This window comes from Companilactobacillus crustorum JCM 15951, assembly GCF_001434585.1.
Taxonomy (GTDB): Bacteria; Bacillota; Bacilli; order Lactobacillales; family Lactobacillaceae; genus Companilactobacillus; species Companilactobacillus crustorum.
Window position 1 is genome coordinate 57,672 of sequence record NZ_AZDB01000003.1, and the last position, 53,301, is coordinate 110,972.

Annotated in this window: 52 protein-coding genes and 2 pseudogenes (1 of these 54 cut by a window edge); 36 read left to right on the forward strand and 18 right to left on the reverse strand. The window is 35.6% G+C overall.

Translation table 11 applies throughout. The annotated features are described in order from the left end of the window. The 8 genes from FD26_RS01565 to FD26_RS01600 form a co-directional block, all read left to right on the forward strand. Positions 1 to 607: the 3' portion of an energy-coupling factor transporter ATPase gene (locus tag FD26_RS01565; RefSeq protein WP_057866683.1), read on the forward strand. 227 nt of this gene lie to the left of the window's left edge; the window shows 607 of its 834 coding nt (coding positions 228-834); its start codon lies off the left edge, out of view; the stop codon is at positions 605 to 607. After that, positions 583 to 1,446 (forward strand): energy-coupling factor ABC transporter ATP-binding protein, encoded by an 864-nt coding sequence (locus tag FD26_RS01570; RefSeq protein ID WP_057866684.1) that lies wholly within the window; start codon positions 583 to 585, stop codon positions 1,444 to 1,446. Before FD26_RS01565 ends, FD26_RS01570 begins: the two co-directional genes overlap by 25 nt. Continuing rightward, positions 1,439 to 2,236, forward strand: a complete 798-nt coding sequence (locus tag FD26_RS01575) for an energy-coupling factor transporter transmembrane component T family protein (RefSeq protein ID WP_057866685.1) — start codon at positions 1,439 to 1,441, stop codon at positions 2,234 to 2,236. The genes FD26_RS01570 and FD26_RS01575 overlap by 8 nt, the downstream gene beginning before the upstream one ends. A gap of 3 nt (positions 2,237 to 2,239) precedes the next feature. Beyond that, positions 2,240 to 2,983 carry a tRNA pseudouridine(38-40) synthase TruA gene (gene truA, locus FD26_RS01580; RefSeq protein ID WP_057866686.1) on the forward strand — a complete coding sequence of 248 codons (744 nt, stop codon included), beginning with the start codon at positions 2,240 to 2,242 and terminating at the stop codon, positions 2,981 to 2,983. Positions 2,984 to 3,112: 129 nt separating this feature from the next. After that, positions 3,113 to 3,556: a 50S ribosomal protein L13 gene (gene rplM, locus FD26_RS01585; RefSeq protein WP_057866687.1), complete on the forward strand. Its 444-nt coding sequence runs from the start codon at positions 3,113 to 3,115 to the stop codon at positions 3,554 to 3,556. A 13-nt stretch (positions 3,557 to 3,569) separates the two neighbouring features. Then, positions 3,570 to 3,962, forward strand: coding sequence for a 30S ribosomal protein S9 (gene rpsI / locus FD26_RS01590; protein ID WP_010018559.1), 393 nt, complete (start codon positions 3,570 to 3,572; stop codon positions 3,960 to 3,962). Between the two features lie 89 nt (positions 3,963 to 4,051). Then, positions 4,052 to 4,567, forward strand: coding sequence for a GNAT family N-acetyltransferase (locus FD26_RS01595; RefSeq protein ID WP_198033234.1), 516 nt, complete (start codon positions 4,052 to 4,054; stop codon positions 4,565 to 4,567). A gap of 57 nt (positions 4,568 to 4,624) precedes the next feature. Further along, positions 4,625 to 5,248: an SdpI family protein gene (locus FD26_RS01600; RefSeq protein WP_057866688.1), complete on the forward strand. Its 624-nt coding sequence runs from the start codon at positions 4,625 to 4,627 to the stop codon at positions 5,246 to 5,248. A gap of 42 nt (positions 5,249 to 5,290) precedes the next feature. On the opposite strand, the gene FD26_RS01605 is transcribed toward FD26_RS01600, so the two are convergent. Beyond that, a complete protein-coding gene (locus FD26_RS01605; RefSeq protein ID WP_057866689.1) occupies positions 5,291 to 7,573 on the reverse strand; it encodes an L-type lectin family protein in 2,283 nt (760 codons plus the stop codon). 262 nt (positions 7,574 to 7,835) lie between these two features. Beyond that, positions 7,836 to 8,939, reverse strand: a complete 1,104-nt coding sequence (locus FD26_RS01610; protein WP_057866690.1) for a YdcF family protein — start codon at positions 8,937 to 8,939, stop codon at positions 7,836 to 7,838. Between the two features lie 115 nt (positions 8,940 to 9,054). Here FD26_RS01610 and FD26_RS01615 point away from each other — a divergent pair, with 115 nt between their 5' ends. The 3 genes from FD26_RS01615 to FD26_RS01625 all read left to right on the forward strand — a co-directional run bounded on the left by FD26_RS01615 (position 9,055) and on the right by FD26_RS01625 (position 11,305). Further along, positions 9,055 to 9,873, forward strand: a complete 819-nt coding sequence (locus FD26_RS01615) for a Cof-type HAD-IIB family hydrolase (RefSeq protein WP_057866691.1) — start codon at positions 9,055 to 9,057, stop codon at positions 9,871 to 9,873. A gap of 17 nt (positions 9,874 to 9,890) precedes the next feature. Beyond that, positions 9,891 to 10,397 (forward strand): macro domain-containing protein, encoded by a 507-nt coding sequence (locus FD26_RS01620; RefSeq protein WP_057866692.1) that lies wholly within the window; start codon positions 9,891 to 9,893, stop codon positions 10,395 to 10,397. Between the two features lie 113 nt (positions 10,398 to 10,510). After that, positions 10,511 to 11,305, forward strand: a complete 795-nt coding sequence (locus FD26_RS01625) for an SDR family NAD(P)-dependent oxidoreductase (protein ID WP_057866693.1) — start codon at positions 10,511 to 10,513, stop codon at positions 11,303 to 11,305. Positions 11,306 to 11,534: 229 nt separating this feature from the next. Here the strand turns inward: FD26_RS01625 and FD26_RS01630 are convergent, their stop codons facing one another. Together FD26_RS01630 and FD26_RS01635 are read right to left on the reverse strand one after the other, a co-directional pair. Then, a complete protein-coding gene (locus FD26_RS01630; protein ID WP_057866694.1) occupies positions 11,535 to 13,301 on the reverse strand; it encodes an ABC transporter ATP-binding protein in 1,767 nt (588 codons plus the stop codon). Positions 13,302 to 13,326: 25 nt separating this feature from the next. Next, on the reverse strand, positions 13,327 to 14,022 hold the full coding sequence (locus FD26_RS01635; RefSeq protein WP_057866695.1) for a MarR family winged helix-turn-helix transcriptional regulator: 696 nt from the start codon (positions 14,020 to 14,022) through the stop codon (positions 13,327 to 13,329). Positions 14,023 to 14,293: 271 nt separating this feature from the next. On the opposite strand from FD26_RS01635, the gene rpsN reads away from it, so the two are divergent. From rpsN to FD26_RS01655, 5 genes are all read left to right on the forward strand, one after another. Then, positions 14,294 to 14,563 (forward strand): 30S ribosomal protein S14, encoded by a 270-nt coding sequence (rpsN, locus tag FD26_RS01640; protein ID WP_057866696.1) that lies wholly within the window; start codon positions 14,294 to 14,296, stop codon positions 14,561 to 14,563. Positions 14,564 to 14,572: 9 nt separating this feature from the next. Further along, positions 14,573 to 14,677: a putative metal homeostasis protein gene (locus FD26_RS11130; RefSeq protein WP_160318159.1), complete on the forward strand. Its 105-nt coding sequence runs from the start codon at positions 14,573 to 14,575 to the stop codon at positions 14,675 to 14,677. Between the two features lie 85 nt (positions 14,678 to 14,762). Further along, positions 14,763 to 16,295 (forward strand): YfcC family protein, encoded by a 1,533-nt coding sequence (locus FD26_RS01645; RefSeq protein ID WP_057866697.1) that lies wholly within the window; start codon positions 14,763 to 14,765, stop codon positions 16,293 to 16,295. Between the two features lie 119 nt (positions 16,296 to 16,414). After that, complete coding sequence (locus FD26_RS01650) at positions 16,415 to 17,800, forward strand: class II fumarate hydratase (RefSeq protein WP_057866698.1); 1,386 nt, start codon at positions 16,415 to 16,417, stop codon at positions 17,798 to 17,800. Between the two features lies 1 nt (position 17,801). After that, positions 17,802 to 19,190, forward strand: a complete 1,389-nt coding sequence (locus tag FD26_RS01655; protein WP_057866699.1) for a flavocytochrome c — start codon at positions 17,802 to 17,804, stop codon at positions 19,188 to 19,190. Positions 19,191 to 19,255: 65 nt separating this feature from the next. On the opposite strand, the gene FD26_RS01660 is transcribed toward FD26_RS01655, so the two are convergent. The 4 genes from FD26_RS01660 to FD26_RS01675 form a co-directional block, all read right to left on the reverse strand. Continuing rightward, entirely contained in the window at positions 19,256 to 19,882 is a 627-nt protein-coding gene (locus tag FD26_RS01660) for an HAD family hydrolase (RefSeq protein WP_057866700.1), read from the reverse strand. A gap of 10 nt (positions 19,883 to 19,892) precedes the next feature. Continuing rightward, on the reverse strand, positions 19,893 to 20,645 hold the full coding sequence (locus FD26_RS01665; protein ID WP_057866701.1) for a DeoR/GlpR family DNA-binding transcription regulator: 753 nt from the start codon (positions 20,643 to 20,645) through the stop codon (positions 19,893 to 19,895). Between the two features lie 190 nt (positions 20,646 to 20,835). Then, the gene (locus FD26_RS01670) at positions 20,836 to 22,260 is read right to left on the reverse strand and encodes a PTS transporter subunit EIIC (RefSeq protein WP_057866702.1); all 1,425 of its coding nucleotides are present in this window, start codon (positions 22,258 to 22,260) and stop codon (positions 20,836 to 20,838) included. 11 nt (positions 22,261 to 22,271) lie between these two features. Then, positions 22,272 to 23,075: an alpha/beta hydrolase gene (locus tag FD26_RS01675; protein WP_057866735.1), complete on the reverse strand. Its 804-nt coding sequence runs from the start codon at positions 23,073 to 23,075 to the stop codon at positions 22,272 to 22,274. A 141-nt stretch (positions 23,076 to 23,216) separates the two neighbouring features. Between FD26_RS01675 and FD26_RS01680 the strand changes: the two genes are divergently transcribed. After that, positions 23,217 to 24,068, forward strand: coding sequence for an AraC family transcriptional regulator (locus FD26_RS01680; protein WP_057866703.1), 852 nt, complete (start codon positions 23,217 to 23,219; stop codon positions 24,066 to 24,068). A 122-nt stretch (positions 24,069 to 24,190) separates the two neighbouring features. Here the strand turns inward: FD26_RS01680 and FD26_RS01685 are convergent, their stop codons facing one another. After that, positions 24,191 to 25,066, reverse strand: coding sequence for an aldo/keto reductase (locus tag FD26_RS01685; protein WP_057866704.1), 876 nt, complete (start codon positions 25,064 to 25,066; stop codon positions 24,191 to 24,193). Between the two features lie 173 nt (positions 25,067 to 25,239). Between FD26_RS01685 and FD26_RS01690 the strand changes: the two genes are divergently transcribed. Genes FD26_RS01690 through phnW form a run of 6 tightly spaced genes read left to right on the forward strand, consistent with a single transcriptional unit; the run spans position 25,240 to position 30,584 of the window. Continuing rightward, complete coding sequence (locus tag FD26_RS01690) at positions 25,240 to 26,283, forward strand: phosphate/phosphite/phosphonate ABC transporter substrate-binding protein (RefSeq protein WP_057866705.1); 1,044 nt, start codon at positions 25,240 to 25,242, stop codon at positions 26,281 to 26,283. A gap of 12 nt (positions 26,284 to 26,295) precedes the next feature. Beyond that, a complete protein-coding gene (phnC, locus tag FD26_RS01695) occupies positions 26,296 to 27,009 on the forward strand; it encodes a phosphonate ABC transporter ATP-binding protein (RefSeq protein ID WP_057866706.1) in 714 nt (237 codons plus the stop codon). Between the two features lie 40 nt (positions 27,010 to 27,049). After that, positions 27,050 to 27,841, forward strand: a complete 792-nt coding sequence (locus tag FD26_RS01700) for an ABC transporter permease subunit (protein ID WP_057866707.1) — start codon at positions 27,050 to 27,052, stop codon at positions 27,839 to 27,841. Beyond that, entirely contained in the window at positions 27,838 to 28,689 is an 852-nt protein-coding gene (locus FD26_RS01705) for a PhnE/PtxC family ABC transporter permease (protein WP_057866708.1), read from the forward strand. Before FD26_RS01700 ends, FD26_RS01705 begins: the two co-directional genes overlap by 4 nt. An 18-nt stretch (positions 28,690 to 28,707) precedes the next feature. Next, on the forward strand, positions 28,708 to 29,502 hold the full coding sequence (gene phnX, locus FD26_RS01710) for a phosphonoacetaldehyde hydrolase (protein ID WP_057866709.1): 795 nt from the start codon (positions 28,708 to 28,710) through the stop codon (positions 29,500 to 29,502). Next, positions 29,496 to 30,584 carry a 2-aminoethylphosphonate--pyruvate transaminase gene (phnW, locus tag FD26_RS01715; RefSeq protein ID WP_057866710.1) on the forward strand — a complete coding sequence of 363 codons (1,089 nt, stop codon included), beginning with the start codon at positions 29,496 to 29,498 and terminating at the stop codon, positions 30,582 to 30,584. The genes phnX and phnW overlap by 7 nt, the downstream gene beginning before the upstream one ends. A 60-nt stretch (positions 30,585 to 30,644) precedes the next feature. Here the strand turns inward: phnW and FD26_RS01720 are convergent, their stop codons facing one another. Further along, entirely contained in the window at positions 30,645 to 31,103 is a 459-nt protein-coding gene (locus tag FD26_RS01720) for a phosphatase PAP2 family protein (protein WP_057866711.1), read from the reverse strand. A 385-nt stretch (positions 31,104 to 31,488) separates the two neighbouring features. Here FD26_RS01720 and FD26_RS01725 point away from each other — a divergent pair, with 385 nt between their 5' ends. From FD26_RS01725 to FD26_RS01740, 4 genes and pseudogenes are all read left to right on the forward strand, one after another. Further along, a complete protein-coding gene (locus FD26_RS01725) occupies positions 31,489 to 31,734 on the forward strand; it encodes a hypothetical protein (protein ID WP_010018619.1) in 246 nt (81 codons plus the stop codon). Positions 31,735 to 31,881: 147 nt separating this feature from the next. Then, positions 31,882 to 33,642 (forward strand): annotated as a pseudogene (locus FD26_RS01730) (thiamine pyrophosphate-binding protein). Continuing rightward, positions 33,642 to 33,845 (forward strand): hypothetical protein, encoded by a 204-nt coding sequence (locus tag FD26_RS01735; RefSeq protein ID WP_057866712.1) that lies wholly within the window; start codon positions 33,642 to 33,644, stop codon positions 33,843 to 33,845. The pseudogene FD26_RS01730 and the gene FD26_RS01735 overlap by 1 nt, the downstream one beginning before the upstream one ends. Before the next feature lie 59 nt (positions 33,846 to 33,904). Next, entirely contained in the window at positions 33,905 to 34,216 is a 312-nt protein-coding gene (locus FD26_RS01740; RefSeq protein WP_057866713.1) for a hypothetical protein, read from the forward strand. A gap of 41 nt (positions 34,217 to 34,257) precedes the next feature. Here FD26_RS01740 and pstB read toward each other — a convergent pair whose 3' ends face one another. The 4 genes and pseudogenes from pstB to FD26_RS01760 form a co-directional block, all read right to left on the reverse strand. Then, a complete protein-coding gene (gene pstB, locus FD26_RS01745) occupies positions 34,258 to 35,052 on the reverse strand; it encodes a phosphate ABC transporter ATP-binding protein PstB (RefSeq protein WP_057866714.1) in 795 nt (264 codons plus the stop codon). A gap of 10 nt (positions 35,053 to 35,062) precedes the next feature. After that, entirely contained in the window at positions 35,063 to 35,950 is an 888-nt protein-coding gene (pstA, locus tag FD26_RS01750) for a phosphate ABC transporter permease PstA (RefSeq protein ID WP_057866715.1), read from the reverse strand. Further along, positions 35,951 to 36,868 (reverse strand): annotated as a pseudogene (gene pstC / locus FD26_RS01755) (phosphate ABC transporter permease subunit PstC). A gap of 72 nt (positions 36,869 to 36,940) precedes the next feature. Beyond that, complete coding sequence (locus FD26_RS01760) at positions 36,941 to 37,840, reverse strand: phosphate ABC transporter substrate-binding protein PstS family protein (RefSeq protein ID WP_057866716.1); 900 nt, start codon at positions 37,838 to 37,840, stop codon at positions 36,941 to 36,943. Between the two features lie 364 nt (positions 37,841 to 38,204). Here FD26_RS01760 and FD26_RS01765 point away from each other — a divergent pair, with 364 nt between their 5' ends. Further along, positions 38,205 to 38,945, forward strand: a complete 741-nt coding sequence (locus tag FD26_RS01765) for a winged helix-turn-helix transcriptional regulator (RefSeq protein ID WP_057866717.1) — start codon at positions 38,205 to 38,207, stop codon at positions 38,943 to 38,945. Positions 38,946 to 39,107: 162 nt separating this feature from the next. On the opposite strand, the gene FD26_RS01770 is transcribed toward FD26_RS01765, so the two are convergent. Beyond that, on the reverse strand, positions 39,108 to 41,756 hold the full coding sequence (locus FD26_RS01770; RefSeq protein WP_057866718.1) for an HAD-IC family P-type ATPase: 2,649 nt from the start codon (positions 41,754 to 41,756) through the stop codon (positions 39,108 to 39,110). A gap of 377 nt (positions 41,757 to 42,133) precedes the next feature. Between FD26_RS01770 and nagE the strand changes: the two genes are divergently transcribed. After that, the gene (gene nagE / locus FD26_RS01775; RefSeq protein WP_057866719.1) at positions 42,134 to 44,119 is read left to right on the forward strand and encodes an N-acetylglucosamine-specific PTS transporter subunit IIBC; all 1,986 of its coding nucleotides are present in this window, start codon (positions 42,134 to 42,136) and stop codon (positions 44,117 to 44,119) included. 102 nt (positions 44,120 to 44,221) lie between these two features. Here the strand turns inward: nagE and FD26_RS01780 are convergent, their stop codons facing one another. Further along, positions 44,222 to 45,259 (reverse strand): PTS sugar transporter subunit IIC, encoded by a 1,038-nt coding sequence (locus FD26_RS01780; protein WP_057866720.1) that lies wholly within the window; start codon positions 45,257 to 45,259, stop codon positions 44,222 to 44,224. Between the two features lie 21 nt (positions 45,260 to 45,280). Further along, positions 45,281 to 46,219 carry a 2-dehydropantoate 2-reductase gene (locus tag FD26_RS01785; RefSeq protein ID WP_057866721.1) on the reverse strand — a complete coding sequence of 313 codons (939 nt, stop codon included), beginning with the start codon at positions 46,217 to 46,219 and terminating at the stop codon, positions 45,281 to 45,283. A gap of 145 nt (positions 46,220 to 46,364) precedes the next feature. On the opposite strand from FD26_RS01785, the gene FD26_RS01790 reads away from it, so the two are divergent. Continuing rightward, entirely contained in the window at positions 46,365 to 47,045 is a 681-nt protein-coding gene (locus FD26_RS01790) for a DUF4867 family protein (protein WP_057866722.1), read from the forward strand. A 147-nt stretch (positions 47,046 to 47,192) separates the two neighbouring features. Here the strand turns inward: FD26_RS01790 and FD26_RS01795 are convergent, their stop codons facing one another. Continuing rightward, positions 47,193 to 48,209 (reverse strand): zinc-binding alcohol dehydrogenase family protein, encoded by a 1,017-nt coding sequence (locus FD26_RS01795; RefSeq protein WP_057866723.1) that lies wholly within the window; start codon positions 48,207 to 48,209, stop codon positions 47,193 to 47,195. 87 nt (positions 48,210 to 48,296) lie between these two features. On the opposite strand from FD26_RS01795, the gene FD26_RS01800 reads away from it, so the two are divergent. The 6 genes from FD26_RS01800 to FD26_RS01825 all read left to right on the forward strand — a co-directional run bounded on the left by FD26_RS01800 (position 48,297) and on the right by FD26_RS01825 (position 53,253). Beyond that, entirely contained in the window at positions 48,297 to 48,635 is a 339-nt protein-coding gene (locus tag FD26_RS01800; RefSeq protein ID WP_057866724.1) for a winged helix-turn-helix transcriptional regulator, read from the forward strand. Between the two features lie 644 nt (positions 48,636 to 49,279). Beyond that, entirely contained in the window at positions 49,280 to 50,251 is a 972-nt protein-coding gene (locus FD26_RS01805) for a PTS sugar transporter subunit IIB (RefSeq protein ID WP_057866725.1), read from the forward strand. 43 nt (positions 50,252 to 50,294) lie between these two features. Then, complete coding sequence (locus tag FD26_RS01810) at positions 50,295 to 51,110, forward strand: PTS mannose/fructose/sorbose transporter subunit IIC (RefSeq protein ID WP_057866726.1); 816 nt, start codon at positions 50,295 to 50,297, stop codon at positions 51,108 to 51,110. Positions 51,111 to 51,129: 19 nt separating this feature from the next. Next, positions 51,130 to 52,041: a PTS system mannose/fructose/sorbose family transporter subunit IID gene (locus FD26_RS01815; RefSeq protein WP_057866727.1), complete on the forward strand. Its 912-nt coding sequence runs from the start codon at positions 51,130 to 51,132 to the stop codon at positions 52,039 to 52,041. A 115-nt stretch (positions 52,042 to 52,156) separates the two neighbouring features. Further along, a complete protein-coding gene (locus FD26_RS01820) occupies positions 52,157 to 52,540 on the forward strand; it encodes a DUF956 family protein (RefSeq protein ID WP_057866728.1) in 384 nt (127 codons plus the stop codon). 89 nt (positions 52,541 to 52,629) lie between these two features. Continuing rightward, positions 52,630 to 53,253, forward strand: coding sequence for a hypothetical protein (locus tag FD26_RS01825; protein WP_057866729.1), 624 nt, complete (start codon positions 52,630 to 52,632; stop codon positions 53,251 to 53,253). The last annotated feature ends 48 nt before the right edge of the window (positions 53,254 to 53,301 follow it).

Sequence of the window (53,301 nt, forward strand, 5' to 3'; positions counted from 1 at the left end):
GAATGCTCGTACCAAAATTGGAATAATTTTTCAAAATCCCGATCATCAATTCGTTGGAGCAACAGTAGAAGACGATGTGGCTTTTGGATTAGAAAATCAAGGAATGCCACGAGAACAAATGCTTAAAGAAGTGGATCATGCTTTAAAGTTAGTTAAAATGGCTGATTTTAAAAAACGAGATCCCCAATCATTGTCTGGTGGACAAAAACAACGTGTTGCGATTGCAGGTGTTTTGGCAACAAGACCACAAATCGTTATTATGGATGAGTCTACGAGTATGTTAGATCCTGACGGCCGTAAGACAGTTTTGGATTTGATTCAACAATTACGTAAAGAGCAAGATCTGACAATTATATCGATTACCCACGATATTGAAGAAACTGAATTGTCACAGCGAATTGTGGTTTTAAATTCTGGTAAGATTGTAAAAGACGGCAAACCAGATGTGATCTACAATTTAGGGGCAGATTTGCAAGAATATGGCCTTGACGAGCCTTTTACTAGCAAACTAATGTCAGTATTAGGGAAGCAGTTAAAATTGCCTGACGGTTATCTGAGTGAAGGAGAGCTGAAGAATCAATTATGGAAATTACATTCGAACATGTAACACATTCTTATGACGTAAATAGCCCTACAGCTAATTTGGGTTTGGATGATGTTTCATTCACAATTAAAGATAAATTATTTACAGCTATCGTTGGTCAGACTGGTAGTGGTAAGTCTACTCTGGTAAGACACATCAATGCTCTTCTCAAACCAACTTCTGGCAGTATTAAAGTCGGTGATCGTTTACTTACTCCTGAGACTAATAACAAAAATCTCAAGCCGCTGCGTAAAAAGATTGGTATGGTTTTCCAGTTTCCAGAAAGTCAGTTGTTTGAAGAAACTGTGGAAAAAGATATTATGTTTGGACCGATGAATTTTGGAGCTACTGAAGAGGAAGCTCGAACTTCGGCACATAAAATGATTCAACTGGTTGGTTTGGATGAATCTTACTTAAAGAAATCGCCTTTTGATCTCTCCGGTGGTCAGATGCGACGGGTAGCGATAGCTGGCGTTTTAGCTAGTGATCCGGAGACGATTATTTTAGATGAGCCTACTGCAGGATTGGACCCAGTTGGTCGTAAGGAAATTATGGATCTATTTAAGCAGTTGCAAGCTGAGGGTAAAACGATAATTTTGATTACGCATAATATGGACGATGTGGCTAATTATGCTGATGAAATGGCAGTTATCCACCGTGGAAAACTCGTGGCGCACGGACTTCCTCAAGAAGTTTTCAACAATCAAGAGTTGCTTAAAGATAATCTTTTGACATTGCCTCAGAGTGCTGAGTTTGCTCAAGATTTAGCCCAAAAGGACTTCAAATTTGATCAGTTGCCAATTACGATTGCTGAATTAGGAGCTAAAATTAAACAACAGCTAAGTGGTGAAACCAATGGATAAGATAATTTTAGGAAGATATTTACCGGGTGACTCGTTGATTTATCGTTTAGATCCACGAGGAAAATTTTTATTAACATTTTACTTTGTAGGAATTGTTTTCTTGGCTAATAATATAGCTTCTTACGCATTTTTATTGGCCTTCGTATTATTTGCTGTTTATCTGTCTAAAATTAATCTTGGCTTCTTTATTAAGGGATTAAAGCCAGTCTTTTGGTTAATTCTCTTCACGGTCGCGTTGCAGCTTTTATTTACGCCTAGCAATCATCCTATTTGGCATTGGGGTATTTTTACTTTATCCAATGAGGGGCTAGTAATTGCTGGCTATATTTTTATGCGATTTATTTTGATTATTTTTATTTCTACCTTGTTGACATTAACTACGACGCCAATTGAGATCTCCGATTCGATCGAGAGCATTTTGAAGCCATTGAAGAAAGTTAAATTTCCAGTGACTCAGGTTGCTTTGATGCTGTCGATTGCTTTAAGATTTGTGCCGTTGCTTGTTGATGAGACAACCAAAATTATGGACGCTCAACGTGCACGAGGAGTTGATTTTGGAGAAGGCGGATTGATTAAAAGAATTAAGTCATTCGTGCCAATTTTGATTCCGCTATTTGTCAGCAGTTTTTCAATTGCCTATGATTTAGCAATTGCTATGGAATCACGTGGCTACAAGGATGGAGAAGGACGTAGCAAATATCGGGTCCTTAACTGGAGCAAGCGTGATAATTTGACTATATTGTTTATGGCTATTGTGACAGTGATTTTATTATTTTTACGGAGTTATTAATTTATGACAAGATATAAGTTAACCATCGCTTATGATGGCACTAAGTTTCATGGATTTCAGCGTCAAAATGAATTACGAACGGTTCAAGGAGTAGTTGAAAAAGCTTTAACTAAGATGACTAAGGGGCAACATATCGATGTAGTTGGATCAGGACGAACTGATGCAGGAGTACATGCCTTAGGTCAAGTGATTCATTTTGATTATCCTGGACAAATACCAGCTGATAATATGCAGAGAGCGGTCAATTCTTTGATGCCACTAGATATTTTGGTAAAAGATGCAACTATTGTAGATGAGAATTTTCATGCGCGCTTTGGAGTAAAGAAAAAAACTTACCAATATCGAGTTGCTTGTGGACATTATACAGATCCTTTTAAAAGGTTTTACACAGGCCACTATCCCTATGCGCTATCTGTGGATAAAATTCAAATAGCCTTGAAGGATTTAGTTGGGGAACATGATTTTTCTAGTTTTGCAGCTTCTGGTGGCGTGATTGAAAATAAAGTTAGGACTATCTATTCTGCGACAGCCGTGTATAATAAGAACAACGACGAAATAGTTTTCGAATTTACAGGCAATGGCTTCCTATATAATATGGTCAGAATTTTAGTTGCTACTCTATTAGAGATCGGTAATGGACGCAGAGATGTACATGATTTCTTGAGATTGTTTGAAGTAAAGGATCGCCAAGAAGCTCGTGGTACGGCTCCTGCAAGCGGGTTATATTTAAAAGAAGTTTTTTATTAATAATCTGTGGATAAATATTGACTTAATGGTCGAATCACAGTATTATTGTAACTGGTATTGTTTGCCCCACGATAAGCCCCGGAAACTTATTAGGTTGTCAAACAGACGTAGAAACTGGAGGAAATTAAAGTGCGTACAACACCATTAGCAAAAGCAAGTGAAGTTGAACGTAAATGGTATGTAATCGATGGTGAAGATGTTGTCTTAGGTAGACTTTCATCTGTTGTTGCTTCTATTCTTAGAGGTAAAAACAAACCAACTTACACACCTAACGTTGATACAGGTGACAATGTTATTGTCATCAATGCAGATAAAGTTAGATTAACAGGTAAAAAAGCAAAGAATAAGATTTACTATTCTCATTCAGATCACCCAGGTGGGTTGAAGAGTATTAGTGCCGGCGAAAAACAAGCTACAAAGCCTGAAAGATTCGTTGAAGATTCTATTCGCGGTATGTTACCTAAGAACACTCTTGGTCGTCAAGAAATCAAGAAGTTGCATGTTTATGCAGGTTCTGATCATCAACACCAAGCACAAAATCCAGAAATGTTGGATATCAACAAACTAATTTAAGGAGGAAAAGAATTTGGCACAAGTATCATATGCCGGAACGGGTCGTCGCAAGGATTCAGTTGCTCGTGTACGCTTGGTTCCCGGAAACGGAAAAATTACTATCAACAAACGTGATGTCAAAGATTACATTCCTTTTGACAATTTGATTGCTGATATGAAACAACCTCTAGATGTTACTGAAACAGCAGACAGTTATGACGTTATTGCTAACGTTAACGGTGGTGGCTTCTCAGGACAAGCTGGAGCAATTAGACATGGTATCGCTAGAGCCCTACTTGATGTAGATCCTGATTTCAGACCTTCACTCAAGTCAGCTGGCTTTTTAACACGTGACCCTCGTATGAAGGAACGTAAGAAACCAGGTCTTAAGAAAGCCCGTAAGGCTTCACAATTCTCAAAACGTTAATATTTATATTTTCAGTTTTGGATCAAAAAAACATCTCTCAGTGTGAGGGATGTTTTTTTGTTATGATTATCTAAAAGAAGGTTGAAAAAATGATAAATATTAAAAAGTTATCCACAAGTTATCAAACAAGAAGATTAACTTCAAAAGATGTTGATAAGGCTTTTGCATTAGTTCAGAGTAATCCAACTTATTTTGCCTATTGTCCTCCACAACCCACACGTCACAGCATGTTAGAGGATATGCAAGTTGTTCCTGCCAATAAAACGAATGAAGATAAATTTTATCTAGGCTTCTTTGAAGGTACGCAATTAATTGCCATTCTAGATTTAATTAATCAGTATCCTGATGCGGAAACTGGTTGGATCGGCTTCTTTATGGTCGATGCTAAGTATCAGAAAAAGGGGATTGGCAGTGCAATTATAAAGGAAGTATTTTTAGAACTAAAGGCAGCGGGATTAAAAGTGATTGAGCTAGCTTATCCGAAAGGTGATGCCCAAAGTGAGCATTTTTTACTGAAGAATAATTTTCAAAAAACAGGACGAGAAATTTCTGTTCCAGGATATACTGTCGTTATAATGAATTATAAGTTAGAGACGTTGTCGTAGCTGTTAGTTTGCAGAATGGTTATAATGTGGTTACTAAAGTTTTAGGGGATGAGAATATTGAAGAATAAAAAATTAGTCATTATTCTCTCACTGTTTATAATTTGGTTGCCGACAATTATAATTTTCTTTTTTTGGAAAAAGTTACCTGATAATATTGCAACTCATTATAATGCTCAAATGGTAGCTGATGGATGGAGTTCCAAAATAGTAGCGGTATTATTAATACCGTTGATTATCACGGTAATTCAACTTTTGCTTGTATATGCTATTTTACGTAATCCTAAAGCAGTAAAAACAGAGGAAATAATTTTCTTCTTTTTACCAATAATCTCAATTTTTGGTAATGGAACAATATTTTTGTCGGCTTTGGGAATGAATTTACAGAATTATCGGGAATTGATTTTGAACATTTTGTTTGGAATTCTTTTTATAATGCTCGGATTGCTTATGAGAGACGTTAAACCTAATCGAATCATTGGGGTTAGATTGCCTTGGACTTTCCAGAGCAAAAAAAATTGGAAACTGACTAATCGTTTAGCTGCTAGATTATTCTTAGTAGGGGGTATCTTGTTAATACTCTGTGGATTACTGCCAGCTTCCGGATTGACTTGGTTTATCATAGCTCTCGTAATAGTTGTACCAATTATTTACTCATATGTATTGCATCGTCAAGGTGTTTAAAAAAACTCTGATAACCGTTTAAATAGGCTATTAGAGTTTTTTTTAGTTGGAGCTGTCAACAGCTGTCCAAGTTATCGTAGTGGAGTAGGTCCCTTTAGGTTCAAAACTAGTCTGTTTTAAAAGAATACCATTGTTTTGAGACCAACTAGAGGCAATATTGAAATCTTGTTTGCCATTGCTAGTTTTAGTTCCTTGGGCAATATTAACGACTTGATTGACCAAAGAATTAGAGTTGCCCTTGGAATCAATGAAGACTAGTCCACCATTATCCCAAGTGGAGTCTCCTTTAGTTAAAGGAGTTGCCGTTGCATTTAATTTCCAAGTAGAATTTATTGCTCGCTGGTCACTGACGCTTATTGCCGAATCATCAGCTCGATGAATAGTTCTAGTAATTGGGAAGGATTGAACAGTTTCAAAGTGACTAGTAGGTGCTGCAGTGATTGTTAAATCACCAATCACGTTGATATTGTAAGTAATTGTATTTGATTTATTGTAATCTTGATCTTCAGCATAGAAGGAAACAGTATTGGCGCCTTCTTTGAGATCATCAGCTGAAACAAGGTAGTTAAAAATATCAGCAGAACTACCAGTATCTAGAGTTGCTAAGGTTGCTGCTTTATCACTTTCAGGAGTTTCTTTGCCATTAATCAATCTGTGGATAACAATTTTACTTGTATCAATTGTATCAGTTGGAGAGTAAGCAACTTGTCCACTTAAAGTAGTCTGACCCGTTGTTTTAACAGTTTGATTGTCGGAACTCTGAGCAGTTAAAGTCAGTTTTTTAGGTTGAATAATCTTAAAGGCAGGGGAGTTAACATCCTTTTGCAAATTAGAACCCTTGAAACTAGCATGTTCAGCAGCCACCTCAGTAGTTACTGAATTATCAGCTGTAGCTGTACCATTGATAGTGATTGTAGCAGATTTGTTAGTGCTGCTTAGATCTTTTTCTAGAGTTTGAGTGACATCAGTAGCAGAGCCATCAACACTAAAGGCTTGACTGCTACCGTCAATGTATTTAATTGTTCCATTTGTATAAGTGATATGAGATGGCAAATTGATATCGGCTATAATATTTTTCCAATCTTGTGAGCCATTATCGTAAGATAAGTTATATTTGAGGGATAGATCATCGCCATTGTTAACAGATTCGTTTTCATTCACTTTACGAGGTGTACCATCTGAGGAAGTTTGAGTATTGTCCTCTAATTCACTGTCTACAGATGCTTCGACAATAGCTGGAACTGAATCGAAGATAACTAGGTTGGTTTCAGTATTCTCACCAGTAGATCCAGTAAACCCCCAATACAATTTGTTATTTCCATTTAGATTAAATTTGGTAATATCCACTGGAAAAGATTTTGTTACACCAGGAGTTACAGGTTTTCCGTTTAAATCTTCATCGTCAAACTTATATGTAAGAGTTGGATCAGATGATTTGGTATCGGCAGGTTTCCATTCAATGGTCATATGATGCCATGCTTTATCAGTTAGAAAATTAGTGTTGTTATTGACTTGATAGACCGGATCTTTATGAACCATCTCAACGTAGTTTTTTGAGCCAAAAAGGGCATAGGTATTTGGATCACCTGGGTAGTTCCAAGCAATATGACTACCTGAGGTTTGGGAAACTAGTTGATGATCATATGAACTATCTGAAGCGTTCTCATCTTCAATACTATCCCCATTAAAGTAAGTATCGAATTCAATAGCTAGACTATTTTGAATTGCGGTCTTTGCTATGAGTTCTTTAGAAGTATCAGTCATTGGAACACCCCAAACCCCCATAGTTTGTCCCCCCTCTCCTTTTTCAAGTAAATCTTTATTGAAGGCATTAGGACCAGCATTCTGCAAAACGAAAGCCATTCCATCTCCATAATTGACATTTCCTCTGCCACCGCCGAACATCAGCCACATGGAGACAGTTTGATTCTTATTAATATCAATATAATTATTTTTACTATTGCCTGAGGATGATTGATTAGACCAGACTGCACCATAGGAACTTCCATACCCACTATCTGTTAAGCCAATAACATCTTTTGTGGTTTTGTTCATTGCTGCCGGGGAAGAAGTTGATGTATAAGCAGGATAGATTTTAGTTGTATTATTTCTACTGGGAATAGAGGCGATGTGGAACCAATCGGTTATATTAGCGATACCATCAGGAACGTAGTCATCACTTTGCAATAAAGCACTTGTTTGTGGATTATTTTTGACACTTGATGGATATGGAATTACTGTTGAAGCACTTGTATTTGTTTTAAAAAATATCAACAAAACAAATACTATAAAAATAGCATTTGTTAAAAACAATATTTTTTTCATGAAAATTTCCCCCTAGAAATTCAGTTAACGGTCAATAAATTAATTTTAGTACATTATATAAATGATTTGATTTTCTATTACATAAATTGTTTTTATCCAATTTGAATAATATAATTTTTGCTGAAAAAAACAGAAAATAATCTTTGAAAATATGATTTTAACCATTTTTAGAAGGGAGATGCCATGTCTAATAATAAAAAAATAATCTCACTATTTTAATTATCTAAGATAGTGAGATTATTTTTTATTTCTATTTATAAAATTAATGAGCGACAATATCAGTGTAAATTGTGATAGCGACCATAAAAAGGGTCAGTAGTAAAATTAAACCGATAAAAATTAGATGGCGCTTTTTATTAATTAGGAACACTGCCACAAACTCTCGAATCAATGCATTCGGCAAAAAGTAAAATCTGGTTGGTGCACCGACGCCATTTGCAGCCAATCCGGCCATTTTAGCGTATAGACCAGCACGAAAGATATGGTAATTATTGCTGAAGAAATTAGTATACGAAGCATTTCCTCCGGCGTCTTTTTGAATAATGGCTTTAGAAAATTGCATATTTTGTAAGGTATTGCGTGATTTATCTTCTAAGATAACTAAGTCCTGATCCCATCCGTGTTCAATAGCATAATCTGCCATAGCTTGGGCCTCAGATAATTTTTCGTCAGGGCCTTGTCCGCCAGAAAAGATTATTTTGGGAGCTGGACGTCCTTTACGGATTTGTTTGTTGGCAAATTTCATAGCTGCATCAATGCGATTTCCTAAGAGTTTAGAGACAGTATCTCCATTGATGAGACCTGCACCAAGGACAATAAGATAATTTGCTTTATAGCGTCTTGGTAAGAACTGATAGAGGAAAACGTTGACTAAGAAATTATAGGAGCACAACATCAGATACGCGCCAATAAATGGCAATCCAGAAATCAAGGTATTGAACCAGTTAGGCAAAAATCTGGCACGACTGGCCATCATGGCATTGATTATCCATAAAGCAATCAGAAAAATTGCTAAAAATAATGTCAGCATATTTGAAAGGTTATGACTTTCCCTTTTCCAAACGACAATCGCATTCCACAAGAGTAGCGCCCACATGAATAACATAGTTACAGAAATAATTCCTAAGATAAATAGGAACAATATTCCCATGATAGTAATGAACGGTAAGTTATTAGTACTAAAGATAAGTACTGCTAATTCCGTTAAGAAGCTAATAAAAAAGATAGTGAATGTAATACCGTTAATCAAACGACGTGGTTCTCTTAGCCACAAAAGAAGGAAAAATCCTAAAAGAACGACTGTTGCAATACCCCCGTAAATAGAAAACTTTTGTAAAGCATTCATATATGGGGTTAATTCATTCATAAAATCACCTCATAATCATTCCAATAATTATATTAATTTTAGCATAGCCCAGTAATAGATGATAAAAGAAGAACTGACGAAGGATGGTAAAATATAGAAGAAGAGGTGAGTCAAAATGGATATTAAATTGATTTTAAGCGATATTGATGGAACAATTTTGAATGATCAAAATTTAATTGATAGTGGTTTAAAGCAAGCTGTAGTTCAATTACGACAGAAAAATATACCTTTTGTTTTAGCATCAGCTCGATTGCCTGAAGGGATGTTGCCAATCGCTAAAGCATTGGATATTTTAGATAATCCGATTGCTTGTTATAACGGTGCTCTTATAATTAAAGATTTGCAGAAGAAAAATTATTCGACAATATTAAGCCATGAATTAGATATTGCTGAAATTAAGCAAATAATATCTACCATTCATCAGAAATTTCCTAAAGTGTCGATTAGCCTTTATTCGGGTGCAAAATGGTATGTTGAAAAACTAAATAAATGGGTCAAGATTGAAGCTGAAATTACTCGTTTAGAACCAATTGTGACTAATATCAGCGAGTTAATAGAAAACAGACAAACTCCTATTCACAAAATATTGCTAATTAGTGATTCTAATGAAATTAAGCAGGTATTGGAACATCTTCAAAAAGCTAACTTTTCTAATAGTTCATTTTACTTATCTAAACCTAATTATTTGGAAATTACTAATAGTAATGTTTCCAAAGAGAAAGCACTGCGAGAGTTATCCAAAGTGTCAAATTTAGAATTATCAGAAACAATGACAATTGGCGATAACTTCAATGATATTCTAATGTTGAAATTAGCTGGATTAGGAGTTGCAATGCAAAATGCTCCAGCTGAAGTAAAGAAATGTGCTAATGTAGTGACGGAAAGCAATAATCATGATGGTGTTTCGCAAGCCATTGAAAAATATGTTTTGTAATGAAGGAAGTGTTCATTATGGAAAAAATTACTATTATTCAGGGCGATATTTCTTATTTACCTTTTCATGTCGATGCAATTGTTAATGCTGCCAATAGTGCCTTAGTTCCTGGGGGTGGAGTAGATGGTGCTTTGAATAGAAAAGCTGGGCCAAAGTTAAGTCGAGATATGTTAGCTTTTGGTGGAACTCATACTGGGACAGCAGTTTATACTAAAGCCTATAATTTAAATGCTGACTATGTAATTCATGCAGTCGGACCTAAATATATTGATGGTGATCACGGTGAGAAAGATTTACTGACAGATGCTTATCGGGCAACAATGAATTTGGCCCAAAAGTTAGCTGTAAATTCGTTAGCAATTCCATTTTTAAGTACAGGGATTTATTGTTATCCACTTGATGAAGCAATTGCTGTAGCGATAGATACCGTTAAGGGCTTTAACGTGGATGCCAAAATATATTTTGTGGCCTTTAATTCCACAGTTGAGGAGTTGGCAAATAAACATTTAGTGCAGACTAATTAGAATATTGATTTTATGGGTACTAAAAAGTACCTATAAGACTTAAAAGTACATACTGTTCAAAAAAGATAAATCGTTTTATATTAATAGTACAAATATTTGAAAGAGGTATAGCTATGGATCTTCATTTAACAAATAAAGTAGCCCTGATTACTGGCTCAACTAAAGGTATCGGTAAAGCAATCGCAATTGAAATGGCTCGTGAAGGTACTGATGTGGTTATTAATGGTAGAAAACAACCCGAAGTCGATACTATCGTAAATGAGATCAAACAACAATTTCCAAAGACTAATCCTCAAGGAATTGCTGCTGATTTGGCCGTTAAAGCTGATCGGGAGAAATTATTTACGGAAGTTTCCAAAGTCGATATTTTGGTTAATAACATGGGGATTTTTCAACCGATGGAATATTTTGACATTGATGACGCTACTTGGGAAAAGTTCTTTCAAGTGAATGTTTTAGCTGGAAATGCGTTGGCAAAATTTTATTTGCCACAAATGTTGAAGCAGGATTTTGGTCGAATAATTTTTATTGCTAGTGAAGAAGCCATCATGCCTTCTGGAGAAATGCCTCAATACAGCATGACTAAATCAATGAATTTATCTCTAGCAAAGAGTTTATCCAAATTAACAGTTGATACGCATGTAACAATTAATACTATTATGCCAGGGTCAACTTTGACCGAAGGTGTTCAAAAAATGTTGAAAGAGATGTATCAAAATAGTGATGTTCCTGAAGAAAAGTGGGAAAAAGACTTTATGAAACATCACCGTTCTCGTTCACAAATTCAAAGATTGATTCGTCCTGAAGAAATCGGTCGTTTTACAGCTTTTGTTGCTAGTCCAGATTCATCATCATTCTCTGGGGAAGCTTTACGAGTTGATGGCGGCTTAGTACCAACAATTTTTTAGTGAGAATAAAAAATCAAAGTGGGATAAAACATGATTGGCTTTTGAACATTAAAGTGAAAATGACGGCAACTCAAAATCGAGTTGCCGTCATTTTCATATTAATCGGAGTGAAGTTATGTTTTGCTCCGCGTTTTTGCTGCAAAATTAGCAAATATAAGAATTATGTCTCAGACACGTTATATTCTATAAGCTTGGCAAATTCTCGAAAGCTTCCATCCTTATTCGCTCTCTAATTTACCATCTGTTCATTAACGTATTGTGCATATAGTTCATGTTCTTTCATCAATTCTTTATGAGTTCCATGTCCGGTTACGGAACCTTTTTCGATGAAGTAAATTTGGTCTGCATCAACGATTGTGGAAAGTCGATGTGCGATGACTAGGGTTGTACGTCCTACCATTAGTTGATCTAACGCACGTTGAACTTTTTCTTCAGATTCTGAATCGAGACTGGCTGTGGCTTCATCTAACATTAAAATTTTAGGATCACGGAGAAAGGCACGGGCAATAGCGATTCTTTGCTTTTGTCCACCGGATAATTTTACGCCACGTTCCCCAATTTGAGTGTTAAGTTGATCTGGGAAATTCTTAACGAACTCATCAGCATAGGCTAATTTTAGACCATGCCAGAGTTCTTCATCAGTTAAATTCCGATTTAAGCCATATTGGAGATTATCACGAATACTGCCAGCAAAAACGGCACTATCTTGTGAAACAAAACCGATTTGAGAACGCCAGCTATTGAGATCGATATTCTTGATATCATCTTTACCGATTAGGATTGAACCGCTGTTAGGTTGATAGAATCTTTCCAAAAGTGAAAAAATAGTTGATTTACCGCCACCTGATGGCCCAGCAAAAGCAATAACAGTATTAGGCTTTGCTGTAAATGAAACATCATGAAGAATTTGATTATCAGAGTTATAACTGAAATTCAAATGATTAGCTGTAATGACTTTACCTTCAACATCGACAGTTTTGCCATTAGTAGTGATTTCTGGCTTGGTCTTTAAAATTTCTTGGATTCTTTCAGTTGAACCCATAGCTTTTTGAACTTGAGAGAAGAAAGTTGCAAAGCTAGCGACAGGTGTGATGATGTTGAATAGATAGAGTAGAAAAGCAACTAGTGAGCCACTTGATAAAGTCCCTTGTTGGATTCTAACGGCACCATATCCTAAGATACCAACGAAGATACCGAGCATGGCTGTTGTCATAATAGGTTGAAGAACGGCTTCAATTTTGGCATCTTTGATACCAACTTTAAAGATTCTATCAATGAAGTTGCCACCAGTAGTCTTTTCAAATGTTTCACCATTGCTGGCTTTGATCAAACGGACTTCAGAAAGTTTTTCGCTGGCGTCCGCATTGAAGTCAGCAGTGGCGGCTTGTAGCTTCCGTCCCAGTTTTGACATGATTCGTCCAATTGGCAATAAAATCAACACTATTATTGGTACCACGCCAAACATTAATGAAGCCATTTTCCAATCCATAAAGAATAGGATGATCATTGAACCAACTAATTGAATTGCTCCCGTAATGAAATTGGGAAATTGAGAAGTAATTAGGTCTTTGATAACACTAGTGTCATTAACTAATCGTGAACTGCTTTCACCAGATTTGTGATTGTCAAAATAATCAACTGGTAATTTAAGCAGGTGAGCCCAGAGTTTTTCCCGTAATGTTTTAACAGAACTCTCGCCGACGTACCTTAAGATATAGCCCCCAATAGTTCCAAAACCTAATTGAATTAAAAAGGCCAGAATCAAAACGATTAGCATTTTACTATCAATTTTAGAAAGTCCACTTGTATCGACTAAACCTTTGGTTAATTGTGGAACGATCAAACTGGCACCACTGGTAACTAAACTTAACAGCATTCCTAAAAGAAACAGGCCTTTTTTAGGGTTAACGCCGTTAATTAAATGTAAAAAATCTTTAAACTTGAACTGCCCAGTTCGTTTGGGTAATTCACGTCTCATAACTGCTTCATTGCGCATTAACTTATCCTCTTATATTAAAAATTTAGTATTTATCGTTTCGCCAAAAGTCATTGCGAAAGTCAGGTCTTTGACCATTTCCATGTTCAGGTCTGGAGAAATGATTGTGTCTTCTGTCGAATCTAGGCATGCAACGACCGTCAAAAGGAGCCTGACGCATGTGTTCTTGCATTTCACGTCGCATTTGATTAATTTCTTCAGGCGACATGTCATTTCTCATATTCATCATTTGATCGCGCATGTTTAACATTGCTTTATAACGGTCGGTTGGATCAATAAATTTTTCAGAATTTTTTTTAAAATCATCATCCCAGCCATCAGAAATTTTTTGAAGATATTTACTAAAACTAGTTTTTTCTTCATCTGATAAACCAGCTAAAAAGGTTTCACTGTAGCTTTCGTTTTTAAGTGCTGCATTTTCTTCAGCTTTTTTACGACCAGCTTCAGTTAAATAAATTAGTTTGCTCCGTTTATCGTTTTCGTCTTCTTGACGAGTAATGTCTCCGTTATTTTCCATCTTTTTCATTAATTCGGCGATAGAGCTAGGGCGGAGATCCAAAACTTCAGCCAAGTAGTTTTGAGTCAAGCCGTCTTCTAATTTTAAAATGGCTAGGACCCGCTGCTGTCCCGTAAGTTTTTGTTTCTTTTGTCCCATGTAGAAATTAGCTGCCTCGCTAACGAAGCGTAATTGTTTCATTAAATCATCTGTAAGTTTGCTCATATTTAAATTCCTCATTTCAGTGTTATTAATTTATTTCGGTACCGAACTTTATTGCAAGATGAATTATAGTTCGGTGCCGAAGTAAAAGTCAACCGTTTAAATTAAAATTTATCAATCAATTCTTGAAAAGCCTGCAATATTAGTATTTGAGTGGTTGATATTTTTTTATAAACTAATTGATTGACAGACAAAGTAAAAGAAAGTAAAGTCTAAATAGTAAAAATTACTATTATTAGCGAATGTAAAAATAATCTATATTAAAGGAGATACTATGGCAAAAAAATCAAAAATTGCTAGAAATAAAAAACAGCTTGAATTAGTAGCTAGATATGCCGAAGTCCGTAAGGAATTAAAGGCTAAGGGAGATTATATTGCTCTATCTAAGCTACCTCGAGATTCAAGTCCTGTTAGAATTAAAAATCGTGATTCACTAGATGGACGCCCTCATGCTTACATGCGTAAGTTTGGGATGTCTCGTTTGAATTTTAGACAATTAGCTCATGCCGGTCAGATTCCGGGTGTAAAAAAAGCTAGTTGGTAAGGAGAAATTATGGAAAAGATGAATACAGCAACAGCTTACAGAATGCTTAAGAGTCCTAATATTAAAACTCGTAAACGTGCATTGCGAGCCATTAAAGATAGCAAACGTAAATAATTAATATTTAAATGGAATCGGTTTCACTCTCTTGGTATAATCAAATTGTGAAGAACTTAATTTATACTGAAAGAGGGAACTGATCATGACTACGGCAACGAAGAAAAAACATAGTTTTCCGTCCGCTTATACGGTTATTGTCATTGTTCTAATTTTAGTTCAGGCATTAACCTTTTTTATTCCATCAGGTAAGTACAGTACTCTGGAATATAATGCGGGATTGGATAAATTTGTTATTACTGACGCTTCTGGTAAAACGGTCAAAAAAAGTGCCACCCAAGCGACACTTAATAAATATAAGATAAAAATCAAAGTTTCTAAATTTAAAGATGGTACGATTTACCGTCCAGCGGCAATTCCTAATACCTATCATCAAATTAAGAAGCCTAAACGTGGTCTCTTTGGAACAATTAATCAATTTTTAACCGCGCAAGTTCAAGGTATTGTTGATAGTGTCGATATTATCGTGTTCATCTTGATCTTAGGTGGCGTTATTGGAATTGTTAATGCTACTGGTGCCATGGATTCAGGGATGATGCGCTTATCAGAAAAACTTAAAGGTAAACAGAAATGGCTGATTGTTATTGTGACTTCCTTGATAGCTTTAGGGGGTACAACTTTTGGTTTAGCTGAAGAAACAATCGCTTTTTATCCCATTTTGATTCCAATCTTTTTGCTGGCAGGATATGATACTTTGACCGCAGTCGCGGCAGTTTATTTGGGAACGGCTATTGGATCAATGAGTTCAACAATCAATCCATTTTCAACTGTGATTGCTTCGAATGCTGCCGGAATTAATTTTACTGATGGCTTACCAATGCGAGTTTTGATGTGGTTTGCAGCTGTTGGTATTTCAATCGTTTATACGATTCATTATGCTGAAAAAGTTAGAAAAAATCCTAGCAAGTCTTTAGTCGCTGATCAAGCAGCTGAAGATAAGGAGAAGTTTTTAGGCGATATGGATCTAACGACTCAAAGCGATTTTACAATGCGCCAAAAATTATCCCTAATTGTCTTTGCTCTAGGCTTCGTAGTAATGATTTATGGCGTTCAACAGTTAGGTTGGTATTTCACAGAAATAGCAGTTGTCTTTTTAGCGGTAATCTACGTTTTGATCTTTACAGCAGGTTTGAAAGAAAGCAAATTCGTTTCTAGCTTTGTTTCAGGAGCGGGCGATTTACTAGGTGTTGCTTTGACAGTAGGATTAGCTAGATCAGTTGGAATTGTAATGGAAAAGAGTTTTGTCAGCGACACGATCATGCATTATTTCAGCAATCAGATCAGTGGTATGAATAATGTATTGTTCATCTGCGTACTCTTCTTTGTTTATATTATTCTTGGTTTCTTTATTCAGTCATCTTCTGGTTTGGCAGTATTATCAATGCCAATCATGGCTCCGTTAGCAGATGTTGTGGGGATTGATCGTTCTTTGATCATCAATGCTTATAACTGGGGCCAAGGGTTGATTGGATTAGTAGCGCCAACGGGGTTGATTTTAGTTTCATTAGCAATGGTAAATGTCGGTTTTGATAAATGGATTAAGTTTGTTACCAAATTGTTAATCATGATCGTTATTCTGATTTTAGTATTTCTAAGTGTCGGAGTATTGATTAAATAAGCTTGTAATGGATGTCTAATTGTTGGTTAAAAAATTGACCAATGATTGGACATTTTTTGTTTGGGCGAAACTTTCAACTTCGCTATAATTGAAATAACAACTTTGTTTTGGAGGGAAAAATGTCAGATTATAGAATTGAAGAAGATACTTTAGGTAAAGTAAAAATTCCGGTTGAGGCTATGTGGGGTGCACAAACTGAACGTAGTCGTCATAATTTTTCGACTGGCGCTAAGATGCCTTTGACAATTATCAGGGCCTTATTGCAAATTAAAAAGGCTGCTGCGCTTGCAAACAAGGAAGCTCAAGCTCTTTCTGCTGCTAAGTCAGATTTGATAGTAGAGGCAATTGATCAGTTATTGAAATTGAATGATGCTGAATTGAGAAAAGATTTTCCTTTAGTGGTTTATCAAACTGGTTCAGGAACACAAACTAATATGAACGTAAACGAAGTTGTGGCACATGTGGCTGCACAGCTCAATTCAAAAATTGAGATTTTACCAAATGACGATGTCAATCATGGTCAGAGTTCGAATGACATTTTTCCAACAGCAATGAATATTACAGCGGCCATGGCCATTGATGAGTTAGTGGATTCGACAAAACATTTGGTTGCTGAATTGAAAGCGAAACAAACACAATATTGGAAAGTAGTTAAAATTGGACGTACTCATTTGCAAGATGCTACTCCTTTAACTTTCGGTCAAGAAATAAGTGGCTGGGTTAGTATGCTGGAACATGATTTAAGTTATTTACAAGAACTTAATCAAACATTGGGTGAATTGGCAATAGGTGGGACTGCTGTAGGGACAGGACTAAATGCTGCACCAGGTTTTGCTGAAAAAATTGCTGTACAGATGAGTCAAACTTATCAACATGAATTTACGGCTGATAATAATAAGTTCTATGGTTTAGCAGCTCACTCAGGGTTAAACGTTGTTCATGGAGCGATGAAAACTTTAGCTAGTGATTTGTTGAAGATTGCTAATGACGTGCGTTTTTTGGCTAGTGGTCCGCGTTCTGGATATGGAGAATTGAATATCCCTGCAAATGAGCCAGGGTCATCTATCATGCCTGGAAAAGTTAATCCAACTCAAGCTGAAGCGATAACTATGGCTGCAGTTAGAGTGATGGGGAATGATGTCACCGTAAATGTGGCAGCTAGTCAGGGAAACTTTGAAATGAACGTTTATAAACCTGTGCTAATTTATACATTTTTAGAGTCAGCTGAGTTGCTGACGGGAACGATAACTGGTTTTGCTGACAAAATGATTGCTGGTATGACAGTTAATGAAGCTCGTATGGAAGAACTAGTTGACCAATCATTAATGACAGTAACGGCTTTGTCGCCACATATTGGATATCATCAGAGTGCAGAGATTGCTCAACAAGCCCAAAAAGCTGGCACAACCTTGCGAGAAGCAGCCATAAAATCAGGCTCAGTAACGGCAGAGCAATTTGACAAATGGGTAGTACCGATTGATATGACTGGAATTGAGGAGAAATAAAATGGCTGAAAAATTTAGTTTTGAACCGACTGATTTAAAGCAATTAAAAGACAATTACGATGTCATAATTATTGGTTCTGGAGGTGCTGGTTTAACTAGTGCAATTCAGGCCTATGAATTGGGGTTATCACCGGTAATTTTAGAAAAAATGGATAAGCTTGGTGGTAATACAACGCGAGCTTCTTCAGGGATGAATGCCGCCGAAACTTTTGTTCAGTTGAACCATAAAATTGTTGATAGTTTTGCTGATTTCTATAACGAAACATTCGTTGGTGGCGGTAAAATGAATAATCCGGAACTGTTGAAATTCTTTACTGAACATGGCGCTTTGGCTATTGATTGGTTAGATCAACATGATATCAAGCTAGATGATTTAACTATTACTGGCGGTATGAAAACGATGAGAACTCATCGACCTAGTTCTTTGGCGCCGATTGGGGGATATTTAGTAACTGAGTTATTGAAATACATTGCTAAATATCAGATTCCTTTGTTCGATAATATAAAGGTTACAGATTTGTTGACAGATAATGATCAAATTGTTGGGGTTAAGGCTTTTTCTAATCGTGAAATAAAAATTCAAGCTAAAGCAGTAGTTTTAGCCACAGGCGGTTTTGGCGCTGGCAAAGATCTTTTAGCACAATATCGTTCCGATTTATTGAATTTACGGACCACTAATCAACCCGGCGCTACCGGGGATGGCTTGAAATTAGCTCAAAAAGTAGGAGCTAAACTGGTGGATATGGATCAGGTTCAAGTTCATCCTACCGTTCAGCAGGATACGCCACATGCATTTTTAATAGGCGAGGCTGTCCGTGGTGAGGGAGCCATTTTAGTTAATAATTCAGGACAACGTTTTGTTAATGAATTGGATACCAGAAAGAATGTTACGCAGGCAATTGATGATTTGGGTGGAACTGGAGCTTATTTGATTTTTGATCAAAGTATTAGAAATCGAGTTAAGGCGATTGAATTTTATGACCATATTGGTTTAGTTGAGACAGGCCAAACACTTTCTGCATTAGCAGAGACAATTAAGGTTGATATTAATTCACTTCAAAGTACAGTTAATAATTGGAATCAAGCGGTCAAGATTAAAAATGATCAAGACTTTGGAAGAAAAACAGGGATGGAGCGAGATATTTCAGAAGCACCATTCTTTGCAATCCATATTGCTCCAGCAGTGCATTATACTATGGGTGGAGTAGCAATTAATCATCAGACCCAAGTCCTTGATGAAGCTAATCAACCAATAGCAGGGTTATTTGCGGCCGGAGAAGTAGCTGGTGGCTTACACGGCAATAATCGTATTGGCGGAAATTCTATTGCTGAAACGGTAGTCTTTGGTCGCCAAGCTGGACAACAAGTGTATAAGTATTTAAAAGGGTAGTTGTTAATAAAAAAAGCCTGATGACTTAAAAAAATTAGTCATTAGGCTTTTTTTTATTTAAGGGATTAAATTAGTTTAACTAAATCAGTTGGCTTTTCTAGGAGATAGTCGACTTTAGAAAATTCAGGATTATCTTTTGCACCCCAGCTAGCTAGGGCAAACTCAACATTGGCGCCCCGAGCACATTGGAAATCATAGATTGAATCGCCGATATAGAGGGTATTGATTGGATCAATTTTTAAGGATTCAATTGCTTTTAAAATAGGCTCAGGATTAGGCTTATGAAGTTTTGTTTGAGAAGCGGTTATGCAGATATCAAAGTATTGTTGGATTGGAAAATTATCAAAAACCATTTTTAATTCCTGATCGGTTCTTGAAGTAACGATTCCCAACTGAACATTTTTATTAGTTAATTGTCGCAACATTATTTCAATTCCAGAAAATAAATTCGAATAGTGGAACATTGAATGGTCATTCTTTTCCCACAGATTCATTAATTCTTGACTGAGTTTGGGGTCATTAGAATATTTTTCGATTGCTTTGGTACCAGGAATACCTAAAATATAAAATAAATCTTCAGCCTTTGGTTCGACATTCAATATGTCCTTTAAAGTTTTTTGCCATGATTTAATAATAGTTTTCTCGGTATCAATTAAAGTTCCATCGACGTCAAATAAAATTGTTTTACTCATAATAATCTCCTTAAAGGTAAATCATTTGTGTTTTGGATTTTAATAGTTTGTTTTCCAAATTTTGAGGTAATTTGTCATTGGTGATGATGTAATCAATTTGATTTAAATTTAGAACCCGAAAATTATGTTTAACATTAATCTTGCTGCTATCTAGTAGTAAGACTATTTTTTTTGATTGTTTACGAATTTTAGTTTTGTAATCAATATCATCTTCATAAGCATAGTAGACACCATCTTCATCGATACCAACACAGCTTAAAAAGGCATAATCAAAACTATAATTCTCTAAATCTAAACAGGGTCTAGTACCGACTATACAACGTTTTTCTGCATCCAGATTGCCACCCAAAATTCGAGCTTTACATTTCGAATGTCTAACCAGTTGATCTGCAATATCTAAAGAATTGGTAACGGCAAAAAGACTTGGATTAGTTAAGTATTGAGGCATGAATTCAATTGTTGTTGAAACATCCAAATAAATTTGTGTGGCCTGTTTAGCAAAAATAGCAGCCTTTTTAGCTAATTCCTGTTTAGCATTAACGAAATCATCGCTTCTTTGTAAATAGTTATCTAGTTTCTTAAAGGTATTTGGAAGACTAATTCCTCCATAATTACGATCAACCAAATTGTTCTCTGAAAGTTTGACGATATCACGCCTAGCAGTGTCACGAGAGGATTTAGTTAGGGCAATTATTTCCTTTAAAGTTAGGGTTTGTTTTTCTTGGAGTGTTTTTAAAATCAAGTCAAGTCGTTCTTTTTGCATAAGTATCCCTCTTTAAGCTACTTTAAGTATATCAATTATAATAACTTATTTTTACTTAAAGAACAATATAAATAATATAGGCTTTTTCTGGTTTTAGACTGGGAAATCTTTAATTATTTAAATTAAAATAAAGCCCCAATGACCGAAAGCTAGTCATTGGGGCTTTATTATATATTGATTGAAATTTTAATTAAGCTTCCTGATCACTGGCGATCATTTTGTCATTGTAACCGAATAGATAAGTTAAGACAAAAGCGATTATGAAGGCCACTAAATGAGAAATTATATAGGCGGTAAAATTGGAATCAATTCCTCCTTTAGGATTGATGAAAGAAGGGAATCCAATCAGGCTGCCTGTAAATCCATAAATCACTAAGTGCATTCCTCCGGCGATTGCTCCTCCGATAGCGTTGCCAATCATGGTCATATAGAAAGCTTTTTTATATTTTAAAAGAATTCCATAAAGAGAAGGTTCTGCAATTCCACATAAGTCAGAAACTCCGGCCGAATATCCTAGAGCTTCAAATTTTTGTTTTTTAGTTTTGATAGCAACGGCAAAGACTGAGCCAGCAATTCCTAAAGCAGTAATTGAAGTTAGAGCACATATTACACTTTGACCATTGACAGCTAAATCATTAATAACGATAGGAATCAATGGCCAATGCAATCCGAAGACAACCAAGATAGGATAGAAAGCTCCATAGATGGCACCACCAACGATACCATTGAAGGCCAATAAACTAGAAATACCGTCTGCAAGTCCTTTACTTAAAACAGTGATAATTGGAGCAACCACTAATAATAAAGCGAAGGAAAGAATAATAATTTCAATGATAGGAACGAAGATACCTTGAATCATATCTGGTATAACTTTTTTTAGATATTTTTCGACATATTTGCCTAGCCAGGCTGCAACAATAATAGGAAAAACTGAACCAGAGTAATTCATTATTTTAACGGCAAAGTCACCCCAAAGACCTATTTCTGGTACTTTATTGGCAGAAATCCCAATAATATTTGGATGTATCAGAAAGGCCCCAATTACAGCAATAGCGATTGGATCAGAACCTAATTTTCTGGCAGCTGTGAATCCTAAAATAACGGGTAAGAAATAAAAGATTGTGTCAGCCATAGTATTGATGAGCAAATAGATTCCGGCCTTATCGCTTAAAATTCCGGCACTTACTAGTCCAGCAAGAATACCCTTAGTGATTCCAGAGCCTGCTAGGACGCCAATGATAGGCATCATAGAGGCTGTAAGAACACCGATAAATTCATCGTAGCCATGTTTGAATTTAGCACCAAATTTTGAATTTTCTTTTGAATCAGAACTGTTAATTTCTTTTTCAACGTTTTCATCAGTAGCTAAACGGGGCAAAATTCCTAAAATAGCATTAAAAACGTCAGTTACTTTATTACCAATTACAATTTGATATTGACCTTGAGCCTCCATGATTTTAATAACAACGTCAATATTTTCGATAGCTTTAGTGTCCGCTTTAGATTCATCCTTTAAAGTAAAGCGAAGTCGAGTCATACAGTGAATCAATGTATCAATATTGTCATTTCCTCCAACAGAGTTAATGATTTGTTGGGCATCGGCTGTATAATCCATATTTTTTCTCCTTAACAGAGCCTTTCTTCAGGCATGTATTCGATAGGTAGCCACTCTAAGATATTTTCTAAAAATTTGTCCCAGGAATACCAGTCGTGTTTACCATTAGTGAATTCAGCATCAATATTGATGCCTAATTGTTCTAGATTAGAAATGAGATTCAAGTTATCTTGATAAAGAAAATCTTGTTGACCACACCAAGCGTATAGATTGGGAACAGGTTCGTGTAGAGAAAGTTTCTGTTCAGCTAAATGTAAAAGATTTTCTGGGGAGACTTTAAAATCATCTCTTTTATTAATAACGCCGTTCCAATAATCGTTTGAACGAAAACTGGTGAGGATTTTATTTGAGCCACTAGGATCAAAGGCACCGGATAACGCTGCGGCATAGCCAAAATTATTAGTAGATAAGGCTATTTTATAAGCTCCGTAACCTCCCATTGAACTACCCATGATAAAATTTTTGTCCCTTTTGGTAGATATTTGAGGAAATAAGTCATGTACTACTTGTGGCAATTTGATTGCAATCTCGTCATAATAATTCATGTCGTAAGTTGTGTTTGCATACCAACTTAAATCAGCATTAGGTAAAACAACTGCCAGTGGAGTATTTTTAATAAGGCGTTCTAAGCGAGTATTTCTAAGCCATGAAGTGTTGTCGTCACTCATACCATGTAGTAAATAAAGTACTGGCAAATCAGTTAAAAGATCTTGATTCCAATTAGGAGAGTCAGCTGTTTTTTGTGGCAATAGGACATCCATCTGGCAGTCTTTTAACAGTGCATTTGAGAAGTAATTTATTTTTAAATGTGCCATTTTTTGCTCCTTAAATATTTTTTTTAAAAAAGCTTTTTTTATATCCTTTGACATTAGACATTGTATACGCTTACAATATCTAAGATAAGTTTATATTTGCTAACATAACTACCTTTTTTTGTCCTATAGGAGGATTTAGAAATGTCCACATCTATGGAGTTACTTGAATTTGAGTACGCTAATCCAGTGAAATGTATTTATCATCGTCCTGTTGGTGAAAAATATGTAGTTCCTCATTGGCATGAGGCTATTGAAATTACTTTTGTTGAAAAAGGCAATCCTGGGAAAATGTATCTTGAAGGTCAAGAATATTCTTTGAGTCAAGATGATGTCTATGTAACGAATTCTCGCTTGATTCATAGTTTCGATACGGTTATAACGCCTGATCAGCGAATCATAACTTTGTTGATTAATTATGATTGGTTGCGTAACTGTTTGCCAAAGACGATTCGCAACAAAAAAATTGAATTGATCAAAGCACCAAAAAAAGACAGCCAGAGAGCTGCCTTTGCAAAGTTAATTGAATTGATTAAGCAAGTTAAGGATATTCAAGTTCAAAATGTTGATGAATATGAACATTTGCATCAATTATCTCTAACGGTAGAACTAGTTAGTATTCTGATTAAAAATTTTGTTGTAGATAAGAAAGTAGAACAAAAGATTCCTGAAGTTATAAGTATGGCAATTGAAGATTTTCATAATCAATATTCGAGTGATCTGCGACTAACGGACATGGCTAAGAAATACAATTATAGTTATGCATACTTTTCAAAGTTGTTTAAAAGATACTTAGGGATGTCTCCTAAAAAATATTTAACATTATTACGTATTCAAAATGCAGCTGAGTTGATTGAAAAAACTGATGATAAGTTAACTACAATTGTCGTAAAAACTGGTTTTCCTGATGAAAAAAGCTTTTATGCTGCATTTAAAGGTAAATATGGAAAAACACCTTCGGAATATCGAAAACAATTGCAGGTAACAACCGAATAAAAAATCTAGGATTGGAGATATAACATTTATAGTTGTAGCAAAAATTTGGAAGAAAACATAACTTCACACCGCTTAATATGAAAGGGGCGGCAACTCAAAATCGAGTTGTCGTCCCTTTAACTTTATTTAGCATTATTTTGATTTGTGTAGGTTGTTGAATGTTCAAGGAAGTCTTGGTCGTCTGGATCAGCACCGACTCGTTTGTCGCTATCCAATTTAGAAATTTGTGACATTTCTTCTGGACTTAAGTCGAAATGAAAATCAAAGAGATCAATATTTTCCTTGATTCGACTCTCATGAGTAGACTTAGGAATAATAATCTCTCCACGTTGAATATGCCAACGGAGAATTACTTGAGCGGGTGTTTTTTGGTGATCGCTAGCAATTTGTTTGATAACAGGATCATCGACGACTTTATTGATACCACCGCCAAGAGGACTCCAGGATTCGTGAGCAATGTTCTTTTCTTGTAGGTATTCGTGCAAATCATTTTCTTGCAAGTAAGGGTGAGTTTCAATTTGATCAACCATTGGAGTAATAGTTGCAGTTTTCATTAATTGTTCAATATGATGGGCTTTGAAGTTTGAAACACCAATGGCACGGATTTTTCCGGCCTTGTAAAGATCTTCCATGGCACGCCAATTTTCTTCAAAACCTGGAGCAGGCCAATGAATTAAGTAAAGATCCAAGTAGTCTAAACCAAGTTTTTGAAGTGAACTATTGAACTGAGCAACTGTCTCATCGTATCCACGAACGTTATTCCATACTTTAGTGGTGATGAAGAGATATTTACGATCAATTCCAGTTTCTTTAATAGCCTTGCCGACAGCTTCTTCATTATCGTAAAAACTAGCTGTATCGATGTGTCTGTAGCCACTTTCGACTGCCCATTTAACACTATTGAGAACTTCATCGTCGTTCATTCTAAAAACTCCGAGTCCAACTTGGGGAATCATAACACCGTTTGCTAATTCGATATAAGGAATATTTGTAGCCATAAACTTACCTCCTGTGTAATTTCACTTACATTATAGCCCAGTTGTTTGTATATATTTTGTATAAATAATGTAAACCTTATAAATGATTATTTTACAGAAAATTTATTATTAATTTACAAAGCTTTGTTAATCTAAAGTTGTTCAAAAAATAGAGAGAAAGTTGGGAGTTATTTATGAAAAAAGGGCGATTATTAACCGCTTTTCTAGGGGTATTTTTATTACTTACAGGTGTTCTAGCAGGCTGCTCATCAAAGAGTTCAGCTTCTGAGAAAACGGGTGGAAATAATAGTAAAGAAATTACAATGGTTTTCTATCCAAATGAATCAGCTAAGAACTTTACAGCATCACGTAAAGCTTTGCAGGATGAATTGCACAAGGCAACAGGCAAAAAAGTTAATATTCAAACAACAACTGATTATAACGTAGCTATTGAGGCCATTGCTTCAGGTAAGGCACAACTTGCATTCATGGGTGCCGATGGATACATTCAAGCTCATGCTCAAAATGCTAAGGTAGAACCTTTACTTTTACAATCTGGTCCAGAAGGTACTACTAAAGGTGCTAGTTACCGTTCATATCTAATGGTTCCAAAGGAAAAAGCCGATGAATATAAGAAAGACGGCAAATATAACATTGACAAGATTAAAGGTGAAAAAGCTTCATTCGTTTCAACAAGTTCAACATCTGGATTTGCGGTACCAACAGATGAGATCCAAAAGCACTTCAAACTAAAAGATAAAGATGAACTGTCAGAAGGTGGCAAATTCTTTAGCAAGGTTCTTTATGGAAGTACTCATCCAGGTTCAGCTATTAATTTATTGAAGGGCGATGTTGATGTTGCTGCCTTTGATGATATTGATTTAACAGTATTCTTGAAAGTTACTGAAGGAAGCTACGACAAACCAGGTTCAGTCTTTACTATTAAAGATGACGCTGATGCTCCATTTGCAGAATTTAAGGGCAAACAATTAGTTAATATCTCAGTTCTACCAGTTCAAAATGGACCATTCGTTGTGAATACAAAAGCATTAAGCAAAACTGATGTAGATGCTATTACAAAACGTTTCACTTCTAAAGATTTTACAAACAATAAGAATTTGTTCTCTGATGGTAAGAGTAAAACACCAACATTATGGCAAAAGAAGAGTGATAAGACAGTTCTTTTGAAGGTTGATGACGCATGGTACAAACCTACTCATGAACTTGTTGGTAAATAAAAGGGGCAGAGTATGTTAGAGGTTAAAGATTTACAAAAGAGCTATGAGAAAGATAAACCAGCTTTAAAAGATATTTCATTCAACATTAAACCTGGTACTTTCGTTGCCATAATTGGGCCATCTGGAGCCGGAAAAACTACTATTTTGAGAAGCTTAAATCAATTGATTAAAGATGATAATGGACAAATATTGTTAGATGGTAATGATATAAGAACTGCTAACAAGACTCAATTACGTAAGTATCGTCGTCAAATTGGAATGGTTTTTCAAAATTATAATTTGGTAGAGAGATTGACAGTAATCGAGAATGTTTTACATGGTCGATTAGGATATAAGTCAACCCTAGCTGGTGTCTTTGGCAGATATACCCAAGAAGAAAAAGAAGAAGCAATGTCACTACTTAAAAAGGTAGGTTTAGAAAACTTTGCTTTACAGAGATGTTCTGAATTGAGTGGTGGTCAAAAGCAACGTGTTGGAATTGCTCGTTCTTTGATCCAACATCCTAAGGTAATCCTTTGCGATGAGCCGATCACATCTCTAGATCCAGCTTCAGCTCAGAATGTAATGGAATTATTGAAAAATCTTACTGAAGAATATAATTTGATCTGTATTGCTAATCTTCATCAGATTAACATGGCAAAAATGTATGCTGATCAAATTATTGGAATTCGTAAAGGACGTTTAGTTTTTGATGAAGCGGCAACTTACTATCAGAGGATACTTTGAGGACACTTTATGATCAAGATATTACAAAGAAGCTTGAATAATGCAATCTCCTATAAAATATTTATCACACAAAGGATGGCATCAGACAGCAATAATCGCAATTATTGGCGGTATTTATATATTAGGTAGTCAAATATTAAATTTCGATAATTTAAATGGATTACTTGCTGTGCCGAAGGCTTTTGCTTGGTTAGGTGTTAATTTCAAACCGACCGCTCATTCAATGCAGTACTTTCCACGAATTTGGCAAAAACTAATTCAAACAGTGCTGTTAGCTATTTCTTCAACGATGGTTGCTGCAATAATTGCAATTTTTGTAGCTCTTTTAGGATCGAAGGTTACTGGTATCAATGGTTTTGTTCAAACTATTGTACGTGCAATCGCCTCTTTCTTTAGAAATATTCCGTTAGTTGCATGGTCCATGATCTTACTTTTTTCATTCAAACAGAGCGATTTTACTGGTTTCTTGGCTCTATTATTAATGTCTGTTGGATACTTAATTCGAGCATTTATGGAAATAATTGAAGATGAAGCAAGTGAAACTATGTTGGCTTTAAAGGCAACTGGAGCAAGCTACTTTCAGGTTATTTTTCAGGCAGTGTTACCGCAGATTTTACCAAGTATTCTCAGTTGGATTCTTTATATGATTGAAAATAATGTTCGTGATGCAACATTGGTTGGAATTTTGACAGGAACGGGAATTGGTTTCATTTTTGATATTTATTATAAAAGTTTTAGATTTGATGCAGCAGGGATGACAGTTTTGGCAATTATCTTTGTCGTTATTGCCTTAGAAACAATTTCAAATCAAATTAGGAAGGTAATCTTATGACAGATAGTCAAGATAGTATTATTCAAAAGTCGAAACTGCCTAATTCCCCAGAGATTAAGTTGCATGAAAGAAGTTTGTCTAGAACGATGATTTTAGTTGTCTTTGTTAGCTTGCTGCTTATTACTGGCTATACATTGACACATTTGGATACGGCCGGGGTACAGATTAATCAAGCTTTAAAGGAATTAATGACTACTTTGAATCAAATGTTTCTGCAACCTAATGCCGGTACGGATGGTTTGCCATTATTAATGGAAGCTTTAGGCAACAGTGTGCTTCTTTCAATTTTGACGACGATTATTGGAGCAGTTTTTGGATTCTTATTTGCAGTTTTAGCTTCCAAGAATTTGACTAATGCTTATCTAGGAGCAGGAATAAGAGTTATTATGGCTGTCATTAGAGCTATACCAACAATTATTTGGGCTTTAATATTCTCTATAGTATGCGGATTGGGTACTACTGCCGCTATTTTGGGACTTAGTTTTCATAGTATTGCATATTTAACTAAGGCGTACTCTGAAAGTATTGAAGGAATCGACAATGCAAAGATCGAATCGTTAAAGGTTACTGGTGCTAAATTCTGGGTTATTGTTTTTCAAGCAATCTGGCCAACCATCGTGGCATCGTTTGTTTCTTGGACATTTATTAGATTAGAAATTAATTTTGCTAATGCTATTGCTGTGGGTGCAGCTGCTGGAGCCGGAGGAATTGGGTATCAGTTATTTGTAGCTAGTGGAATGAGTTTTGATTTCCATGAGACTGGATTAATTGTTTATTTAGTTATATTAGTAACATTTGTACTTGAGTTTATTGCGGTGAAGATTAGACAGTATTATTTAAACCGCTAATTTAGGGAGAGAACTTTTATGATTGAGGCAGTAATTTTTGATTGGGCCGGAACCACTGTTGATTACGGTAGTTTGGCACCAGTTATTGCATTTAAAAAGGCATTTAAGAATGCCGGTATCGAATTAAGCGACGATGATATTCGCCAAGATATGGGAATGGCCAAATGGGACCATATTGGTAGAATATTGGAACTTAATGATGTTAAACGACAATGGAAAGAAAAATATTCTGAATTACCTAATAATGATGATCGAAAAAGGATCTATAAAGATTTTCAACAAGAACTAATTCATTATTTAAAAGAGTATACAGAGTTAAAGTCAGGCGTATTAAAGACTTTTAACTATTTAAAGGAATATGGTATAAAAGTTGCCACAACAACCGGTTATACTGCTGAAATGATGAAAGTTGTTCAAGATAAGGCTGCTGAATTAGGCTATACTCCTGAATTGGTAGTGACTTCAGAGGATGTCAAGGGTTTAGGTCGTCCTTCTCCAGCAATGATTAAATACATTATGAAGGAATTCAATATCGATGATCCTAATAAGGTTATTAAGGTAGGAGATACTTTAGTAGATATTGAAGAAGGTCTTAATGCAGGTGTAAAAACTGTTGGAATTGCTGAAGGAAGCAGTTTGATGGGATTGTCACAAGTTGAATTTGATGAGTTAAGTAATGAAGAACAAATTTTAAGAAGAAATGAAGTAAAGAGAAAATTTGAATCAGCTAATGCTGATTTTGTCGTCAACAGTATATTTGATTTAGTTCAAATTATTGAATATTTAAACGAAGCGATGGATAAAAAATGGTAGAAAAATACTTACTTTTAACCCCAGGACCATTAACCACAAGTGAAAAAGTTAAACAAGCAATGGATTTTGATTATTGTACTTGGGATGACGACTATAAAAAGATCACTCAATCTTTTAGACATTCTTTATTAGAAGTGGCTCAAGTTAATGAAGATGAGTATACTGCAGTTCCCATTCAAGGAAGCGGTACTTATGGGGTTGAATCGGTCATTAGTTCTACAATTTCAAATAAAGATAAATTGTTAATTGGAATCAATGGTGCATATGGAAAACGTATCAGTGAAATGGCGGATATTTATGGCCTTGATCACGTGGACCTAGTTGTTGATGAGAGGGAACCAATTACTTTGGAGTTGGTGACTGAGTATCTTAACAAATATCTAGATATCACACATTTTGCAATGATTCATTGTGAAACTACCACAGGAATTTTGAATCCAATTGAGGATATTATTCCTTATGTTAGTGATAAAGGTATTGTAACAATTGTCGATGCAATGAGTAGTTTTGGCGGCGTGCCAATCAATGTAAAAGAAGAAAAAATTGATTATTTAATCAGTAGCTCAAACAAATGTATCCAGGGTGTACCAGGTTTTTCATTTGTAATTGCCAGAAAGAAACTTTTAGAGTCGACTGAAGGAATTTCTAGAACATTGTCTTTGGATTTATATGGACAATATGCTGAGATGGAACGAAATAATGGTAAATGGAGATTTACTTCACCAACTCACGTTGTCCATGCCTTTTACGAGGCTTTAGAAGAGCTAAAGGCGGAAGGTGGAGTTACTGCTCGTCATCAGCGTTACAGCAGTAATCAAAAACATTTGGCTTCTGGGATGGAAGAACTTGGTTTTAAAGTTTTAATTGATGAGAAGAATCAATCGCCAATTATTACTTCCTTTATTTATCCAAGCGATGATTTTGATTTTAATGAGTTCTATCAACAATTAAAATCAGATGGTTTTGTAATTTATCCTGGTAAGATTTCACAAGTGCCAACTTTTAGAATTGGTAATATTGGTGAAGTTTATGATGAGGATATTACTAAGTTATTAGTAGCAATCGACGAGATTATTAATTAAGATATTTCTAGTCATAGAAAAAGACTTTGTTAACCGAATTTATGGTTAGCAAAGTCTTTTTTAATAATTATTCAATTTTAAAAGTTTGACAAGAGAATCATAGTATCTGAAATATAATAATTTACTACACTGCCACCAAGCACCGGCAAGAAGTGCGCTACCGATTACATCACTTGGAAAATGTCCTCGAAGATAAACCCGAGAAATAGCTACAATAATTACCCAGATAATTAGGATTCCGTTGATAATCCATCTAGTTGATTGCTTCTTGAGAGATGGCAAAATTAAAAAGATTATTGTCATAATAACTAGCATTGTTCCAAAAACATGTCCGCTAGGAAAACTAAAACCGGAAGCAGGAATGATTTTGTCTAAAGGGCGTTGACGTTTGACTGTTATTTTAATTAGATAAGAAATGATATTTCCACCGATTAAAATATATCCAGTCCATAAACTAGCATCTCTTTGCTTGAATTTGAAGAACAGAATCATCATTAAAACTAAGTAAAACGTATCCATTACGGGACTTCCCAAAAAGGTTATTATAGAGAATATCTTAGTATTAAATGGTGAGACGGCGGTTCCGAGAATATTTTGAATCGAATGATCGATACTAAAAATTACAGAATTGTTTGTAATGATTAGTATTTCAAGTAGGAAAAACGCTACTAAATAAAATATGGCAAGGCCTTTCCTATGGTTGTTTTCTTTAAATAGCAAGATTAAACTCCTTTAAAAATGACAATAATTCTTTGTCATTTCGTTTAAGCTTTGATTGTAATATTATTTTCATAATATTTACAGCCATTTACATAAATTTTTAAAAGATATTTAATTATACTAAATAATATACCTTGATCATTTATTAATGATATAATCTATTTTACAAAAAAGGAGGCTTGAAATGCTTACATTAATGGCAGCCAGCTCTAGCAGCTCGGCTCCACTCTTAATTGCTATTGGAGTAGCAATTCTTGTAATTATTTGGCTTTTTATTAAAACAGGAATTGCCTTGCTGCATCATCCGATAATTGGAATCATTTTAATTTTATTGGGAGTTCTAGGCCTTTGGAATTATCTGATTATTGGAATTGGGGTAATTGTCGGTGGAATAGTTTTCTTGGTTATATCACAATTTTTCAATAATTAATGAAAATAAAACAAGGAGCAATCCTTGTTTTTTTTAATGCAATTAGCTAATAAGATGAATTATTTGATTTTTCTTTATAAATATCCGATGATAACGTTTGCAAGCAGTTAACGTAATTGCTAATTTTTTCAGAGAGAAAGTGTAATTATGACAAAAATGATAGCTGGACAAGCTTTGATAAAAGTTCTAGAAGATTGGGATGTTGATCATGTCTATGGTGTTCCTGGTGGGTCTATTAATCATACGGTCGAAGGACTTTATTTAGAAAAGGACAAGGTTAAATATATTCAAGTTCGTCATGAAGAAGTGGGAGCTATTGCTGCTTCAGCTGATGCTAAGTTTACTGGAAAAATTGGGGTTGCTTTTGGATCAGCTGGTCCTGGTGCTACACATTTATTTAATGGATTGTATGATGCCAAGATGGATCATGTTCCGGTGTTAGCCTAAGTGGGACAAGTACCTCAAGAGAATATGAATACTAACTATTTCCAAGAAATGGATGAAGGTCCCATGTTTGAAGATGTAGCAGTTTATAATCGAACTGTTACAACAGCTGAACAAATTCCTTATGTTATTAATCAGGCTATTCGTGAAGCATATAGACAAAACGGTGTGGCCGTAGTTATTTTGCCAGAAAATTTGACTTCAACTGAAATAGATTACGTTCCTACTAAAACACCTAAAGTAGTAAAGAACAATTATTCGCAAAACATTAATCCTGACGATATTGAAAATAGTTTGGAAATGTTAAAGAATGCTAAGCATCCTTTGGTCTATGCTGGCCGTGGTTTGTTAGGCGCTAAGGACGTTTTGACTAAATTCTCTGAGCAATTCAATATTCCAGTTATGACTACAGTGCCTGCAACTGGGGTTATTAGTACGGATCATCCTAATTTTATTGGTACTTTTGGACGTTTAGGTACTAAGTCTGGCTTTGAAGCTCTGCAACATACTGATTTAATTTTGTTTATTGGTTCAGAATTTCCTTTCGCTAGATTTTGGCCTGAAGGTGTCAAAATTATTGATGTGAATAATAATCCTTATGATATTGGTAAAACAATTGATGTTGATTATGCTGTGATTGCTGATGCTAAGAGTTACCTACAAGCTTTGGTTGATACAGACGAGACCTTGCCAAATGAAACTTGGCTCAAGGCTAATCAAGAGAACAAAGCTAATTGGGATAAATGGTTGGATAAACTTTCCAAGGACGATAGTAATGGTTTGAATCCAGAAACAATAACAAGCAAAATCGCAGAAATGGCTGGTCCGAACGACACTTATGGAGTTGATACTGGAAATGTTTCTGAATTTGGTGTTCGTGGATTGCCAATGAATCATAATCAACGTTTTGCTATATCAGGATTGTTTGCCACAATGGGATTTGGTTTACCTGCAGGTTTAGCTGGTGCTTTGAGTGTTCCTGATGCTCAAGCATGGACTTTGTCTGGCGATGGTGGATTTTCAATGGTAGCACCTGATTTAATTACTGAAGCTAGATATGGTTTACCTGTAATTAATGTAGTACTTTCTAATGAGAGATTAGGATTCATTTATTATGAGCAGGTTGCTTCTAAACAACACTTGTACGGAGTTGATTTGACAGGTGCCGATTGGGCTAAAGTTGCTGAAGGATTAGGTGGAATTGGTTTTACAGTTAAATCAATTAAAGATGCTGATGAAGTATTTAGTAAGATTAAAGAATTGCAGGCTTCGGGCAATAAAAAACCAATTGTAGTTAATGCGGTAATTAAGCAAGATGATCCAGTAGCAACGGCCTTCATGCCATTGGATGCTAAGTTATATGGACAAGATGCTGTTGACGAATATTCCAAGAAGTATCATATTGATGTAAAAGAACAACCTTCACTTGGCGAAATTTTAAGAGCGCAAGGAGATAATAATTAATGTTGAAAATTAATTACTTAGATGGTAATGTCGAAAAATCTAAGGAATATAAGAATGGTGATGAGTTTGTAGCAATTCAACAATTGGAAGTTCCTGATTTTGAAGATTACATTAAAGTAACTCAGGTAACTGAAGATGGAAAGAAGTTACCATTAAAAGATTCAACTATGTATGGTCTGTATAATTATTTGATAAACAAGTAAAATAAAAGACGAGATAAAATGATCTCGTCTTTTTATTTGTCCAAAAATGAGGGAAATAGATGATAGTTGATAATTTAGAAGGTTTGCAAAAAGCTACTGATACTAAAGCTAAAAATATCAAGGTTATTAAGACGGCTTTTGATTTCTGCGATAAAATTCATCAAGCGCAGATTTCCGGTAGCGGAGTTGACTGGTCAATTGCTGCAACTGGTGGTTGGTTAGCATTAGTGACGGGATTTAATCATAAGATTCATCGCCTTTTTATGAATCAAGAAAAAAAATCTGCGGAAGATTTACAACACATTATTTCTAAAGATTATATTATTAAAAAGACTGATAAGTCAGATGAATATGAATTGATTTTAAGATAAAAAAACTCCAAAATCCTTTAATTGGATTTGGAGTTTTTTTATTAACCAAAATTTCCGGAGACGTAATCTTCAGTAGCCTGCATTTGAGGATTGGTAAAGATGTTGACTGTTGAATTGTATTCAATGATATGACCTAAATGTAGAAAGGCTGTGTAGTCGCTAATACGGGAGGCCTGTTGTAAATTATGAGTCACGATAATAATTGAATAATCTTTGCTAAGAACTTTTAAAGTCTCTTCAATTTTGGAAGTAGAGATAGGATCCAGAGCACTAGCAGGCTCATCAAGTAAGAGAATATCAGGACGCATGGCGATAGATCTGGCAATACATAATCGCTGTTGCTGTCCTCCTGAAAGTGCAAGAGCGCTTTTGTTTAGATTGTCCTTTACTTCATCCCACAGAGCGGCTCCTTTAAGACTTTGTTCTAAGCGTTCTTCCAAATCACTTTTTTTAGTGATACCGGCATTTTTTAACGCAAAAGTAATGTTTTCACGGATGGATTTAGCAAAGGGATTAGGTCGTTGAAAAACCATTCCGATCTGTTTTCTGACTTCATAAATATTTATTTTCGGAGAATTAATATTTACGTCGCGATAAGAAATTTCTCCTTCAACACGAGCAACTTTATCATTCATCCGGTTGAGACAGCGTAGCAGGGTAGATTTACCTGAACCAGAGGCACCAATTAAGGCTGTGATTTTGTAGCGGGGAAAATTTAAATTGGCATCAAAGATAGCATGCTCACTACCGTAGTAAACTTGCAGATCTTTAGTTGATAAAGCTTTTTTTTCAGGTATATCTGTTATGTATGTTTCTTCTAAGTTATATTTTTTCATAGTAGGAACCTCATTTTGATGCAGTAATTTTTTTGTATAATTTATTGCCCAAGAAACGAGTTCCAAGATTGAAAATCAAAATGACAATAATCAATACTGCCGAAGAGGCACTTGAGATCAAATTGGCATCAGGAGTGACGCTTTCGGTATTAACTTTCCAGATATGAACAGCTAAAGTTTCAGCGGGACGCATTGGATTGAGAAAACTAGTAGCTGAAAAGATATTCCAATTAGTGTAATCAACTGTTGGAGCACTTTGACCAGCAGTATAAATTAGTGCTGCGGCTTCACCAAAAATTCTACCGGCACTAAGGATTAAGCCAGTAAGAATGCCCGGCAAGGCAGCTGGTAAAATTATTTTCGTGGTTGTTTTCCAATTGGATAATCCTAAAGACATGCCAGCTTCTCTTTGTAAATTAGGTACACTACGAAGGGATTCTTCAATATTTCTAGTCAATAGAGGAAGATTAAAAAAAGTTAAGGCAATCGCACCTGAAAGAATTGAAAAACCTAGGTTTAGTTTGATAACAAATAGTAAATAGCCAAACAAACCAACAACTACTGAGGGAAGCGAACTTAAAACTTCGACACTGGTACGGATTAAATCAGTAAACCAATTATCAGCAGCATATTCTGACAGATAAATTCCAGCTCCTAAGCCAATTGGCAGAGAAACAATAATAGTTAAGATTAGTAGGTAAAGCGAATTGAATAATTGATCTCTGATACCACCACCGGCACTGAACGACTGGGCAGCTGATGTCAAAAAATGCCAAGAAATATCAGGGACACCATTAAAAAGAATATATCCTAAAATCGCAATTAAGATAATGATAACAGCGGCTACTAGAGCATAAATAATTCCGGTAGCTAAGCGGTCTATTTTTTTTGCATTCATTTAAAAACGACCTCGCTTTCCAATAAATTTAACAAGCATATTTAAAACTAAGGACATTAATAAAAGAATTAATGCTAAGGACCAAAGCGCATTGTTTGGCAACGTACCCATAACAGTATTACCAATGTCAGTGGTCAATTTACTTGTTAAGGTTGAAGCTGGAGAGATAAGATTCTTCGGCATTAATGCAGCATTTCCGATAACCATTTGAACAGCCAAGGCTTCACCAAAAGCCCGAGCCATCCCAAAGATAATGGCTGTTAAAATTCCAGGGATAGCCGCACGCAAAATAACTTTGTAAATTGTTTGCCATCTAGTTGCCCCTAGGGCTAAAGAAGCTTGTCGATAATACATGGGAACTGATTTTAAACTATCGACCGATAGTGAAGTTATGGTAGGCAAAATCATGACGAAAAGGACTAAAGTACCTGATAAAATACCAAAGCCGGTTCCACCAAAAATTCTTCTGATGAAGGGGACAATTACTGACAGTCCAATAAAACCATAGACTACCGAAGGGATACCTACTAGCAATTCAATAACCGGTTGAAGAATTTTACTACCATTTTTGCTAGAAAATTAAGCCATGAAGATAGCTATGCCTAAAGCAAATGGTGTGGCAAGGATGGCAGCTAATAGCGTGACACTAAATGAAGTTACTATCATAGGTAGCGCACCTACGTCGGGATGACCTTTAGCATCAGTAGCACCAGGATTCCAATTAGTTTTAGTTAGAAAATCCCACACACGCACATGGTCAGTTGTAAATGTAGCTAATCCTTTTGAGGCAATGAAATAAAGAATACATGTTACTAATAAAATAATTAGACCAATGCATAAATAACAAATTCCCTTACCGAAATAATCTTGAAAAGTGGCTTTGGATTTCGTTTGTAGTCTTTTTTTTATGTCATCCATAGGGAATCACTCCTGTATATAGAAAAAGAACCTCGACCAAGATTGGGCAAGGTTGAAGTTCTTTTCAGTTGTTTATTTTGAACTAACAGTTCCTTTAGAATCTTTTTGAACTTTCATATTATGAATACTAATGTAGCCCATGTCTTTAACTAATGAGTCTTGGACATCTTTAGAATTCATGTAGTCTAGGAACTTAGCTGTAGCACCGTCGGCTTTACCATTAGTGTACATATGTTCATATGACCAGATCTTCCATTTATTTGATTCAACATTTTCATCAGTTGGTTTAATGTTGTCGATTGAAATGGCCTGAACCTTGTCAGTGATATATGAGAATGCTAAGTAACTTACTGCACCTGGTGTGCTTTCAACGATCTTTTGAACAGTACCATTTGAGTCTTGTTCTTGTGATTTGACAGCATCTTCGCCTTTAAGAACGGCAGCTTCAAATGTTGCACGAGTACCACTACCTTTAGCACGGTTAACGACAGTGATCTTTTCGTCTTTTCCACCAAGATCTTTCCAATTAGTAACTTTACCAGTAAAGATATCTTTAACTTGAGCCATAGTTAAATTCTTAACGTTGGCGTCTTTATTGACAACAGGAGCCATACCAACAACGGCCACCTTATGGTCAACTAATTTCTTAGAATCAATACCTTGTTTTTCTTCGGCGAAGATATCTGAATTACCAATTGTAACTGATTTATCCTGAACTTGACTTAAGCCGGTACCTGAACCTCCACCTTGAACGGTGATATTAACCTTGCTGTTGTCCTTTTGGAAATTAGAAGCAGCCTTTTCAACAAGTGGTTGTAGGGCAGTAGAACCGACAGCAGTGATCTTTCCTGACGTTTCGCCGCTAGAGCTCTTTGATGAAGTCGAGCTAGATTTGCTGTTTCCGCAACCTGTTAAAACTAGCATCAAAGCTGCAAATCCTAGCAGTAAAGGAATAATAGTTTTCTTTTTCATTTCTAAAACCTCTATTCAAATTCAGATTTTATCTAACAGTTATAAAGATATATCGTTCGTGTATAAATATTGTTTATTTATTGTAAAAGTTATGTAAAGTTGCTCAAAAAATATACATTTAGTTTGTAAACTTAAGAATGTAAGCAAGAGTAAAGGTAGAGCAATATTACAACATTTGTATTTGTATATATTGAAATACAATGAATGAATTAGGCAATGTGAATGACCCGGTATATCTACATTGTTATAATCAAAATATGATATGCAGCCGTGATGACTATTAAATGATTGTTTGTAAAAATTTGGATAATCTTTAATGCTTGGACCCTTGCGATGTTAAATTTACTGGAAGGAAGTAGGGGAAATGCAACCTTTAGTATTATTAAGTAACAAACTACCACTCTTTATTGAAATTAATAGTTATTTTAATAGTCAGGGTTGGTTTATTAGGAATGTGACTGATCCTAAAGATGTGGAGAAGTTAGTTGAAAAAGAAGATATAGCTGGTTTGCTTTGGGACTTTTCTATCACTGATATGAGTCAATCTTTAAAAATTTTGAAATCCATTCGCAGTAAAATTTCAGGTCCAATAATTATTTTGGCACCAGCTAGAGAAAAAAAGCGCCGGTCACTTTTTTATAATATTAATATAGATAGTTTTATTACAAAACCATTTGATTACACTGAACTGGTAGCAAAAGTTAAGCAGCTTTTTTGGGTTTATGATAAGTTTTCAATTAATAAAGAAGTTCCTAAGGGTTCACGTGCGACCCTAAAGAACGAAACTATTAAATATAATGATATTGTGATTGATTTCAAGCATTATCGCGTAACTCATAATGGCTATGATCTTCGCTTAACGCCAAAGGAATTTAGTTTGTTTTGGTATTTAGTTCAGCATCGAGGCAAAGTCATGAGTCGTGATCAATTACTAGAAGGTGTTTGGGGCTATGATGCAGCTGGTTCTACTAGAACTGTAGATATTCACATCAGCCATTTACGTGATAAATTGGCCGAAAGTTCTAAGTCAGAAGATTTTATTAAAACGGTTCGTGGATTTGGTTATGTCTTGGATAACGATTATCCCTTAGTCTCTGAAAAATAAAAAATTATAACTTAATCATATTTCAAATTTTTTGATTCTAAATAAAAAACACCCAATGACTAAAGAATTTAAAGTCATTGGGTGTTTTTATGTGGAAAAATAATAGTCTATAGGCAAAATTAAAATGCTTTAAGACAATCCACTAAGTATAAGTTGTTTTTATTACGCTTTTCTTAGACAAATTAGTTTATCAATCTCAGTAATTACTAGGACAATTGCACCAGCCCCAATGGCTAATAGCCATTCGTGCAAACCAATTGCTCCAGTTGAGAAGATTTCTTGCATAAATGGTACATAGGTTAGGATCAACTGTAAAATAATCATCAATCCTACAAACAAGAAGGCTTTAGGGTTAGAAAAGAGTTCTTTTGATAGAGCTGGTTTGGGAGTTCGAATGTTAAATAGGTAGAAAATTTTTCCGATAATTAATGTATTAACCATCGTGGTACTTGAGATAACCTCGCCTACACCTTGATTATTCAAGTAAATATCAATTATCAAACTGACTGCAGCAATCAAGATAGCTACATAAGTCATTTGGAAAATATCATGTCGATTCATTAACTTACTACCAGTTTTACGAGGAGGACGATTCATAATACCATCTTCAGCTGGCTCAAAGATTAAAGCAAATTGGATCGTAATGGCAGAAACCATGTTGATCCAAAGCAATTGGGTCGGCTGCAGTGGAATTTCTTGTTTCGTTAAAATCGCATAGGCAACGATTAGTCCTTCTGAAAAGGAAATTGGCAGTAAGTAGAGGATACTCTTTTTGATGTTATCGAAGATACGACGACCTTCTCTGATAGCAGAGGACATAGTTGCAAAGTTGTCATCAGTTAGGATCATATCAGCTGAGTCTTTAACAACATCAGTTCCCTTAATACCCATGGCTACACCGATATCAGCTCGTTTTAGAGCAGGGGCATCATTGACGCCGTCACCAGTCATGGCAGTAACTTTATTATTATTTTGCAGTGCTTCGATAATTTCTAGTTTATTACTTGGAGTAGTTCGAGCAAAAACTTGATTGTCGTTAGCAGCAACTATTTTTTCAGAATCAGACAATTGATCCCATTGAGTTCCCGTTATAGCTTGAATTTGATCAGCCAAGCCTAATTTTTCGCCAATTGCTTTAGCAGTGATGGCATTATCACCGGTGATCATCTTTACTTGAACTCCGGCTTTGCGCATAACCTTGAGAGATTCAATCACTTCTTCGCGAGGTGGGTCAATGATGGCAACTAACCCTAGGAAGTTTAGACCATCAAGGATCATCTCATGAGTTACTTCGTCAGCAGTTGCGGGTGCTTGTTCATAACCTAAAGCGATAACTCGTTTTCCTTCGGCTGAATACTGTTCAACTTTTTGAAGCCAATACTCATAGTTGAAAGTGGGATCTTGTTTTTGAGCCATTTCGAGCAATTTATCCGGTGAGCCCTTAACGAACAGTAAACGATTATTATCTTCATCTTGAACAATTTTACCGATATAACGATAGTCGGAATCAAATGGTAAAATATCGACTTCAGTATAGTTATTCTCTTGATTATAGGGGAACACCTTGTGATACAGCGTAAGAAAGGCTCCATCAGTTGGCTCGCCGTTGATATTCCAGCGACCATCTTCTTTGATCAAGGTTGTATCGTTAGCTTGATAACCGGCTTCTAATAAAAGTTTTAGCTTGGCTGTGATAGAGACTGGTTGACCATTTTGAACGATTTTACCAACTGGTTCATATCCCGTTCCAGTAACCTGTAATTCTTGGTCATCGATCAAAATGTCAGTAACAGTCATTTCATTTTTAGTTAAAGTACCAGTTTTATCGGTTGCAACGACGTCAACTGATCCTAGTGTTTCAACAGCAGGTAAAGTTTTGACAATAGTGTGTTGACGTTTCGCCATATCGCTGACACCCTTAGCTAAGATAACAGAGGTTGTAGCGGGCATACCTTCAGGAATAGCACCAACCATCATCGCTACTACGGCTAGTGAAAGTACTGGCAGCGAGTAAGTGTCGAAGATTAAACCAATGATGAAAATGACTACGGAGGCAGCCACAATAAAGTAGGAAACGTTGGTACCTAAACTATCGATGATTTGCATCAATGGAGTTTTACGTTGTTTAACGGAACTGACTTCATTAGAGATTTTACCGATTTCAGTGTCTTGAGCGGTTGCAACAACAATTCCGCTACCACTACCATTAGTAACAGCTGTAGAGGCAAAAGCCATATTTTTTTGTTCTGCTAAAGGTAAATCGTTTTCTAAAGCTTCAGCAATCTTTGCTACAGAATTAGATTCTCCAGTTAGAGCAGACTCTTGAATTCTTAAATTATCAGAATCAATAATTCTTAAGTCGGCAGGAACATTGTCCCCAGCTTCTAAAAAGACGGTATCGCCGACAACCAAATCTTCAGCGGGTACATCCTTTCTTTGTCCATCGCGATAAACTGTAGCCTCAATCGATAGCATCTGTTTAATTTTATCTAAGGCATCTGATGCATTGGATTCCTGATAATACCCGATAATAGCATTGATGATTACTACCAAGAAAATAATGATCGAGTCAGAATAGTGACGCATTAATAAAGTTATCAAAGTAGCCGCAATTAAGACGTAGATAACCATATTATTGAATTGACGGAAAAAAATCTTCCACTTGGATGTTTTGACCGTTTCTAATTTGTTGGGACCATTTTTCAGCAAACGTTTTTGAGCTTCATTGCTAGAAAGTCCAGTTTTGAATTCATTTGTATCATATGTTTCTTTTAAATTTTTAAGTCCTATTTGATAGGGTTTAGTTTTCAAATTACATCTCCTCATTCGTTTTCAAAGTATAAAAAAAGCGCATTGCTAAAAAGTAATGTGCCAAACTCAGCTCCGAATTCGATGCAAGAAATATATAAGATTCGTCTTCAGTTAAAGTTCACTCCCTAAATTATTTGTAATATAAAGATATCAGATTATTTATATTATGTCAATATTAGAAAAACCATTAGTTTTTTATAATGTTAGCAGTTACATGGAATATACCAATTTTAAATAAGTCTAGTCCAATTAATACTGAAAACGTTTAACTTGCTTACAAAGAGCGAAAAATTAATAAAATAGTTGCGATAGTGTATGTAGACCAGTATTATTTAATTCGTTAATGTTTTTCTTAATTAAGGGAGGAAAATGGGAAAATGAAAACCTATCTTCAACGAATGGGTCGATCTCTTCAATTGCCAGTTGCGGTTTTGCCAGCAGCAGCACTTCTTGAAGGAATTGGACACTGGCTACCTAAAAATTGGGGTTTATCGCAATTTTTACAAGTCGGTGGTAGTGCCATTCTTAGCCAATTAGCTTTATTATTTGCAATTGGTTTATCAATTGGAATGTCAAAAACAAAAGACGGCGCTTCAGCTATGGCTGGGGTTGTAGCCTATATAGTGCCAACTTATGTTTTGGCCCCTAAACAAGTTTCTTTATTATTAGGTATTAAAGTAGGACAAGTTAATCCAGCTTTTAATGCGATTGCTGGGAATGTTTTTATTGGTATTATTGCAGGCTTAATTGCCGCAGCTTTGTTTGATCGCTTTCATGAGACCAAATTGCCAATGGCATTATCATTCTTTAGTGGTAAACGCTTAGTGCCAATTTTATCAACATTAGTTATGCTATTGATTTCAGTAGTTTTACTATTCGTCTGGCCGGTTCTCTATGATGCTTTGATTAGTTTTGGTAAGTTTATTGTTAACCTGGGATGGATTGGAGCTGGTTTATTCGGATTCTTCAATCGTCTTTTGATTCCAACAGGTTTGCATCAGGCATTGAATCAAGTCTTTGAATTTAATATTGCTGGTATCAATGATATTGGTAATTTCTGGGCCAATAAGGGTACTAAGGGTGTGACTGGAATGTATCTTGCTGGTTATTTCCCTGTAATGATGTTTGGTTTACCCGCTGGAGCTTTGGCAATTTATAAAAATGCTTTGCCAGAAAGAAAGAAGGTTACTGCTGGATTGATGATGGCTGGTGCCTTTGCTTCATTCTTTACTGGTGTAACGGAACCACTAGAATTTTCATTTATGTTTGTAGCTTGGCCACTTTATGTGATCCATGCAATTTTTACAGGTTTATCAATGGCTTTTGCAGCCTTTATGCACTGGACAGCAGGTTTTACCTTTAGTGCTGGTTTAGTTGATTATATTTTAAGTTTCCATATGCCAATTGCTAATAAGCCATATATGTTATTAGTTCAAGGTTTAGTTATGGCAGTTATTTATTACTTTGGCTTTGATTTTGCCATCAAAAAATTTAATTTGATGACACCAGGTCGTGAACCGGTAGAGGCTAATGATGATGCTCCTGTAGAAGAAGTGGCAACATCTGATACTGATGATAAATACATGGTAATGGCTAAAAAAGTTTATGCAGGTATTGGTGGACACGATAATATCAATGTAGTCGATAATTGTACAACACGTTTACGTCTACAATTAAAAGATACTGACAAAATTAATAAGTCTCAAATCATGAGTTCTGGAGTTGCCGGAGTAAATGTTTTGGATAAAGTTAATATTCATGTTGTTGTTGGAACCGAAGTTCAATTCGTGGCTGATGCTTTGAAGAAACTTTATGACGAAAATGCAGTGGTCAATACTGTCGCTGCCGATGAAAAAACAACTGTTAAAACAACAGAACCTATCAGCGATGTTAAGTCTGGTGAAACAGATGTCTTCTACAGTGTTGCTAATGGATATTTAGAAGATATTGAAGAAGTTTCTGATTCTACTTTTGCTCAAAAGATGCTGGGTGACGGTTTTGCAGTCGTACCAACTGATGGAAAAATTGTGGCACCAGTTGATGGAACGATTACAACTATCTTCCCAACTAAGCATGCTCTTGGTATTAAAACTAACAATGGATTAGAGGTTCTAGTTCATATGGGAATTGATACTGTTCAGCTTAAAGGCGAACCCTTTACAATTAAAGTTGTTGAAGGTCAAGAGGTTAAGCATGGCGATCAATTAGCTCAAGTTGATCTAGACAAGATCAAAACGGCTGGCAAGAAGACTGACATGATGGTAATTGTTACAAATATGCCAAGTGTTAGTTATATGAAATTTAATTTGTTAGATAAAGATGTACAAATTAATAAAGAAGTTCTAAAAGTAACAACTAAGTAGTGATAACACCCTTCATAATTCACATAATAATTTCTGATTATTAAAATAACTATCAAAAAGGCCAATATTCAAATAATGAATATTGGCCTTTTTTCGTACTTTTTATCCTAAAAATTCAAAGACATCTTTTCGATTATATAAGTGAAGCATTTTTTCAAGCAAGAGCTGTAGGACAATTGCAACAATAACAGGAACAATAATCCAACTGATAAATAGTAAAGCAACATTTAATCCTGCTTCTAATGATGCTAGTGGGCCAACTAAACCGACTAGTCCAAAACCGGCTGAAGCAGGGGTTCCAGAGATATTGAATAATGCGACTGGAATTGCTGAGATTGCGGCTGTAACTAAACATGGAATTAGAATAATCGGCTTACGGAAGAGGTTAGGCATCATCATCTTCATAGCACCTAAAGCAATTGCGATGGTTACGCCCGGTTTATTAATCTTCCAAGAGTTAACTACTAAAACAATGGTTGTAGCAGCGACCCCCATGGCAGCAGCACCAGCAGAAATACCATTCAACTGGATAGCCATACCAATGGCGACTGTCGAAATTGGAGAAATAATTAAAGTTGCAAAGGCACAGCTGATTAAAATACACATAATGATTGGTTGTAAATTAGTGAAAGAATTTATTCCATCACCAATGGCTTTGGTAATGTCAGTAACATAAGGGTAAAGGTAAAATCCGATTAGACCAGCACCAACTCCAACAACAATTGGAGTTAAGACAATTGCTACTGAACCGAATTTATCACCAATTAAAAGAATTAATAAAACGGCAATTGAGGCAGTCAACATAGTATTGATAATATCGCCTGTACCCGCACCAATATAAGCTTGGGCTTTTTCATTGAACTTGATGACACCGGAACCAACAAAAGCAGCCCCACCAACTACCATCATTGGCATTGGTTTGAAATCAAATTGAAGGGCAATCAAGGCCCCGATTAATAAGGGAGTACCTAATTGGAAGATAACTGCCATTTGTCCAATTGCAAGGGCAAAGTGATTATCTCCAAAGAGTTTGAGGATAGCAGCTAGAACAGCGTTGGGAATCAATCCGATAATAATACCAGTGGCGGTTCCGGATAAAACTTTATTGAGAAAGGTTTTGGCCGTTAGTTTGTTATTCATAATAAGTCTCCTGTAATTTAACTATTTAGCTCCAAGAATATCTTCTTTACAGTGAATCAATTGTGTTAATAGGTCACAGTATGGCGTAGCAATATTGTATTTTTTACCTTTGCGGGAAACGGCACCGTTAATGTAGTCGATTTCTGTTAGACGGTGATTGTTGATTAGATCTTGATACATTGAAGGATAATGCTTACCAATTGTTTCAGGATCAAAGCATGACTCAACATGTTCAACGACTTCTGCAGTGTCAAGGTTTACGCCTTCATGTTTGGCAACTGCCGCAAATTCATTTACCACGGTTACTACAATATCATGGGCGGATTTAGTAGCGCCAAATTCAGCCATATTGACATCAAGAATTGAACAGAGACAATTCATGGTTCCATTTACACAAGCTTTACGGTAGATAGAGTAGTGAATATTATCAGAATATTTTGCATTAAGTCCTGACTCAGATAGAGCTGCGGCTAAATCTTTTGCAGCATTTTCTTGATCTTTTCCTAGATTTTGAAGTTCAACTGAACCATTGCCGAATAATTTAACTTGTCCAGGACCAACTAGACCAGCAGTCCACATAGTATTGCCGATAAATATATTTTTCATAGGGATGTATTTTTCAATAGTATCTTCGTGACCAATACCATTTAAAAGACAGAGGATCTTAGTCTGATCTGAGATGAGTGGCTTAATATCTTGCAACATTTTATCTAATTGCATAGATTTAGTGAATAAAATAATTAAATCAGCCTTTTCAGAGCTTTTGATTTGGGATTGAAGCATGACAGGAACTTTGACAGTGATATCTTCACCATTGAAGTTAGCTTTTAAACCGTGTTCCTTAATAGCGTTGACATGATCAGCCCAACCATCGACTAGAGTAACATCATTGCCTCCTCGATGAAGCATAATACCAAAGCGACTGCCCATAGCACCCGCACCTGCAATAATAACTTTCATTGTTTTTCTCCTTAATATATCTGTACCTGCATTATACTTTAATTCTTGTGAAAAAAGCTACAAGTAACTTTGAAAGTCTTGACTAAAACGTTTTCAACTGTTAGATTATGTTTGAAATAAACATTAGTAAACATGGGGGAAAAGCATGAGTTCATTAGAAGAATTTCAAAAATTAAATCCAGAATATAAGATCCTCTCAATTGATGATCCAGATTTTAAAAAGTACGGAAAAGTATATACAAACTATGATATTAATGAAGTAACAGATTATATGGATAAGAACGTTAAAATTTCTAGTCCAGCCAACTTTTATACACCTTCAAATAAGGGATTGGAAGCTATTCCCGTAATTCAAGAAATGGGACGCGATATTTATGCCAACATGCCAATTGAAGCTGGTGAATGTACAGGCCAATCGACTAATTTTTCTGCCATTGAATATCATCAAGGCAGTGAAACTAATATTATGCTGACAGATGTCATTATGGTTTTGGGTCAACGTTCAACGCTTGATACCAAAGGTTCATATAGCCCTAGAGATGATGGTCAAACTTTCTTTGTCCCAGCTGGAACTGTGGTTGAATTTTACAGCTCAACCTTGCATTATGCACCAATTAAAGTGCATGATTCAGGATTCTCGATTATTGTTATGTTGATCAAAGGTAGCAATGAAGAATTGCCAGCCGGATTCAAGAGTACTAATAAGCGAATTGTTAAACAAAACAAGTTCCAATTAGTTGATCCTAGTCGTAAAGATAAGATTGCTATTGGCGTTCAAGTAGGTTTAACTGGCAAGATGATTGAAATGAAACCTTTAGCTGAATAAAAATGAGGCTATTAAATAAATTCTAGATAGTAAAAACAAGAAAAGCATCTATTAAAAGATTCAGGTACACTTGTATGTACTTTGAATATTTAATAGATGCTTTTTTACGATTAATGTAGCCAATACTTGGAATAGTATTTAATAGATTTAATTAGAAATAACAACTTTTCCAACCATATGATTAGTCTCGACTAATTGATGAGCCATTTTTAAGTTATCCACATTAATAGGGGATGACTTTTTATTGATAGTACTTTTAATAGTTCCTTCATCTAAAAGATGTGAAATATGATTTAAAATTTGATGTTGGGTAATCATATCAGAGGTCTGATAGTAGGATTTTGAATACATCCATTCCCAAGCAAAGGTAGCTCGTTTAGTGGTGAGCTTACGCAAATTGATCGGACGATGATTTTCGGTGATTGAAGCAATATGCCCACTAGGCTTGATCAATTCGGCCATTTCATTCCAATGTCCATCAAGATCATTTAATTCTAGGATGTAATCAACATACTTGTAACCAAGCTGACGAACTTCTGTGACTAGGTCTTTACGATGGTTGACCGTTTTGTCAGCTCCATGTGCAGTTGTCCAGGAAATAGTTTCGGGTCTGGAAGCACTGGCAATGACATTTAGACCTGCCCAGTGGGCTAACTGTGTTGCGACTGAACCAACGCCACCAGAGCCATTAATAATGAGGATATTTTTATTGTGATTATTTGTTTTATCTTTAGGATCAATTTCTAGTTGTTCAAAAAGCGCCTCCCATGCAGTCAAAGATGTTAATGGCATTGCAGCGGCTTGAGCATCTGATAATTTTTTTGGAGCGATGCCAACGATTCGTTCATCAACTAACTGATATTCACTGTTACTTCCTGAACGAATGAATGAACCGGCGTAGAAGACTCGATCGTCTTTTTTAAAGAGAGTAACTTTTTGACCAACTTCGGTCACTGTTCCAACAGCGTCCCATCCGATAATTTTGGGCTTTTTGAGAGTTGCGTGACCATTTTTTCGTACGCCAATATCGACAGGATTGACTGAAATAGCGTTAACTTTGACCAACAAGTCATGCCCTTTAGGAGTAGGCTTTACGAGTTCAAATTCAAATAAACTTTTTGGATCTGTAATGGGCAAATGTTGTTGAAATCCGATTGCTTTCATATTATTACTTCCTTTCGAAAGATATGATAGTCTAATGTACAAAAGGAACAATCGTGAAATTTTTGTTACTAGTAGGAGGAGCCCAGTATGCAAAGACGAGCCTATGATTGTCAGGCCGGATGTCCGGTAGAGAGCACATTGCAATTTATTTCGGGTAAATGGAAGAGTGTGATTTTGTACCATCTTTTGGAAGAGAAAGTTTGTCACTTTGGACAGTTGAAACGCGACATGAAGGACTGCTCAACTAGAATGTTGGCTTTGCAATTAGTTGAACTGGAGAAAGATAATCTTATTCAAAAGAATATTTATTCAAAGGAACCTTTACGAACCGATTATACGTTGACTGAACTTGGACTGACTTTAGAACCAGTTATTAGAGCAATGTCCGATTGGGGAGATAAATATAATCAATTAAATAACGATTAAATTTAAGACGACTTTTAAAAATATGCTGTCTTAATAAAAATTTAAGAAAAATATTTTACTAAAAATGGCCTATACAATTGGTACCTACCACTTTCAGTAAGCCACTAACTTCAAATCAGTATTTTTCACAATAAAAAGGATATAGAAACATAAGTAACAAACTGTTACATATATGTAACATGTTAAATTAATTTTATCAAAATAATCAATCTTTTTTAAGTAAATTGAAAATGCTGATATAAAGGGGATTAATAGCTGAAGTAATTGAAAATCGTGAAAAAAAGACAACACTTTCAAACATCACAAATAGGCAATTAATAAGTTAATAATGGTTCAAATTGTTTTGATCAGATAATACCTATTTTTTTAAAATATTGTCATGATAAGAGAAAACGAGGAACCATAAATGTGAAAAACGAATTAAATAAATTATATTAAAAGTTTAATTTTGTTTTTATTTGGTTCTTTTTGTTAAAACGGCTGTTTTTTTTCTGAAAAAATGATATTATGTAAGGGTTCACATGAAGGGTGAGCTCTATTAAAGCGATTTATTTAGAAATTATTCTATTTTTATTGTCAATTCGATCATAAATGGGTGGTCAAAGTAAGCGCTTTAATGACATAAAAATAAAGGAGGATTAAACATGGTTGGAATTGTTATTGCAAGCCATGGTGACTTTGCCAAAGGCATCAAGATGTCTGGATCAATGATTTTCGGTGAACAAAAAGATGTTCAAGCCGTTACATTGCAACCAGATATGGGTCCTGATGATCTAAAGGCAAAACTGGAAGAAGCTGTTTCTTCTCTAGAAGACCAAGAACAAGTTTTGTTCCTAGTCGATTTGTGGGGTGGAACACCGTTCAACCAAGTAAATGGTTTGTTCGAAGCACATAAAGATAAGTGGGCTATCGTTGCTGGTCTAAACTTACCTATGTTGATTGAGGCATATGCTTCACGCCTATCAATGAACTCAGCACAAGAAATTGCTGCTCATATTATTGAAACAGCAAAAGACGGTGTTAAGGTTCGTCCAGAATCATTGCAACCTAAGGAAGCTCCTAAGGCTGCAACTAAACAAGCACCTACAGGTGGTCAACCTGGTTCACTAGAATATGTTTTGGCACGTGTTGATACACGTCTATTGCATGGTCAAGTTGCTACTGCATGGACTAAGACAACAAATCCTACACGTATCATCGTCGTTTCAGATAATGTTGCTAAGGATGACTTGCGTAAGCAAATGATTATGCAAGCTGCACCAGCAGGTGTTAAGGCTCATGTTATTCCTATCAATCAAATGATCAAGATTGCCAAAGATGACAAACATTTTGGTGGTCAACGTGCATTGTTGCTTTTCGAAACACCACAAGATGTTAAGAAAGCTATCGACGGAGGAGTTCCATTGAAGACGGTTAATGTTGGTTCAATGGCTCACTCAGTTGGTAAAGTTCAACCTAATAAGGTTCTAGCTTTTGATCAAAATGATATCGATACTTATAAGGCTATGGAAAAAGAAGGCATCAAGTTTGATGTTCGTAAAGTTCCTACAGACTCAAAAGATGATCTTGATAGCATCATGAAGAAAGCTCAAGACGAACTTAATAAAGCAAAATAATATATACATATATGTTTAAGAAATAAACGGAGGATTAATAATCATGCAATTAAATGCTATTCAGATTATTCTAGTCGTTTTAGTATCTTTCTTAGCTGGTATGGAAGGTATCTTGGATGAATTCCACTTTCACCAACCAGTTATAGCTTGTACTTTAATCGGCTTAGTTACAGGTCAATTATTACCATGTCTTATCCTTGGTGGATCACTACAAATGATCGCCTTAGGTTGGGCTAATATCGGTGCTGCTGTAGCACCTGATGCTGCTTTGGCAGCTGTCGCTTCAGCTATTATTCTTGTTCTTGGTGGTAAAGGTAAGGCTGGTGTTGGTTCAGCTATTGCCATCGCTGTTCCTTTGGCTGTTGCCGGACTACTATTAACAATTCTATGTCGTACATTGGCAACTGGTATTGTTCATATTATGGATAGAGCTGCTGAACAAGGCAGTTTTAAGAAAATTGAAATGTGGCAATATATTGCTATTTGTATGCAAGGTGTTCGTATCGCCATTCCTGCTGCATTGATCCTAGCTATCGGTGCTGGCCCCGTTAAGGAATTATTAAATGCTATGCCTGCTTGGTTGTCAGATGGTTTGTCAATCGGTGGTGGTATGGTTGTTGCCGTTGGTTATGCAATGGTTATCAACATGATGGCTACTAGAGAAGTATGGCCATTCTTCGCAATTGGTTTTGTGTTAGCTACAGTTACACAATTAACACTTATTGGTCTTGGTGCTATCGGTATTTCAATCGCTCTTGTCTACTTGAAATTGGAAAAATCAGGTGGTAACGGTGGAAACGGTGGTGGAGGAAACTCTAACACTGGTGATCCAGTCGGCGACATTATAGATAACTACTAAGAGGGGAGAACACAAAAAAATGGCAGATCAAGTAAAGATTTCTAAAAAAGATAGAATTTCCGTTTGGTGGCGTTCAACCTTCCTACAAGGTTCATGGAACTACGAACGTATGCAAAATGGTGGTTGGGCTTACTCATTAATCCCAGTCCTAAAAAAATTATATAAAACAAAAGAAGACCGTGCTTCCGCTTTGAAGCGTCACATGGAATTCTTCAATACTCACCCATATTTAGCTTCACCTATCTTAGGTGTTACTATGGCTTTGGAAGAAGAACGTGCCAATGGTGCACCTATCGATGATGTTACTATCCAAGGTGTTAAAGTTGGTATGATGGGTCCTTTGGCTGGTATTGGTGATCCTGTGTTCTGGTTCACTGTTAAGCCTATTATTGGTGCTTTGGCTGCTTCATTGGCTATGACTGGTAATATTCTTGGACCAATCATTTACTTCGTAGCATGGAATGCTATTCGTATGGCCTTCATGTGGTACACACAAGAACTTGGCTACAAAGCCGGTTCAAAGATTACAGATGACCTTTCTGGTGGTATCTTACAAGATATTACTAAGGGTGCTTCAATTCTAGGTATGTTTATCTTAGGTTCATTGGTTAACCGTTGGGTTGCTGTTAAGTTCACACCAACAGTTTCAACTGTTAAACTAGATAAGGGTGCTTACATTGATTGGGCACATCTTCCATCAGGCGCACAAGGCGTTAAGGAAGCTTTGATTCAACAAAAAGCTGGTCTATCATTGACAGCTCACAAAGTAACAACTTTGCAAGATAACTTGGATCTATTGATCCCAGGATTAGCAGCTTTGCTACTAACATTGTTCTGTATGTGGTTACTAAAGAAGAAAGTTTCTCCAATCGTTATTATTCTTGGCCTATTCGTACTTGGTGTTGTATTACACGTACTTCACATTATGTAATAATTTGAAACTTTCAAATATGGGGTGGACTCAGTTAATGAGTTCCGCCTCTTTTTTGATAATAAATATTTTCAGACGTATAATACTTTTTAAATAGATAAAGGGGTTAGGTTAAATGGTTCAATCAATAAATACGAAGTCGGATTTGGTCATGAATGCAACTTCTCACTTAGGAATGGCAGATTACGGTAAGATCATGGTCGGAGATAAGGGCTTCGAATTTTATGATGATCGTGATGCTAATAACTATATCCAAATTCCATGGACTGAAGTTAATTCGGTAATAGTTTCAGTTATGTTTGGGGGACATTGGATTCCCAGATTTGCTATTGAAACAAAAAGCAATGGAACATTTTCATTTTCCTCAAGAGACCCTAAAAAAGTTTTGCGGGCGATCCGGGTTTATATTAAACCTGATCGAATTGTTCGTTCATTGAGTTTCTTTCAAGTTATCGGACGTGCTTTTAAGAGAAATCCAAATAAAAAGAAAACAAAATAATAACTTAAAAATCTCTGTTGACCTGAATAAGGCTAGCAGAGTTTTTTCTATGCCAAAAAAGACATTTAGGATATTTTCGAGACACAATTTTGGCAAAAAATATTGAGAAGGTCTATTTTTATAACAGTTACAAAACAATTAAGGTGATTGATATGGAAAATGGATTGAGTTTCGAGAGAAAAATCAGTTTTGAGCCATTGTTAATCAGTATTATTTTGGGATTGGTAATAGGAATTATTATTTGGTCTATTTTTCCTAAGTATCTTTTATTAGGAATCATTTTAGGAATTGTAAGTTTTATTTTGGAAAGTTTGTTAATTTATCCTAAGTATTTATCGGAACTTTATGATTATTGGTATGTTGATACTCAAGGGGTTCACTATTATGATTACAGTACTTGGGGAAAAAGAGTACAGGCAATTTTTCTTCCATTATGGAAAAAGGAATGTCATTTATCTTTTTCAAAAATTCGCTCAGTTTCGGTTTTGGATGGGAAAAGTATTATGAATACGCAGTATCCATTAGGAGGAACTTTTAAAGCTCCTTTGACACGTAAAATACATTACTTGTTGCTTCAAACTGACCAGCAACAAATACGTTTAAGATTTGCTTGGAGAAGTTCAGGAATACCAACTACCGATAATGATATTAAGGAAATTAAAAAATATATTGATAAAAAATTGTATCTAAAAAAGAATCTAGTTAGATTTTGAGGGGTCTTAACTAGATTCTTTGAGAGCGTAAAATATCTTGTGTAAATG

Excerpts from the sequence above, each read along its gene's own strand:
- FD26_RS01570 (WP_057866684.1), top strand. The coding sequence starts at position 583 with ATGGAAATTACATTCGAACATGTAACACATTCTTATGACGTAAATAGC.
- FD26_RS01575 (WP_057866685.1), top strand. The coding sequence starts at position 1,439 with ATGGATAAGATAATTTTAGGAAGATATTTACCGGGTGACTCGTTGATT.
- truA (WP_057866686.1), top strand. The coding sequence starts at position 2,240 with ATGACAAGATATAAGTTAACCATCGCTTATGATGGCACTAAGTTTCAT.
- FD26_RS01595 (WP_198033234.1), top strand. The coding sequence starts at position 4,052 with ATGATAAATATTAAAAAGTTATCCACAAGTTATCAAACAAGAAGATTA.
- FD26_RS01605 (WP_057866689.1), bottom strand. The coding sequence starts at position 7,573 with ATGAAAAAAATATTGTTTTTAACAAATGCTATTTTTATAGTATTTGTT.
- FD26_RS01610 (WP_057866690.1), bottom strand. The coding sequence starts at position 8,939 with ATGAATGAATTAACCCCATATATGAATGCTTTACAAAAGTTTTCTATT.
- FD26_RS01615 (WP_057866691.1), top strand. The coding sequence starts at position 9,055 with ATGGATATTAAATTGATTTTAAGCGATATTGATGGAACAATTTTGAAT.
- FD26_RS01620 (WP_057866692.1), top strand. The coding sequence starts at position 9,891 with ATGGAAAAAATTACTATTATTCAGGGCGATATTTCTTATTTACCTTTT.
- FD26_RS01625 (WP_057866693.1), top strand. The coding sequence starts at position 10,511 with ATGGATCTTCATTTAACAAATAAAGTAGCCCTGATTACTGGCTCAACT.
- FD26_RS01630 (WP_057866694.1), bottom strand. The coding sequence starts at position 13,301 with ATGCGCAATGAAGCAGTTATGAGACGTGAATTACCCAAACGAACTGGG.
- FD26_RS01635 (WP_057866695.1), bottom strand. The coding sequence starts at position 14,022 with ATGAGCAAACTTACAGATGATTTAATGAAACAATTACGCTTCGTTAGC.
- rpsN (WP_057866696.1), top strand. The coding sequence starts at position 14,294 with ATGGCAAAAAAATCAAAAATTGCTAGAAATAAAAAACAGCTTGAATTA.
- FD26_RS11130 (WP_160318159.1), top strand. The coding sequence starts at position 14,573 with ATGGAAAAGATGAATACAGCAACAGCTTACAGAATGCTTAAGAGTCCT.
- FD26_RS01645 (WP_057866697.1), top strand. The coding sequence starts at position 14,763 with ATGACTACGGCAACGAAGAAAAAACATAGTTTTCCGTCCGCTTATACG.
- FD26_RS01650 (WP_057866698.1), top strand. The coding sequence starts at position 16,415 with ATGTCAGATTATAGAATTGAAGAAGATACTTTAGGTAAAGTAAAAATT.
- FD26_RS01655 (WP_057866699.1), top strand. The coding sequence starts at position 17,802 with ATGGCTGAAAAATTTAGTTTTGAACCGACTGATTTAAAGCAATTAAAA.
- FD26_RS01660 (WP_057866700.1), bottom strand. The coding sequence starts at position 19,882 with ATGAGTAAAACAATTTTATTTGACGTCGATGGAACTTTAATTGATACC.
- FD26_RS01665 (WP_057866701.1), bottom strand. The coding sequence starts at position 20,645 with ATGCAAAAAGAACGACTTGACTTGATTTTAAAAACACTCCAAGAAAAA.
- FD26_RS01670 (WP_057866702.1), bottom strand. The coding sequence starts at position 22,260 with ATGGATTATACAGCCGATGCCCAACAAATCATTAACTCTGTTGGAGGA.
- FD26_RS01675 (WP_057866735.1), bottom strand. The coding sequence starts at position 23,075 with ATGGCACATTTAAAAATAAATTACTTCTCAAATGCACTGTTAAAAGAC.
- FD26_RS01680 (WP_057866703.1), top strand. The coding sequence starts at position 23,217 with ATGTCCACATCTATGGAGTTACTTGAATTTGAGTACGCTAATCCAGTG.
- FD26_RS01685 (WP_057866704.1), bottom strand. The coding sequence starts at position 25,066 with ATGGCTACAAATATTCCTTATATCGAATTAGCAAACGGTGTTATGATT.
- FD26_RS01690 (WP_057866705.1), top strand. The coding sequence starts at position 25,240 with ATGAAAAAAGGGCGATTATTAACCGCTTTTCTAGGGGTATTTTTATTA.
- phnC (WP_057866706.1), top strand. The coding sequence starts at position 26,296 with ATGTTAGAGGTTAAAGATTTACAAAAGAGCTATGAGAAAGATAAACCA.
- FD26_RS01700 (WP_057866707.1), top strand. The coding sequence starts at position 27,050 with ATGCAATCTCCTATAAAATATTTATCACACAAAGGATGGCATCAGACA.
- FD26_RS01705 (WP_057866708.1), top strand. The coding sequence starts at position 27,838 with ATGACAGATAGTCAAGATAGTATTATTCAAAAGTCGAAACTGCCTAAT.
- phnX (WP_057866709.1), top strand. The coding sequence starts at position 28,708 with ATGATTGAGGCAGTAATTTTTGATTGGGCCGGAACCACTGTTGATTAC.
- phnW (WP_057866710.1), top strand. The coding sequence starts at position 29,496 with ATGGTAGAAAAATACTTACTTTTAACCCCAGGACCATTAACCACAAGT.
- FD26_RS01720 (WP_057866711.1), bottom strand. The coding sequence starts at position 31,103 with ATGGATACGTTTTACTTAGTTTTAATGATGATTCTGTTCTTCAAATTC.
- FD26_RS01725 (WP_010018619.1), top strand. The coding sequence starts at position 31,489 with ATGCTTACATTAATGGCAGCCAGCTCTAGCAGCTCGGCTCCACTCTTA.
- FD26_RS01735 (WP_057866712.1), top strand. The coding sequence starts at position 33,642 with ATGTTGAAAATTAATTACTTAGATGGTAATGTCGAAAAATCTAAGGAA.
- FD26_RS01740 (WP_057866713.1), top strand. The coding sequence starts at position 33,905 with ATGATAGTTGATAATTTAGAAGGTTTGCAAAAAGCTACTGATACTAAA.
- pstB (WP_057866714.1), bottom strand. The coding sequence starts at position 35,052 with ATGAAAAAATATAACTTAGAAGAAACATACATAACAGATATACCTGAA.
- pstA (WP_057866715.1), bottom strand. The coding sequence starts at position 35,950 with ATGAATGCAAAAAAAATAGACCGCTTAGCTACCGGAATTATTTATGCT.
- FD26_RS01760 (WP_057866716.1), bottom strand. The coding sequence starts at position 37,840 with ATGAAAAAGAAAACTATTATTCCTTTACTGCTAGGATTTGCAGCTTTG.
- FD26_RS01765 (WP_057866717.1), top strand. The coding sequence starts at position 38,205 with ATGCAACCTTTAGTATTATTAAGTAACAAACTACCACTCTTTATTGAA.
- nagE (WP_057866719.1), top strand. The coding sequence starts at position 42,134 with ATGAAAACCTATCTTCAACGAATGGGTCGATCTCTTCAATTGCCAGTT.
- FD26_RS01780 (WP_057866720.1), bottom strand. The coding sequence starts at position 45,259 with ATGAATAACAAACTAACGGCCAAAACCTTTCTCAATAAAGTTTTATCC.
- FD26_RS01785 (WP_057866721.1), bottom strand. The coding sequence starts at position 46,219 with ATGAAAGTTATTATTGCAGGTGCGGGTGCTATGGGCAGTCGCTTTGGT.
- FD26_RS01790 (WP_057866722.1), top strand. The coding sequence starts at position 46,365 with ATGAGTTCATTAGAAGAATTTCAAAAATTAAATCCAGAATATAAGATC.
- FD26_RS01795 (WP_057866723.1), bottom strand. The coding sequence starts at position 48,209 with ATGAAAGCAATCGGATTTCAACAACATTTGCCCATTACAGATCCAAAA.
- FD26_RS01800 (WP_057866724.1), top strand. The coding sequence starts at position 48,297 with ATGCAAAGACGAGCCTATGATTGTCAGGCCGGATGTCCGGTAGAGAGC.
- FD26_RS01805 (WP_057866725.1), top strand. The coding sequence starts at position 49,280 with ATGGTTGGAATTGTTATTGCAAGCCATGGTGACTTTGCCAAAGGCATC.
- FD26_RS01810 (WP_057866726.1), top strand. The coding sequence starts at position 50,295 with ATGCAATTAAATGCTATTCAGATTATTCTAGTCGTTTTAGTATCTTTC.
- FD26_RS01815 (WP_057866727.1), top strand. The coding sequence starts at position 51,130 with ATGGCAGATCAAGTAAAGATTTCTAAAAAAGATAGAATTTCCGTTTGG.
- FD26_RS01820 (WP_057866728.1), top strand. The coding sequence starts at position 52,157 with ATGGTTCAATCAATAAATACGAAGTCGGATTTGGTCATGAATGCAACT.